This window comes from Undibacterium sp. RuRC25W, assembly GCF_049339825.1.
Taxonomy (GTDB): Bacteria; Pseudomonadota; Gammaproteobacteria; order Burkholderiales; family Burkholderiaceae_D; genus Undibacterium.
On the sequence record NZ_JBMPPD010000032.1, the window covers coordinates 1 to 55,854 of the forward strand.

47 protein-coding genes and 3 pseudogenes are annotated in these 55,854 nt (G+C 48.2%); 20 read left to right on the forward strand and 30 right to left on the reverse strand.

Going from position 1 to position 55,854, the window contains the following annotated elements:
- The first annotated feature begins 660 nt into the window (after nt 1-660).
- Nucleotides 661-1,137 carry a cache domain-containing protein gene (locus ACO0KV_RS14255; RefSeq protein ID WP_423043202.1) on the forward strand — a complete coding sequence of 159 codons (477 nt, stop codon included), beginning with the start codon at nt 661-663 and terminating at the stop codon, nt 1,135-1,137.
- Nucleotides 1,138-1,261: 124 nt separating this feature from the next.
- On the opposite strand, the gene ACO0KV_RS14260 is transcribed toward ACO0KV_RS14255, so the two are convergent.
- From ACO0KV_RS14260 to ACO0KV_RS14270, 3 genes are all read right to left on the reverse strand, one after another.
- The gene (locus ACO0KV_RS14260; RefSeq protein ID WP_423043203.1) at nt 1,262-4,639 is read right to left on the reverse strand and encodes an EAL domain-containing protein; all 3,378 of its coding nucleotides are present in this window, start codon (nt 4,637-4,639) and stop codon (nt 1,262-1,264) included.
- Nucleotides 4,640-4,988: 349 nt separating this feature from the next.
- Entirely contained in the window at nt 4,989-6,332 is a 1,344-nt protein-coding gene (locus ACO0KV_RS14265; RefSeq protein WP_423043204.1) for an MFS transporter, read from the reverse strand.
- A complete protein-coding gene (locus ACO0KV_RS14270; protein WP_423043205.1) occupies nt 6,329-8,278 on the reverse strand; it encodes an alpha-amylase family glycosyl hydrolase in 1,950 nt (649 codons plus the stop codon). Before ACO0KV_RS14270 ends, ACO0KV_RS14265 begins: the two co-directional genes overlap by 4 nt.
- A gap of 568 nt (nt 8,279-8,846) precedes the next feature.
- Between ACO0KV_RS14270 and ACO0KV_RS14275 the strand changes: the two genes are divergently transcribed.
- From ACO0KV_RS14275 to ACO0KV_RS14290, 4 genes are read left to right on the forward strand one after another with little or no spacing between them, the layout of a single operon-like run.
- Nucleotides 8,847-10,346 carry an efflux transporter outer membrane subunit gene (locus ACO0KV_RS14275; RefSeq protein WP_423043206.1) on the forward strand — a complete coding sequence of 500 codons (1,500 nt, stop codon included), beginning with the start codon at nt 8,847-8,849 and terminating at the stop codon, nt 10,344-10,346.
- Nucleotides 10,343-11,755 carry an efflux RND transporter periplasmic adaptor subunit gene (locus tag ACO0KV_RS14280; RefSeq protein ID WP_423043207.1) on the forward strand — a complete coding sequence of 471 codons (1,413 nt, stop codon included), beginning with the start codon at nt 10,343-10,345 and terminating at the stop codon, nt 11,753-11,755. The genes ACO0KV_RS14275 and ACO0KV_RS14280 overlap by 4 nt, the downstream gene beginning before the upstream one ends.
- Entirely contained in the window at nt 11,752-12,501 is a 750-nt protein-coding gene (locus ACO0KV_RS14285; protein WP_423043208.1) for an ABC transporter ATP-binding protein, read from the forward strand. Before ACO0KV_RS14280 ends, ACO0KV_RS14285 begins: the two co-directional genes overlap by 4 nt.
- Nucleotides 12,501-13,727, forward strand: coding sequence for an ABC transporter permease (locus ACO0KV_RS14290; protein ID WP_423043209.1), 1,227 nt, complete (start codon nt 12,501-12,503; stop codon nt 13,725-13,727). Before ACO0KV_RS14285 ends, ACO0KV_RS14290 begins: the two co-directional genes overlap by 1 nt.
- 14 nt (nt 13,728-13,741) lie before the next feature.
- Here the strand turns inward: ACO0KV_RS14290 and ACO0KV_RS14295 are convergent, their stop codons facing one another.
- The 5 genes and pseudogenes from ACO0KV_RS14295 to ACO0KV_RS14315 all read right to left on the reverse strand — a co-directional run.
- Nucleotides 13,742-16,315: a cation-translocating P-type ATPase gene (locus ACO0KV_RS14295; protein WP_423043210.1), complete on the reverse strand. Its 2,574-nt coding sequence runs from the start codon at nt 16,313-16,315 to the stop codon at nt 13,742-13,744.
- A 245-nt stretch (nt 16,316-16,560) separates the two neighbouring features.
- Nucleotides 16,561-16,982 (reverse strand): annotated as a pseudogene (locus ACO0KV_RS14300) (DDE-type integrase/transposase/recombinase).
- Nucleotides 16,980-17,246: pseudogene (locus ACO0KV_RS14305) on the reverse strand (IS6 family transposase); the annotation flags it as partial. The pseudogenes ACO0KV_RS14300 and ACO0KV_RS14305, both read right to left, overlap by 3 nt.
- Nucleotides 17,247-17,339: 93 nt before the next feature.
- The gene (locus tag ACO0KV_RS14310; RefSeq protein WP_423043211.1) at nt 17,340-18,740 is read right to left on the reverse strand and encodes a Fic family protein; all 1,401 of its coding nucleotides are present in this window, start codon (nt 18,738-18,740) and stop codon (nt 17,340-17,342) included.
- Between the two features lie 254 nt (nt 18,741-18,994).
- Nucleotides 18,995-19,106, reverse strand: a pseudogene (locus ACO0KV_RS14315) (transposase); the annotation flags it as partial.
- Nucleotides 19,107-19,216: 110 nt separating this feature from the next.
- Here ACO0KV_RS14315 and ACO0KV_RS14320 point away from each other — a divergent pair.
- The gene (locus ACO0KV_RS14320; protein WP_423043212.1) at nt 19,217-19,555 is read left to right on the forward strand and encodes a hypothetical protein; all 339 of its coding nucleotides are present in this window, start codon (nt 19,217-19,219) and stop codon (nt 19,553-19,555) included.
- Nucleotides 19,539-20,786, forward strand: a complete 1,248-nt coding sequence (locus ACO0KV_RS14325) for a type II toxin-antitoxin system HipA family toxin (protein WP_423043213.1) — start codon at nt 19,539-19,541, stop codon at nt 20,784-20,786. The genes ACO0KV_RS14320 and ACO0KV_RS14325 overlap by 17 nt, the downstream gene beginning before the upstream one ends.
- Before the next feature lie 287 nt (nt 20,787-21,073).
- Here the strand turns inward: ACO0KV_RS14325 and ssb are convergent, their stop codons facing one another.
- Both ssb and ACO0KV_RS14335 read right to left on the reverse strand, forming a co-directional pair.
- Nucleotides 21,074-21,562 carry a single-stranded DNA-binding protein gene (gene ssb / locus ACO0KV_RS14330; protein WP_423043214.1) on the reverse strand — a complete coding sequence of 163 codons (489 nt, stop codon included), beginning with the start codon at nt 21,560-21,562 and terminating at the stop codon, nt 21,074-21,076.
- A gap of 125 nt (nt 21,563-21,687) precedes the next feature.
- Complete coding sequence (locus tag ACO0KV_RS14335; protein WP_423043215.1) at nt 21,688-22,929, reverse strand: MFS transporter; 1,242 nt, start codon at nt 22,927-22,929, stop codon at nt 21,688-21,690.
- A 305-nt stretch (nt 22,930-23,234) separates the two neighbouring features.
- On the opposite strand from ACO0KV_RS14335, the gene uvrA reads away from it, so the two are divergent.
- From uvrA to ACO0KV_RS14350, 3 genes are all read left to right on the forward strand, one after another.
- Nucleotides 23,235-26,102 carry an excinuclease ABC subunit UvrA gene (gene uvrA / locus ACO0KV_RS14340; RefSeq protein ID WP_423043270.1) on the forward strand — a complete coding sequence of 956 codons (2,868 nt, stop codon included), beginning with the start codon at nt 23,235-23,237 and terminating at the stop codon, nt 26,100-26,102.
- A gap of 67 nt (nt 26,103-26,169) precedes the next feature.
- Nucleotides 26,170-26,742, forward strand: a complete 573-nt coding sequence (pth, locus tag ACO0KV_RS14345) for an aminoacyl-tRNA hydrolase (RefSeq protein ID WP_423043216.1) — start codon at nt 26,170-26,172, stop codon at nt 26,740-26,742.
- 87 nt (nt 26,743-26,829) lie between these two features.
- Nucleotides 26,830-27,945, forward strand: coding sequence for a patatin-like phospholipase family protein (locus tag ACO0KV_RS14350; RefSeq protein WP_423043217.1), 1,116 nt, complete (start codon nt 26,830-26,832; stop codon nt 27,943-27,945).
- A gap of 27 nt (nt 27,946-27,972) precedes the next feature.
- Here ACO0KV_RS14350 and ACO0KV_RS14355 read toward each other — a convergent pair whose 3' ends face one another.
- Both ACO0KV_RS14355 and ACO0KV_RS14360 read right to left on the reverse strand, forming a co-directional pair.
- Nucleotides 27,973-28,197 (reverse strand): hypothetical protein, encoded by a 225-nt coding sequence (locus ACO0KV_RS14355; protein ID WP_423043218.1) that lies wholly within the window; start codon nt 28,195-28,197, stop codon nt 27,973-27,975.
- Between the two features lie 7 nt (nt 28,198-28,204).
- Nucleotides 28,205-29,152: an SPFH domain-containing protein gene (locus ACO0KV_RS14360; RefSeq protein ID WP_423043219.1), complete on the reverse strand. Its 948-nt coding sequence runs from the start codon at nt 29,150-29,152 to the stop codon at nt 28,205-28,207.
- 249 nt (nt 29,153-29,401) lie between these two features.
- On the opposite strand from ACO0KV_RS14360, the gene ACO0KV_RS14365 reads away from it, so the two are divergent.
- A complete protein-coding gene (locus tag ACO0KV_RS14365; RefSeq protein ID WP_423043220.1) occupies nt 29,402-30,766 on the forward strand; it encodes an MATE family efflux transporter in 1,365 nt (454 codons plus the stop codon).
- A 126-nt stretch (nt 30,767-30,892) separates the two neighbouring features.
- Complete coding sequence (gene ychF / locus ACO0KV_RS14370) at nt 30,893-31,984, forward strand: redox-regulated ATPase YchF (RefSeq protein WP_423043221.1); 1,092 nt, start codon at nt 30,893-30,895, stop codon at nt 31,982-31,984.
- Nucleotides 31,985-32,186: 202 nt separating this feature from the next.
- Here the strand turns inward: ychF and ACO0KV_RS14375 are convergent, their stop codons facing one another.
- Complete coding sequence (locus tag ACO0KV_RS14375) at nt 32,187-33,521, reverse strand: DUF945 family protein (RefSeq protein ID WP_423043222.1); 1,335 nt, start codon at nt 33,519-33,521, stop codon at nt 32,187-32,189.
- A gap of 322 nt (nt 33,522-33,843) precedes the next feature.
- Between ACO0KV_RS14375 and ACO0KV_RS14380 the strand changes: the two genes are divergently transcribed.
- Nucleotides 33,844-34,692 (forward strand): MOSC domain-containing protein, encoded by an 849-nt coding sequence (locus tag ACO0KV_RS14380; RefSeq protein ID WP_423043224.1) that lies wholly within the window; start codon nt 33,844-33,846, stop codon nt 34,690-34,692.
- A gap of 52 nt (nt 34,693-34,744) precedes the next feature.
- Nucleotides 34,745-35,884, forward strand: coding sequence for a DUF484 family protein (locus tag ACO0KV_RS14385; RefSeq protein ID WP_423043226.1), 1,140 nt, complete (start codon nt 34,745-34,747; stop codon nt 35,882-35,884).
- A 119-nt stretch (nt 35,885-36,003) separates the two neighbouring features.
- On the opposite strand, the gene ACO0KV_RS14390 is transcribed toward ACO0KV_RS14385, so the two are convergent.
- The 3 genes from ACO0KV_RS14390 to rsmD form a co-directional block, all read right to left on the reverse strand.
- On the reverse strand, nt 36,004-36,261 hold the full coding sequence (locus ACO0KV_RS14390; RefSeq protein WP_423043228.1) for a YfhL family 4Fe-4S dicluster ferredoxin: 258 nt from the start codon (nt 36,259-36,261) through the stop codon (nt 36,004-36,006).
- Between the two features lie 83 nt (nt 36,262-36,344).
- Nucleotides 36,345-36,839 carry a pantetheine-phosphate adenylyltransferase gene (coaD, locus tag ACO0KV_RS14395; protein WP_186913515.1) on the reverse strand — a complete coding sequence of 165 codons (495 nt, stop codon included), beginning with the start codon at nt 36,837-36,839 and terminating at the stop codon, nt 36,345-36,347.
- A gap of 85 nt (nt 36,840-36,924) precedes the next feature.
- Nucleotides 36,925-37,554 (reverse strand): 16S rRNA (guanine(966)-N(2))-methyltransferase RsmD, encoded by a 630-nt coding sequence (gene rsmD, locus ACO0KV_RS14400; protein WP_423043230.1) that lies wholly within the window; start codon nt 37,552-37,554, stop codon nt 36,925-36,927.
- Nucleotides 37,555-37,670: 116 nt separating this feature from the next.
- On the opposite strand from rsmD, the gene ftsY reads away from it, so the two are divergent.
- The 4 genes from ftsY to rpoH all read left to right on the forward strand — a co-directional run bounded on the left by ftsY (nt 37,671) and on the right by rpoH (nt 41,658).
- Complete coding sequence (gene ftsY, locus ACO0KV_RS14405) at nt 37,671-38,783, forward strand: signal recognition particle-docking protein FtsY (RefSeq protein WP_423043232.1); 1,113 nt, start codon at nt 37,671-37,673, stop codon at nt 38,781-38,783.
- A 20-nt stretch (nt 38,784-38,803) separates the two neighbouring features.
- A complete protein-coding gene (locus ACO0KV_RS14410) occupies nt 38,804-39,481 on the forward strand; it encodes a cell division ATP-binding protein FtsE (RefSeq protein WP_423043234.1) in 678 nt (225 codons plus the stop codon).
- A gap of 24 nt (nt 39,482-39,505) precedes the next feature.
- A complete protein-coding gene (locus ACO0KV_RS14415) occupies nt 39,506-40,420 on the forward strand; it encodes a cell division protein FtsX (protein ID WP_423043236.1) in 915 nt (304 codons plus the stop codon).
- A gap of 347 nt (nt 40,421-40,767) precedes the next feature.
- Nucleotides 40,768-41,658: an RNA polymerase sigma factor RpoH gene (rpoH, locus tag ACO0KV_RS14420; RefSeq protein ID WP_423043238.1), complete on the forward strand. Its 891-nt coding sequence runs from the start codon at nt 40,768-40,770 to the stop codon at nt 41,656-41,658.
- Between the two features lie 151 nt (nt 41,659-41,809).
- Here rpoH and ACO0KV_RS14425 read toward each other — a convergent pair whose 3' ends face one another.
- Genes ACO0KV_RS14425 through ACO0KV_RS14445 form a run of 5 tightly spaced genes read right to left on the reverse strand, consistent with a single transcriptional unit; the run spans nt 41,810 to nt 45,763 of the window.
- The gene (locus ACO0KV_RS14425; protein WP_423043240.1) at nt 41,810-42,406 is read right to left on the reverse strand and encodes an SCO family protein; all 597 of its coding nucleotides are present in this window, start codon (nt 42,404-42,406) and stop codon (nt 41,810-41,812) included.
- A 2-nt stretch (nt 42,407-42,408) separates the two neighbouring features.
- Nucleotides 42,409-43,293, reverse strand: coding sequence for a heme o synthase (gene cyoE / locus ACO0KV_RS14430; RefSeq protein WP_423043242.1), 885 nt, complete (start codon nt 43,291-43,293; stop codon nt 42,409-42,411).
- Nucleotide 43,294: 1 nt separating this feature from the next.
- Nucleotides 43,295-44,383 (reverse strand): COX15/CtaA family protein, encoded by a 1,089-nt coding sequence (locus tag ACO0KV_RS14435; RefSeq protein ID WP_423043244.1) that lies wholly within the window; start codon nt 44,381-44,383, stop codon nt 43,295-43,297.
- A gap of 5 nt (nt 44,384-44,388) precedes the next feature.
- Nucleotides 44,389-44,928 (reverse strand): SCO family protein, encoded by a 540-nt coding sequence (locus ACO0KV_RS14440; RefSeq protein ID WP_423043246.1) that lies wholly within the window; start codon nt 44,926-44,928, stop codon nt 44,389-44,391.
- A gap of 55 nt (nt 44,929-44,983) precedes the next feature.
- Nucleotides 44,984-45,763 carry an SURF1 family protein gene (locus ACO0KV_RS14445; protein ID WP_423043248.1) on the reverse strand — a complete coding sequence of 260 codons (780 nt, stop codon included), beginning with the start codon at nt 45,761-45,763 and terminating at the stop codon, nt 44,984-44,986.
- Between the two features lie 195 nt (nt 45,764-45,958).
- On the opposite strand from ACO0KV_RS14445, the gene ACO0KV_RS14450 reads away from it, so the two are divergent.
- Nucleotides 45,959-46,159, forward strand: a complete 201-nt coding sequence (locus ACO0KV_RS14450; protein WP_423043250.1) for a twin transmembrane helix small protein — start codon at nt 45,959-45,961, stop codon at nt 46,157-46,159.
- Between the two features lie 120 nt (nt 46,160-46,279).
- Here ACO0KV_RS14450 and ACO0KV_RS14455 read toward each other — a convergent pair whose 3' ends face one another.
- Genes ACO0KV_RS14455 through coxB form a run of 6 tightly spaced genes read right to left on the reverse strand, consistent with a single transcriptional unit; the run spans nt 46,280 to nt 50,975 of the window.
- The gene (locus tag ACO0KV_RS14455; protein WP_423043251.1) at nt 46,280-47,140 is read right to left on the reverse strand and encodes a cytochrome c oxidase subunit 3; all 861 of its coding nucleotides are present in this window, start codon (nt 47,138-47,140) and stop codon (nt 46,280-46,282) included.
- A 40-nt stretch (nt 47,141-47,180) separates the two neighbouring features.
- On the reverse strand, nt 47,181-47,396 hold the full coding sequence (locus ACO0KV_RS14460) for a DUF2970 domain-containing protein (protein WP_423043253.1): 216 nt from the start codon (nt 47,394-47,396) through the stop codon (nt 47,181-47,183).
- Nucleotides 47,393-47,983, reverse strand: a complete 591-nt coding sequence (locus tag ACO0KV_RS14465; protein WP_423043255.1) for a cytochrome c oxidase assembly protein — start codon at nt 47,981-47,983, stop codon at nt 47,393-47,395. Before ACO0KV_RS14465 ends, ACO0KV_RS14460 begins: the two co-directional genes overlap by 4 nt.
- 12 nt (nt 47,984-47,995) lie before the next feature.
- Complete coding sequence (locus tag ACO0KV_RS14470) at nt 47,996-48,106, reverse strand: cytochrome oxidase small assembly protein (protein WP_423043257.1); 111 nt, start codon at nt 48,104-48,106, stop codon at nt 47,996-47,998.
- 56 nt (nt 48,107-48,162) lie between these two features.
- Complete coding sequence (gene ctaD, locus ACO0KV_RS14475; protein ID WP_423043258.1) at nt 48,163-49,776, reverse strand: cytochrome c oxidase subunit I; 1,614 nt, start codon at nt 49,774-49,776, stop codon at nt 48,163-48,165.
- 26 nt (nt 49,777-49,802) lie between these two features.
- Nucleotides 49,803-50,975: a cytochrome c oxidase subunit II gene (coxB, locus tag ACO0KV_RS14480; protein WP_423043260.1), complete on the reverse strand. Its 1,173-nt coding sequence runs from the start codon at nt 50,973-50,975 to the stop codon at nt 49,803-49,805.
- A gap of 1,342 nt (nt 50,976-52,317) precedes the next feature.
- Here coxB and ACO0KV_RS14485 point away from each other — a divergent pair.
- Nucleotides 52,318-52,506, forward strand: a complete 189-nt coding sequence (locus ACO0KV_RS14485; RefSeq protein WP_423043262.1) for a hypothetical protein — start codon at nt 52,318-52,320, stop codon at nt 52,504-52,506.
- A 730-nt stretch (nt 52,507-53,236) separates the two neighbouring features.
- Here the strand turns inward: ACO0KV_RS14485 and ACO0KV_RS14490 are convergent.
- The 3 genes from ACO0KV_RS14490 to ACO0KV_RS14500 form a co-directional block, all read right to left on the reverse strand.
- The gene (locus ACO0KV_RS14490; RefSeq protein ID WP_423043264.1) at nt 53,237-53,665 is read right to left on the reverse strand and encodes a hypothetical protein; all 429 of its coding nucleotides are present in this window, start codon (nt 53,663-53,665) and stop codon (nt 53,237-53,239) included.
- 115 nt (nt 53,666-53,780) lie between these two features.
- Nucleotides 53,781-54,833 carry a hypothetical protein gene (locus ACO0KV_RS14495; protein ID WP_423043266.1) on the reverse strand — a complete coding sequence of 351 codons (1,053 nt, stop codon included), beginning with the start codon at nt 54,831-54,833 and terminating at the stop codon, nt 53,781-53,783.
- The coding region (locus ACO0KV_RS14500; protein ID WP_423043268.1) for a hypothetical protein at nt 54,808-55,854 on the reverse strand (1,047 nt) is incomplete at its 5' end. The genes ACO0KV_RS14495 and ACO0KV_RS14500, both read right to left, overlap by 26 nt.

Consider the following 55,854-nt stretch of genomic DNA (forward strand, 5'->3'; position numbering starts at 1 on the left):
GGGTGAGATGTGTGTAGTTCATTATGCAATTTCGACTGGCCGGTCAAAAAGGCACAAATGCTATCGCATCTTGCCCTCATTAACCGGTACCGTTCATAAATTGCACTTCATCCTAGAATTCGCCTTTTTTAAATTCAACGTCGTAGGCCCATCATCGTTTTATCTAAAACAAAAATACGATCCTTAACCGGGCGGCATTCATAGCGCAATCACTTTACCCGTTGATTTTTGTTGCGAACTCCGAGCAAATGACGTCTATGCAAAATACAATGTTTTTTTGTCATCGCTAACAATCGACCAACTGGCATTCTATCCCGCAGAGGGACGTAAAACAGTAACAATATATGACTTATTTACGTACTTTTACTTCCGATCGCATCCATCTACCAGGCCAAGATAAATGCGTATACGAATGAACATCTTTCAATTATGCATGGCGTATTGAGAGAACAACTGTAACTAAAATTTACAATGGTGATGATATTTTTTTTGACTTTGTATGATGAGAGGCCTATTGTAAAAGTGAACTGTTTATTTAGCGAAATAAAGGGGAATGCGCGGATGTATATAAATTGTTACCTCATGCTTGCTCGTTTTGTATAGTTCCTAAAGAGTGGCTTCTGTCATTTCTTGGGAAAATCAAATTATCAGGAGACTAAAATGCTTAGAAAGATGTTATTTGGCGTACTTTTTTTCTGTTCACCATTCTTTTTTATTTCATCCACGTTTGCAGCAGGAGAACATGGAACACAGCAAGAAGCAGCAGCCGCTGCTTTAGTAAAAAAAGCGGTCGCTTTTTTAAAAGCAAATGGTGCTGAAAAAAGTTTTGCTGCTTTTAGCGATAGTAAGGGTGAATTTGTCAAAAATGAACTTTACATCTTTGTTATCAACCGGCAAGGAAAAATGGTAGCGCACGGCATGCTACCCAAAATCATAGGCAAAGATGTCCTAGAAATGAAGGATGCAGATGGTAAGACACTGTTTAAAGACATGTTGGCCGCCACTGCGACAAAAGAAAATGCCTGGATTACTTACAAATGGCCGAATCCAAGCACCAAAAACATTGATGATAAAGCAACCTATCTTGAGCGCGTTGACGATTATGTCATTGGATGCGGTGTTTATAAGAATTCATAAACCTTGTGCATTTTTTATTTAACCTATATTGAAACGACGGTGATAACGATCTTATCCCCGTCGTTTTTATATTCTCTTCGGTGGTCGATCTCAAAACAGACAATGCGTATCTACTTAGAACAGGCTAACTAACGGCATTCTTAGCAATCAATACATCGTCAATTGGTACCGGTCTGTGAAGTAAAAATCCCTGAACATAATCGACGCCGATACCACGTAATTTCTCCAATGTTTCTTGGTTTTCTACACATTCGGCAACCGTCTGTACCCCGACAACTTTAGCGACCTCTGTAAAACAACGAACCGCTGCTTCGTTCAACGGATCATTGACCAAATCCCGAATGAACTGCCCATCAATTTTTAAGAAATCGACAGATAAGGATTTTAAATAACCAAATGAAGAGGCCCCAGCGCCAAAATCGTCTAAAGCAATCTTGATGCCGGCTGCGTGCACTTGTTCTATAAATAATGCCGCATCTGCAAGATTCGTCACTACCGCTGTTTCGGTAATTTCAATGCACACCTTCTCACAGATTGTCTGACCGGCTTGATGTATGAGTTCGATCGCCCAGCGGTGAAATGCACGATCACCGACAGATTGCCCAGAGAGATTAATACTGATATTGTCAATCGCATCTAGTGACGGTAACGCCTTAAGCCAATTAATCACATGTTTAAATACCCAACGGTCGATCCGATTTGCCAGATGAAAACGCTCGGCGGCTGGCATAAAAGCGCCTGGAGCAATAATGCTGCCATCAGTGTCTCGCATCCGTAATAAAACTTCAGCATGCAAGCCATTAGATTGCGTATTAATCGGCTCTATCTTTTGGGCATAAAGAATAAATAGGTCCTCATCCAACGCCTGACCAATACGATCTGTCCATTTCATTTCGCCATGCCTGGTTCGCATCGCCATATCGGAATCAAACCATGCATGCACGCGATTACGTCCTGCTTCTTTCGCTGCATAGCAAGAAGTATCCGCCGCCTGCATGATTGACTCCATCGTCGGCCAGCGATGATCAACTGGCACAAGGCCGATACTGGCACCAATCCGGAATCGTCTCCCCTCATGCATAAAACGGAAATTATCCATTTTCTCGCAAATTTGTTGCGCTACTCTGTGTGCAGGTTCAGCATTGCAATATTCTAGAATCACCGCAAATTCATCACCGCCCAATCTGGCGAGTGTGTCGCGCTCACGCACTGTAGAGTGCAGCAGTTTCGCCATTTGTTGTAATAGCTGATCACCAATCGTATGACCACAAGAATCGTTGACGAGCTTAAACTGATCGAGATCAATATACATTAAATAATGCTGACTACGCTCATCATGAGATTTTTGTAAAACGCGACGAAGACGCGTTTCAAATTCTGCACGGTTCACTAATCCAGTTAAGGCGTCATGCGTGGCCCGATAGCTCATTTCTCCAGAAAGGCGTCGCTGTTCCGTCACGTCATGGAACACCAGAACAACGCCCAGCATATCGCCTTTGGTGTTGCGAATAGGCGCAGCTGAATCTTCGATACCATACTCCTCACCATGACGTGAGATCAGTAAAGTATGGTTTGCAAGACCAACGATTTTTCCTTGTTCAAGGCAAACTAAAACAGGATTTGCAGTCGGTTTGCGTGTTTCTTCATTCACGACATGAAAGACGAGCCCCACTGGTTTGCCGATGGCTTCTGCCACTAACCAACCGGTCATACGTTCGGCCACCGGATTGAGCCAGGTAATCTCCCCTTTCGCATCTGTGGTAATCACGGCATCACCGATGGAACGTAAGGTGACCTCCAGCATTTCATGTTGCTCGGCCAATTCAAGATTAAGGCGACGCGCTTCAGTGACGTCCCAGTTTGCACCGACCATACGAACAGAATGTCCAATGCTATCGCGCGTGACTCTGCCAGTACTGCGTATATAACGTACACTGCCATCCGGCCAAAAGATACGAAACTCTGTGTCTAATGGCGTTGTCCCTGCGACAGCATCCTTGAGCGCCGCATCTGTTTTTTGAGCGTCATCTGGATGAACTGATTTTGTCCAAAGCTCATAGGCAGTGATTCCATCTTCGAGACTCACACCATACAACCGGTACATCCATGCGTCCCAGATCAACGTATTCGCGCTGATATCCCACTCCCAGATACCGATCCCCCCAGAATCCGTTGCTAGGGATATGCGCTCTTTCGCCTCTTGTAATGCATTCTGAGAGGCAATACGCTCGGAAACGTCTTCATGCGTACCAAACATCCATTCTGGATTGCCGTCTGCAGTCCAGGTCATCACACGGCCAAGACTACGCACCCAAACCCAATGCCCGTCACGATGCCGCATCCGAACCTCGCACTCATAATTTTTAATCTGGTCAGCGAAATGGTGATCAAGCAAAGCACCAGACATCTGCACATCATCAGGATGAAGATTATTAACCCAGCTTTGTATGGATGGAGATGGAAAGTTTTCTAAGGAATACCCAATAATCTCTACCCAACGTTCGTTAACGATGACCTCCCCGGTCTGAACATTCCATTCCCATGTTCCCATTTGGGTACTATCAACAATATGCATCAGGCGCTGATGCTGTTGCTCTAACTGATACTCAACAAGACGTCGTTGCGTCACATCCTCGATCACTACCACACTACTGTGTGACTTACCATTAGGATCATAGTCGAGCACGGCTGAAAGCAAAACATCCATCTTTTCACCGCTTTTGGTGACCATCTGATAGGGCACTTTATCGCATCGACCATGCTTGAAAAACGTAGGAAAACCAACATTTTTTGCGTACTCTCTCGATTCTGGTGTCAAAAAATCGGAGGAATAACATCCCAATACTTCTTCGCGTTCGTATCCCAGTTTTGATAACCAAGTATCGCTGACTGCGAGCAGTCGCCCCTCCATATCAATGGAATGTAACATCGCCGGTGTGGCCTGATATAACTGACGTAAATGACTCTCACTGTATTGCAATGCTTTAGTAGCGCGTTTGTATTGATGTAATGCGCGCCGCCCTTCAAGTGCCGCCGCTGCCGCAAGCGCTAAGTTTTTTAAAATCTCGCGCTGTTTTTCATCGAGTTCTCGCGGTTGACGATCAATCACGCATAGCGTACCGACCCGATTACCATCACGTAAAACAATCGGTACGCCGGCATAAAAGCGAAAGCCGGACTGTCCCGCAACCAGAGGATTGTCGGCAAACCGCTCATCAGATGACGCGTCCGAAATTTCAAACAGCTCACTTCCAAGAATCGCATGTGCGCAAAATGCAATATCTCTTGGTGTTTCGGAAATACCAGAAAGTCCGATATTCGCCTTAAACCACTGTCGCTCAATATCGATCAAACTAATCAGTGAAATTGGCACGCCACAGATAGATGATGCAATATTCACTAACGCATCAAATTCTATTTCAGGCGATGAATCGAGAACTTCGAGCGCGTGCAGGGCCGCGATACGCTCCTTCTCATTTTGGGGCAATGGTGCTGAATTCATTTGCTTTCAACTCCGGCTAAATTCTCAACGTAAGCAACATCATTCGTCATCAGACGTCAACACTATTCCCAGCACGGTTTGATGGATTACATTTTTAATGCAAAATGAAACCTGGCAAAAGACTGCTCAAGAACAATTGGGGCACCGATAGTAATGAAAAAAACAAAACCAAAAGGCAACAAAAAAGCGAGTTTTATTTTGTGTAGAATAAAGAGTAGCAGAAGTCACTGGCTTCCATCTATTCTCTTGTGAAAAATAGATGGAAATCGAGCCAAATAGATCGCAAACAAGATCTGCCAGAAACATCCCAGTGCATGAGACGCCACAATGCTGCAGATCTGAACAATACTTAGTGAGTATCTGTATGTTGCTTTTTTAATTTTACGATACTGACGGCGACGGCGGCACAGATAAGCAATGCACCGGCCAGACGAATCACGTTTTCTGGATTGCCATCCAACCAGCGATGATAAATAAGCGGTAACGTGAAAATTTGTATAATCATCGGGATGACGATGAACATATTAAAAATTCCCATATACACACCAGTACGATGTGCAGGAATGCAGTCAGCAAGCATCACGTAAGGATTACCCATGATGCTGGCCCAGGCAAGACCAACGCCCAGCATAGGAATGTACAACAGTGCAGGAGTATGGATATCAGGCAAACTCAACATCGCTATACCGGCCAGTAACAGACAAATAGCATGCGTCACTTTCGGGCCAAAACGGCGCACGAATGGCACCAAGGCGAACGCGGCAATGAAAGCAACAAAGTTGTAGAAAGCACCGATTTGACCATTCAACAGCCCCGCATCACGAAAACCATCCGTAGCAGGATCATCCGTACCGAATATGCTGCGCCCCAGTGACAAGACAATGTACTGCCAGTAGCAAAACATCGCATACCATTGAAACAATTTAACCAAGGCAAGTTGTTTCATGGTGAGCGGCATTTCTTTCACCGCCAGAATAATCTCATCCGCCGTAGCACGCCAGCCCGTTGGTTGGCTTTTTATCTCAGCAATTTGTTCCGGATCCAATGGGAGCTCAGGCGTAGTCTTCAGGCTCCAGAGTATGCTGGCAATAGAAAAGACGGCACCGATCAAAAACGCGGTGATGACAATATACGGAATATGATTGGCATTAACAGCATTGCTATTCATGCCAAAGGCGACCAACAATGAAGGCGTCAAATAGGCAAGCGTCTGACCAAGCCCCGTACAAGCACTTTGCGTCAGGAATCCAGCGGCATGCTGCTCCGACCGCAACCGGTCACTGACGTACGCGCGATAAGGCTCCATCGTGACATTATTTGCTGCATCCAGAATCCATAAAATGCTCGCTGCCATCCACAAACTCGAACTGAATGGCATGATAAGAAGTCCGAGACTACAAATTAAGGCGCCAATCAGAAAGTAAGGCGTGCGACGCCCCCAACGACTGACAGTCCGGTCACTCATTGCACCAATGATAGGCTGTACAATCAAACCAGTAACGGGCCCAGCGAGCCATAGATACGGCAGACTTGCCTCATCGGCTCCCAAGTATTTATAGATCGGACTCATGCTACTTTGCTGTAATCCAAAACTAAATTGCAAGCCAAAAAATCCAATGTTCATGTTCAAAATTTGCCAGAACGAAAGCCATGGTTTTTTGCTGCCGGAACTTCCGATTGGTGCATGATTCATGATGTCATTGTCCGATGAGTGGCATTGGAAGGTACCAGCCAATATTGTGACCAAGGTGCTATCGCTATCTGATCGCTGAACATCTGTTGCGTCAGCAAATCCTCCCAATCATGCGCTCGAAGTGATGGAGTCAATAAGTCTTCTTGCTTCAGATAGCAAACATGATCTGAAAAATTACCTACAAAAATGACTGGGTGGTGATCGCTACCACGCACAAAAGCCAGCACTTCTGGTTGCGCGCAAGAAAGCAAATGGCGCGGCTGATGCGCAGCCAACTGCGGTAAGGTCCGACGGGCTTGCAGCAACTGAGACAGCCCCGCAAACATGGCACCACTGTTAGTGGTACGATCCAAACGATCTACATATAATGGCTCTTGCCAGTGTGGACGGTGCAGCCAACGGCTGTCCAGGGACTGTGAAGGAATCAGCTGGTAATCGACATCATTCTCCTGCGCCAATTCATCCCCCATATAAATAAACGGCATCCCACCAAAGCATAAACTGAGTCCATACAAAAGCAAGAGGCGATCAATAGCAGAAGTCTGATCTTGGTTACTGAAACGATCGCAACCTGTCAACGCTGCTGCCATCCCTACGCTACCGTGAACTGCTTCCGGATCACTCGTCTGAAAACTCGCGCCGCGGGCAAAACTATTCCCTTCGCCAGCAAAAAACTGAGCGACAGCCGCTAAGCGACTTTGTACATCCTGCGAGCTAAGACGTGCTTCTGGTCGCAATACATTCCAGCCAATATCATCATGACAGCGGACGTACGTGAGCCAACTAGTGTTGGGTGGTAAGGGTGGCGTGGCGCGGATTACGTCTTGCATGAGCGTCGTATTTTGCTCCGCGAGCGAAAGCCAACTGGCAGCCATCAGGGTGCTGTGATAGGCCATGTGACATTCTGCATGTGCGCCATCTGGGCTGCCCAGATAAGCGGGTAAATCAGCCGTTGGAACAATCGCCTCCGCTTTGAGTAACACGCCTGGCGCAGCAATATCAATCATGTGGCGTATCGCCTTTAACAGTATATGCGTCTCTTGTTGATTCATGCAGTTCGTACCAAGGCGCTTCCATAAGAATGCCGTTGAATCCAGCCGGAATACCTCCACACCGCGATTCGCCAGTTCCAGCATAGCGATCACCATATCGGCAAACACGGCAGGATTGCCATAGTTCAAATCCCATTGATAAGGATAAAAGGTCGTCCAGACCCAAGACTTCATCGCTTCGTTGTAACTAAAATTACCGGGGGCAACTTGCGGAAAAACCTGTCCCAGATTCGCTTCATAGGCATCGGGTAACTGACGATCAGGGAAGTGGTAAAAATAATCTTGGTAATGCGAATCTCCAGCCTGTGCTGCACTTGCCCACGGGTGATCGTCGGCAACGTGATTTAAAATAAAATCAGAACACAGACTGATTCCGGCGCGACGCAACGCCTGCGTTAATTGCTCCAGATCAAGCATCGTTCCCAGCGCAGGTTCAACTTCATCAAAGGCGGAAACTGCAAATCCCCCATCGTTTTCACCTGCGCGGGCTTTCAAAAAAGGTAGTAAATGCAGATAAGTGACACCCATTTCTTTCAGATGCGGGATCCGCCGCATGACCCCTTGTAAATCACCACCAAAACGGTCGACGTACGCACAATAGGCCAGCATATGTTCATCGCAAAACCAGTCCGGATGTTGCTCACGCTTCAGATCCAATGCGATTAATGAGGGTGACCGATGTCGGATCGTTTCTGACAACCGAGAGAAGAGTTGTTGTAACCAAAGATGAAAAGCATCTGGATCATCAAAAGCACTAGCGTACACCGATTCAAGACTTGCTAACAGATCTGCCGAACGTGTACTAAAACGAGCTGCCACAATCCCTTGTAATGAATCTGGCAATGTCGTTGATAACGCTTGCAAACAACTATGTTGGAGGGATTTGAAATCCATCGTGAATCACATTTCAAAAAATAAGATGCACCGGAAAAATGGCTCTCCCTACCACCTCAGCAGCAAGGAGAGCCGAAACACACGGGTAAAGGTGTTTGTTTATGTTCACCTAAGAACAATGGCCTGAGCGATGCACAAAAACGCGTTGTCATTCAATACCGACGTCTCGTTTGTTGTGCAGCTATTGCGAAGAATTATCCAACAAAAGAAAATTCTTTGCAATCGATTGCAAGTACGCACCGCAGCAATTACCCGCAAACCAACAAGTCAGCGCAAGAACACTGCATCAACCAAGAGAGAATGCACCAACAAAAGCAAAATTCGATCAACAAAACGTTCCATTAAAACAACATTAGTCCACAATACACGTTAAAATGTGGCGATGCAGCATGATTTAATCAAACAAAATCCGCTAAAAATTCAAATTACATCATCACAAGAGGAATTTTATGCAAACGTTTGTAATTCTACTGTTTCCCCTTTAATAACTCTGCGTTCGCTCCCGAACAGACGATGCAGTGCCATTCGTTGATGATTCATCTCAGAGAAAAAAGCGGGGAGCCAACGGATGTCGCATAACAACATCATCACTATTTCTACCCCGCGTGACCTGTCAGACCGGATTGGTTTTCTGGCGACCATCATTGCATCGTTTGCGCTGTGCGCGTGCGCCTCCTCAACGATGCAGCCACCTAAGCCACTTTCATTTGCGATACCAACTACTTGGTCTGATCCAACAGTCGTTGGTCAAGACACGCTGGTTCAGTGGTGGACGAGGTTTCATGATCCGGTACTCGATACCCTGGTGAATCAGTCACTCAACAACAACCTGAGTATAAAGACAGCACAGACTGCGCTGCGTCAGGCCTGGGCACTGCGTGACATTGCAGCGGCAGCACTCTTCCCAACACTGGACGGATCTGCTTCGGCACAACGTAATAGAATCAGTGGCACTGGAAGCAGCAATTTATTTCAGGTCGACGCCACTGCAAATTGGGCGCCCGATATCTTTGGTGCCGCACGCAGCGGGCGCAATGCTGCCGAGGATGCCGCATTATCGAGCAAGGCCAGTCTCGGCGACACGCAAGTCATGATAACAGCGGAAGTAGGTCTGACTTATATCAGCCTACGTGACAGTCAGGCACGATTTAGCATTGCACAACAAAACCTCACCAATCAGGAAGAGACGCTACGCATTACACAGTGGCGCCAACAAGCAGGATTTCTGAGCATCCTTGAAGTAGAACAGGCACGCACCGCAGTTGAACAAACCAGGGCACAGTTACCCCTGTTGCAAATAGCGATCAAACAAAACCAGCATGCACTGGCACTACTGACTGGTCAGCCACCACAAATGCTGGAAACGATCTTATCAGCAGCCCAACCCGTGCCAAAGACTGAAGGTGAACTAGCATTGACCATACCGACAGAAACTCTGCGCCAGCGTGCCGATATCAGGGCTGCCGAATACACCGTTTTAGCAGCGAGGGAGCGAACCAATCAGGCCGAAGCCGCACGCCTTCCGAGCTTTTCTCTGGGTGGATCAATCGGCCTGAGTGCATTAACAGCGGGCATGCTTACCGATGGATCTTCGTTGGTGAGCGCTCTGATTGCTGGAATCAGCCTGCCGATTTTTGATGGCGGGGCAAAACGTGCTCAGGTGAGTCTGCAGCAGGCAGCGTTTGATCAAGCACAATTGGCCTATGAAACTGCCGTACTGACAGCACTTTCCGACGTAGAAAATGCACTACTGGCATTGCGCAATGATAGTCAACGCTTTCAAAGCCTGAGGGTTGCAAGCGAGTCAGCCGCCACCGCATCGCATCTGGCAAACCAGCGTTACAGCAGCGGACTTATTGATTTTCAGGTGGTACTGCAAACCCAGCTTACCCAACTAGCCACACAGGATGCCCTTGCCAGTGCAAACGCCGTCGTCAGCAGCGATCAAATTCGACTTTACAAGGCACTTGGCGGCGGATGGCAAGCCGACAGCGAGAAGGATAGTGCAACAAACGCGTCGTCTGAAACACCAACTAAAAATAAGTCTACTCTGATCGCAACGCCATGAAACCATCCGACCCTGTTATTGACCCGTTGCCTCATGATGCTTTGCTCTTGGCAGCCCCACCCGAGATCAGAGCGGTACCCACGATCACACCGTCCTCAGTTGCCCCTGCACCTGATGCCGCAGCTAACGACCCAGCCACAAAGGATATAAGCACGCTACTTGCCGAGCCAAGCTTAAAATCCTGGTATCGTCGCCCACTAGTCTGGTTCGGCACACTGCTTGTTTTGCTCATTGCTGGCTTCATCTGGTGGTGGATGGCACGTCATGCCCAAAACGCGCTGCCTGTTTATAACACCCAGCCTGTCGCGCGTGGCAACATCACATTGACCGTAACTGCCAACGGCACGCTGCAGCCTATCCGTTCAATTAATATCGGCAGCGAACTATCAGGCACCGTGCTCAAGGTCAATGTGGATGTCAATGATCAGGTCAGAAAAGGGGATGCGCTGCTAGTGCTCGATCCTGCCAAACTGAATGACCAGATCCTACGTTCCACGGCCACGTTGGATGCGGCCAAGTCCAAGGTAGCGCAAACGACGGCGACTGTCAGAGAAGCCACTGCATCCTTGAACCGGCTCAATGAGGTCTCTATCCTCTCTGCGGGTAAGGTACCATCCAAAGCTGAACTAGATACCGGTCGCGCCACACTGGACCGGGCAACAGCCGACGATCTCAGTGCACAAGCAAGCGTGAATGATGCAAAAGCCGCCCTCTCCACTGACCAGATTACGCTGTCCAAGGCATCCATCAAAGCACCGGCCGACGGCATTATTTTGACCCGCACGGTCGATCCAGGCAACGCAGTAGCAGCCTCGTTACAAGCAGTCACCCTGTTCACTTTAGCTGACGATCTGAGCAAATTGCGTCTGTGGGTGTATGTCGATGAAGCCGACGTGGGGGCGGTCAAGGTAGGGCAACATGCTACGTTTACCGTCAGCGCCTATCTGAGTCGACAATTTCCGGCCAAAATCACCCGTGTCGGCTTTGGCTCGACCATCACTGACGCCGTTGTCACCTATCTGACTTATCTCGATGTCGACAATGCCGATATGAGCTTGCGGCCAGGAATGACCGCCACCGCATCGATTATCGCCGCACAGCGTAATAACGTGATGCTCGTACCAAATACAGCACTACGCTTCATGCCAGGCACCACAGCAGCGGCAACCAAAACCGGCATGGCATCGAGCCTGATTCCGCATATTCCAGGCAACACCGGCCGCAAGTCTGCTGCCACCGGCGCCAGCACAGCACTGGCAAAACAAGTATGGATCCTACGCGACAAAACAGCGGTTGCCGTCGCGGTCACACCTGGTATCAGCGATGGTCATATGACCGAAATCACTGGCGGTGATTTGCAGCTTGGCATGCTCGTCATCACCGATCAACAAAGTACGAAGGTCAAATGAGCGCCATGACTATGCCACTCATTAGCCTTCGCGGCGTGACTAAACGCTATGGCAGCGGTGCCACCGAATTAATGGCATTAAAAGGGATTGATCTCGACATTCAGGCCGGAGAATTTGTCGCCATCAGTGGTCCTAGCGGGTCTGGAAAATCAACGGTGATGAATATTCTGGGCTGCCTCGATACCCCTAGCAGCGGGCAATACCTGTTCAAAGGAGCACACGTTGAAGCGCTATCGCGCGATCAACGGGCACGTTTGCGCCGCCAGTATCTGGGCTTTGTCTTTCAGGGCTTTAATCTGTTGGCACGTACCTCTGCCCAAGAAAACGTTGAACTACCGCTGTTATATCGTGGTGATAGTGCCAGCTCTCGCCGTGCCGCTGCCAGCGTGGCGTTGCAATCAGTAGGACTGGGTGGCTGGGAACACCACATGCCATCCGAGCTATCTGGTGGTCAGCAGCAGCGGGTAGCGATCGCGCGCGCCATTGTCACTACGCCAGATGTGGTACTGGCTGACGAGCCCACCGGCAATCTCGATACTCAACGCAGCCATGAAATCATGGGACTGCTCGTGGCACTCAATCGGGATCATGGCATCACCGTGCTGATGGTGACGCATGAACCTGACATGGCAGCCTACGCGCGGCGGATGGTGAATTTCGTTGATGGACGCATCGCCAAAGATGAAATCAATCCGCATCCTGTCACTGCAGCGCCGCAAACGATGAATCCCAACGAAAGCACCTGATGCTGTTTTCTGTGTTCATCCTTGCACTACGCTCGGTACAGCGCAACCTGCTGCGATCTTTCCTGACTATTTTGGGCATCGTGATTGGTGTGTCTGCTGTCATTACCATGGTCACGCTCGGCAATGGTGCAACGCAGGCAATCAATACGCAAATCTCTAGTCTGGGAGCGAACTTACTCATTGTGAGTCCTGGTCAGCGCGGTCCCGGTGGCGGTGGCTCGGGAGCAGGTAGTGCCGGCATACCTCACTTTACTGATGCGGACGCAGACGCCATTGCTGCGCAAATCGGTGGCGTGGCCCAAGTCGCGCCGTTAGGGCGAGCCAGCGTGACCGTCATCGCCAATGGTCGCAACTGGATTACCAGCGTGTCTGGCAGCACCAACGAATGGTTTAAAACTGGCAACTGGAATCTGGCCAGCGGCCGCGAATTCGATCCCGATGAACAACGCGCCGGTTCGGCCGTGTGCATCATCGGTGAAACGGTACGCCGAGAAATCTTTGGCGGTACCCCCGGAAAAACAGGCTTAGGAGAATTATTGCGCGTCAAACAATTCTCATGCAACGTCATCGGCATTTTAGGTAGCAAGGGGCAGAGCGGCATGGGGGATCAAGATGACACCGTCGTGGTGCCGTTAAATACGCTACAGCGCCGCGTTACAGGCTCACACCGAGTCGATATGCTCATGGTCTCTATGCAAGAAAATGCCGATAGTGCGCCACTCAAAGCGAGTCTGCGCCAGCTCATGCGCGAGCGCCGCAAGCTGGCAGAACATGACGATGACAATTTCAATATCTTCGACACGCAACAGCTCGCTGAAACACTGTCCAGTACCATGGGTGTTCTGACCAGTCTCCTTGGTGCAGTGGCCGCAGTCAGCCTGCTGGTGGGCGGTATCGGGATTATGAACATCATGCTCGTGAGCGTGACCGAACGTACCCGCGAAATCGGACTACGGCTCGCGGTAGGCGCGTTAGAAGATGAGGTACTGTTGCAGTTTCTGATTGAGGCGATGGTACTTTCCGCATTGGGCGGTTTAGTCGGCGTGATCATCGCGACGATCGCGTCGTATTTTCTGGCGGGTCTGATGAATGTACCCTATACGTTCGACCCCACCATCAATCTTCTTTCACTGGTATTTTCAGCAGGCATCGGTGTTCTTTTTGGTTATTTCCCTGCACGCAATGCTGCCCGTATGGATCCGATCGTCGCTTTACGCCACGAGTAACTTTCGTCCTCACCTCAAGGTGGAACTTGCGTACTGGTGGCGCGGATGAATTGGTGACAAAACACAAGGATGCTACTGACAGCGACAATCGTCAGACACAGGTACCCAACCGGTGGTGTACTAAACCTGAACAAAGAGCTCATGAATGGCACATACAATGATACCCCTAACATCAGCAACGCAAGCGCAACGACACTCCACAGCGCCGTATTACGTAAGCGAACCGATGCCAGTATGGACAATGTCCATGAGCGATTGATAACAATCAGCCAGATATCACCGACAATCATCCCACTAAACGTCAGCGCCCTCGCCTGCGCAACCGCCAGCCCCGCCTCTTGTGCCAGCAGATACACTGCCAGCAACACCACAAACAAAATCACCCCCTGCTTTAAACCTAACATCAACAGTTCGGCGTTGAATATTTTTTGATCGGTGCGCCGCGGTGATCGTTTCATGACGTCGGCCTCTTCTGGCTCTGCCTCAAAAACGATAGAACAAGTGGGATCAATCATCAGTTCAAAAAAGACGATATGCACTGGCAGTAAAATCAGTGGCCATCCCATCATGACCGGCAACATCGACATGCCTGCAATCGGAATATGCGCACCGACTAAGAACACAACTGCCTTGCGGATATTATCGACAATACGGCGCCCGAGCCTGACGGCAGCGACGAGAGCACCAAAATCATCATCCAAGAGCACCAACGCGGCCGACTCACGCGCGACGTCAGTACCGCGTAGCCCCATCGCAATGCCAACATGCGCAGCCTTCAGTGCAGGCGCATCGTTGACGCCATCACCAGTCATGGCGACCACTTCACCACTCGCCTCGAAGGCTGTGACCAGACGTAATTTTTGTTCAGGCTGTATGCGGCAAAATACATTCGTCTGTGCCAACCGCTTTTGCAGTTCAGTATCATCCAGCGTATCGAGATCGGTGCCTGTAATAACGCCACTGTCATGAACAATGCCGCATTGTTGAGCGATATTCATTGCCGTCGCAGGATAATCCCCCGTCATCATCACGACACGAATTCCCGCTGCATGGCATTGTGATATAGCTGTCTTAACGCCGAGCCGCAACGGGTCTGCTAGCGCGATCAGTCCAAGAAATTTAAAATCAAAATCATGCTGAATCGCTGGCAGTGCATGCTGCTTAAAGCTCGCCTTGGCGACGGCAAGTACACGTAATCCCTGACTGGCTACACGATCGACCTGTGCGTTAATGCGCTGTATCTCATCGCTTGGCAAATGACACAAATCAATGATCGCTTCAGGCGCTCCCTTGGCAGCGATCACATAGTCAACCCTGTCTGGCGAATGCCAGACGCGCGACATTGCCAGCAGTTGCGGAGACAACGGATATTCTTCCACCAGTGTCCAGAGATCATGAATATGCTCAGTACCCGCCAACGTGGCGTGCCCGGCTTCCTGAATAGCCTTTTCCATCGGATCAAAAGGATCACGTTGGCTAGACAGCATAGAAAATTCCAGCGTCTCATGAAACGTCTCCGGAAAATCTAAGGGCAATGTAACCGATGAATCACCAAAAATATAAACCTGCTCCCCCACCGCGATCTGTGCCAATGCCATGCGGTTTTGCGTTAACGTCCCCGTCTTATCAACGCATAGCACCGTTGCCGCGCCCAACATTTCAATGGCAGAAATACGGCGTGTCAGGACCTGTTTTCTGGCAATCCGCCATGCGCCAAGTCCAAGAAAAATCGTCAAAATCAATGGCAATTCAGCAGGCAATAGTGCCATCGCCATAGTCAAACCAGCCAGAATTCCGTTAAGCCAGTCACCACGGGTAACGCCATACCAGATCGTCAGTACAAAGACCAGAACGATGCTAAATACAGAAATGACGCTCACCGCATGCGCCGTCTCATTTTGCAAATGACTCGGTTCCGTTTCAAGCGTCACCAAAGCTTTTCCAATACCGCCGAGGATTGTTTTTTCACCGGTCGCCTCGACCTGCGCCTTACCTTTTCCCTGCACCACGAGCGTACCAGAATAGAGATAAGGTTGATCCTCACCGCCAGGTGGTGCAAATCTGGCGACTGCATCACTCCCCTTCGCCTTGCGCACAGGCACGGACTCGCCGCTTAATAAGGACTCATCAATCGTCATGCCCTGAGTGTCGATCAAAAAGAGATCAGCCGGCACACGATCACCTTCCGCTAGAAACACGATGTCGCCTCGCACAACCTCGTGACCTGGTATGCGCTGTTGTTTCCCATCCCGTAACACCAACACACGCGGACTAGACAAATCACGCAATGCCTCCAGCGCACGTTCGCTCTTGCGTTCCTGCACAAAACTCATGGCCATGACAATCACAACCGATCCCAACAAGATAGAAGCGTCCTGTCTGCTACCTAACACCAGATAAATACTGCCACACGCAATGAGGAGAATAAACATCGGTTCACGCACGATACCCCATGCAATCCCCAATACCGACCGCGGCCTGGCAGTCGGCAACGTGTTCCCGCCATCACTCAACAGCCGACGCTGCGCTTCTGCGGCGCTAAGGCCAGTCGGTAAATTCGTCGTCTCTGACATACGGTTCCCGTCCATGTTAAGTTCTCGGAGACGCATACGCTATGCACATCAACATGATGCGTCTGTGCACTACCGCGCTGTTAGGTTTACCTGAAATCCTTGCGCAATGGTTGCAACATGTCACCGCCTAGCAAGGCTCAGGGCTATCGCAAGCGGCGGATTGTCGTGAGCATCAATTAAATGACTCCACATTTCATGGCTGGATTTCAGGTTCCGTCGCATTAACTTTTAAAAAGACAAGTTTAAGCCGTTACGACTTTTTATATTATCGCTGGACGGACTAAGCCTGCCAATACATAAAACTGGTCTGCAAATGACATGTTCTCACATCCGACCAGGTTCAGTTGTCCTTTGCGTAGCATATGCATGAGCTCAATGCCCGCCAGAATATTTCTGGCAGCACGAAATGACGTGAATCCAAGCATCGGACGTGTCATACGCTTGATCGCACGATGGTCTTGTTCAACCATATTATTGAGATATTTGACTTGCCGTACAACGATGCTCAGTCCCTTGTCTTCGATGATCTGATCAATCGCTGCTTTATTTGCACCGCTCTTATCCATGGCGATTTTATCTGGTAGACCGTTGTTATGTACGGCTTTGTCGAAGAAGCGCATGGCCGCTGCCTTGTCACGCGGAAATCGACGGTTTGTCCCTCTTTGTCGACGGCACGATACAAGTATTTCCATTGCCCATTGATTTTGATATAGGTTTCATCCATTCTCCAGCTGCTACCAACAGGGCGTTGATATTTTCTGAATGTTTTTTCGATCAGAGGCAGAAACCGGATTGCCCAGCGGTTGATGGAAGAATGATCGACAAAGGCGCCACGTTCTTGCATCATTTCTTCGAGATGGCGGTAGCTGAGTGGGTAAGCTGCATACCAACGAATACAGACGACTATCATTTCTAATGGAAAGCGCATTCGTTTCGTATCAAGCATGGCTGAGCATCAATTTTAAAAAGGTGCTGAGCATAACCGATTTCGCTTTTTAAAAGTTAATGCGACGGAACCAGAAATCCAACGCCAAAGGTCTTAATGGTCTTTTCCGTGCTGTTCCCGCCACGCGGCGAGCTCTAATGGTCGGATGCCGAAACGTACTGCATTACCAGCATGCAGTGTCTTGAATTCTGCAAGTGCCAATCTGATGAAATGATCCTTGTCAGCATCCGTCACAGTAGCTGGTGTTCTAGCACGTAACGTTGCATCCGTGGCGACCTCATCACTGCGAACGATGGCTGCAACAACTTCAGTCAATGCCTGTCGATAACGTAGACGGAAAATGTCTGGCGGCACAAGATTTTGTTTGACGGCAACATACTGCTGACAAGAACGTTCATAAGCCCAGACGAAAACATCGCGCAGAAGTTCGATGCGGTTTAATTCATATACACCGATCATGGCATCCACGTAGGCCTGTTGCGGCACGTCGATAAAAGACAGCGGACACAGGTTGTGACGGATGAAGGGGATATTCGCAGCAAGTCGAGATACCCGCTTGTTCACATCTTCAAAAGGTTGCAGGTAGGGCAAATGCACCATGAGGAAGAACGCTTGCTCGAATGGATCGTTGATTTCCGCAGCCATCTGGATGACGATGCCAAATAATTCTTCAAGTCGCTGAGGTAAGGCGACGGGCAAATACACGCTCCCACCGATCTCCACCGCGCGGCTACGAATGCGTCCGCAAGCGGACGGATCGGCCATCAAGCCATCAGACAGAAATGCGTGCAACGCAATGATAGTGTCCGTGGTCAGGTTCGCATGTTCAGGATCCCGCACCAAATATTCGATGGCACCCTTGTGATTGAGGATCATCTGGGTTTCGAGTGCATCCTTACCTTCGGCAGCCTGGCCGAACTCGATCAGCCGCTCTGTATCAAGTCGGCTGTAGGTGTTGCCTTCCAGTTGCGAAGATGCCCAGGACAGGTCGATCAATAAGCGACCCAGAATGTCGCGGGCAAAGGTGCCAGCAGGTGTCTGGTCTGCCGGTGAGCGGCCCAGAACGTGTAGCTGATCTCGCAAACTTTGCGGCAGGTACGCGGTTTGATTGGGGTGATATTGCTCAAGAAATTCCAACTTATAGCCGACTGGAGAACGTAGCTGACGAGGTTGGCGGACATAAGCTTTAATCTCTTCGCCCTCCGGTGACGTAGGTACATAAACTTCGGACGATGCCTGATCCTTAGCATTTGCATGCTCTTGGACTGATGCTTCGACGATCCGCGGGGTGCGGAGGTAGCGCAATGCACGGCTTTCTCCGCTGGTTTGGACACGGCCTTGCTCTATGAGTAAGGCCAGTCTTCGCTGCATGGTGCGCCGCGGCATGTTACCGCCGGTGGCTTGTAAGAGTGCATCTATGCCAACACCTTTTTGGTGTAAGGAAATCAGTTCGACGAGTTGGTCTAACTCTTGAGGCGGGATTGATTTTGGCATTTTTATCTCTAGTTATTGCTAGCACAGCCATTATCGCGCCAAATAAAGTGGCGCGCAAATGAATTTGTGCCACTTTTCGTGCCAAATAGATGTCGTGAAAAGCGTTTTTGTGTGCACTCATGCTTGAACGTGAGAGTTGCATTGCTTTGCAAGCCTGACGCTGGCTAAGTCCAAGCTCTTGCAGTTGTTTGACGAAATCCCGTTTCTGGTTCGGGGTTAGCGCCTTAAACCGATCACCTCTTTGAACGCATGGTTCTCTAACGACAAATCAGCAACCATCATTTTGAGCTTACGATTCTCTGCCTCCAGGTCTTCGAGGCGCTTTACGTCGGCGGCTTCCATACCGCCATATTTAGATTTCCATTGGCACTATGGTCCTGCTCAAATGAGCAGTTCATAATTAGCGCCCTCATCGATAAACCCTCATAAAAAGTACTTTATGATCTATAATACACTTTTAATGAGGGGATTAGCGTATGCCTAAAAAGCTCTTGAACGTGGATACGGTGCCAACTTTGGTACGAGAGCGCCTAAACACGTGGGGGCGCTGTATTCACACGCAACGCTTACGTCAACGCATTACGGCCGCCGACTTGTGTGTACGAATGAGTATTTCTGAGGCTACCTTGCGCCGCATGGAGCGAGGCGACCCAGGTACAGCTGCTGGCGCTTACCTCGCTGCATTGTTGATTTTGGGCGTGTTTGAGGATGCTACACCTGCGCTAGTACCCGCCCTGTGGTCCGACTCTCCCCAACGTAGAGTAAAGCTCAGCCAACAAGAACGAGGAGGCAAAGTAGATGCTGAATACTTCTAAGCCCTTATTCATTTATTTGCAACGTCCAGACAACGGAGAGTGGATCACGGTCGGACGCTATCTTGCTGGCCCCGTCGCAAGCTCGGGTAGATTCAAGTACGCCCCCAGTTATGTCGATGCGGGTCACACGTGGGCGATTGACCCGGTCAACTTGCCTTTCCGGCCGGAGGACGAGCGGCCAGCGACACGCTACAATGGTCTGCACGATGTCCTGCGAGATGCTTGTCCAGATTCATGGGGTCAGGCGCTGCTTCGGCGCGAGCACAATCTGCCAGAAGACACACCTTTGGCACGCTATCTGATTTTGGCCAATAACGCTGACCGGTGGGGCGCGCTCGCCGTAGGCACAAAATCTACCCCTTCGGTGGCGCAGCTTTCCTACCCTAAGTTATTCCAGCTACCGCTGCTGGTGCAAGAACTGGCAGCTATGAGCGCGCAACGGCCAGCAGTCGACGTCCGACTTCGTCGCCGCTTAGTACAGACTGCCAGTGTAGGGGGCGCTCGCCCCAAGGCGACCTTGCGCGACAATGAGGGGAAGTACTGGCTGGTCAAGCCTAGAATCCCCAGCGATATTGCTGACATACCTTGCCTGGAACATGTAGGCCAACAATGGGGGGCGGCGAGTGGTTTGGATTTCGCGGCCACTGTTCTGCATCCTGCCGCCGAGGGAACCAGTGCGGTGCGCGTGCTGCGCTACGACCGAATTGGAGACCGGCGCTTAATGTGTGTTAGCGCAGCTTCGCTGCTACAGGCAGAGTATCCAGACAAGATAACGCAAACAGACCTTTGGAGCTATCCGCGTCTAGCGGAGGAACTGCGCATCATCGGTGCTCCTGTGGAAGACCGGCGCGAGCTGTTTGGGAGAATGGTCTTTAATGCAGTGTGCGGAAATGATGATGACCATGTCCGAAATCATGCAGTCGTGTACCAACACGAGCAACGACGCTGGCGTCTGGCACCGGCTTTCGATGTCGTACCGAATCCGGTTGAGACACCGCGGACATTGACGCTGCAGCTGTCAACCGGGCGTTTCGATATTTCTCGCTCGACAGTACTGGCCGACGCCCATCGTTTTGGTTTCGACAGCAGTGACGAGGCTAGTCGCTATCTTGATACACTACTGAAGCGTATCAGTAAGGGTTTTAACCAGGTTGCTCACTGGCTGGAGCCCGAATGGCAGGAGATGCTGCGCACGCGTATGCGGGAGAACATTGCGCTCCTGGAGACCTAAGGTCGTTGGGTTAACTGGGCGATAGGTGGGGTTATTTAGCGCTTACCCTTCATTTAACGATTTCGAGCATGATTGAATACGAAAAAAAAAATCGCCAACGGCTATCTACTTCTGGAAATATACATTTTTTGAAAAACGCATAATACAACTACGTCTTTTCTTGTTTACATTTCAGCTTACTAGGTAATGCAAAAATCAAACAATGATCAAAAAAATGTAAATAAGAAAAATGTCCTGTAAATCATAGACTTACAGGACATAGTTTACAGAATCAGCTCTACTGGGTCTCAGAACGGAATATCATCGTCCATATCGGAGAAGTTCGGCGCAGGACGGGAAGCTGGGGCTTGTTGGCGTGGTGCTGGAGCCGCTTGGCGTGGTGCAGGGGCCGGTGCGCCGCCGTAGCCGCTGTCGTCCATTGGTGCGCCGCCACCCATACCTGGACGGCCGCCTAGCATTTGCATGCTGTCAGCTTTGATGTCAGTCGCGTATTTTTCGACGCCGTCTTTGTCGGTGTATTTACGGGTACGCAGGCTGCCTTCGACGTAAACTTGTGAACCTTTTTTCAGGTACTGCCCAGCGATTTCAGCCAATTTGCCGAAGAACGTGATGCGGTGCCATTCGGTTTGTTCTTTTTTCTCGCCGGTTGATTTGTCTTTCCAGCTATCTGTTGTTGCGACTGTGATGCTGGTCATTGCGTCACCACTTGGCATATAGCGTGTTTCCGGATCGCGGCCCAAATTGCCAACGATAATAACTTTATTGACGGATGCCATGGTTTTCTCCTGTTTTCCTGATTATTTCCAATTAATAGTGGTCATAGCCATCCGAAGCAAAATGGTCCCTGCGAACCTTGTGGTGCGGGAATTATTTTGGGGCGGCGCTATGGTAATGTGCGGTTTTAGACCTCTTGCACCGTCTGGCGAGCAGAGCGACGGGGTATTTCCGGCATGTTGTACGCGATTATAAGCCAGATAAGTGTTAATCCAGAACACAAACCGAAGATGGCGGGACCACTTGCCATCTTGCTCATCAAGCCGCCGGCAGCGGCACCAGAGGCAATGCCAAGGGCCTGTAAAGTGTTATAGACGCCCAGCGCTGCACCTTTGGCGGCCGGTGGCGCGATTCTGGAAACCAGCGATGGTTGGCTGGCTTCGAGGGTATTGAACGCAATAAAGAAACCAAATAACAAGGCAATGAGCGCCACCGGATGCTCTAATAATTGCCAAAAACCAATTTGCACTAATAGTAAGGTTGCAATTGCAATCAGAAACACTTGTTTCATTTTTGCGTACTTTTCGCCAACAATAATTGCGGGCAACATTGCAACAAACGACACCAGCATGACGGGCAAATACACTTTCCAATGACTTGCCAATGGAATCTCGGCGACGCGCACTAAGGCTGCTGGCACAACAACAAACATGGCCATTTGTGCGAAGTGCAACACATAAACACCAAAGTTGAGGCGCATTAATTCACGGTTGGTTAATACAGTAGCGAATGGGACCCGTTCAACCGGCAACGGCGGCGCATCGGGAGTTACCCATAGCAGGACCGCGATGGCCACTACCCCTGCTACGGCCATCATCACAAACATTGCAGGCATCCCGACGGTTTCAAAGAGCACGGGCGCAATCACCATTGCCAGTGCAAAAGTGATACCGATCGAGCCACCGACCATCGCCATGGCTTTGGTGCGGTGTTCTTCGCGGGTACTGTCGGCAATTAACGCGGTAATTGCTGCGGAGATGGCACCAAGACCCTGAATGCCGCGTCCAAGCATGATGCCAAGTAGGCTGCTGGACTCGGCACAAATCAAAGCACCAATGACAAACATCACCATACCTGCAATGATGACGGGTTTGCGTCCGAGACGATCCGAGGCCATGCCAAGTGGGATTTGAAAAAATGCCTGAACCAGACTGAACATACCGAGCGCCATGCCGACTAATAGCGGATTATCCCCACCACTGAGTCTTCTTGCATAAATAGCAAAAACTGGCGATAAAATGAATAATCCCAGCATGCGCAAAGCAAAGATCGCCGCTAGCGAAGCACTGGAACGAATTTCGGCACGGCTCATGCCGGTTTTTTCGTCCTGAACATCGGAGGCATTCGTGTAATTTGTTGCCAAAGTCATATTTAAAACCTGGTTGTGCAAGGTAATTTGATGAAAGCACAGAGGAGTCTGCGGTAATTTTCAAAAAACCGTTATAGTAGCAGGTTGATTGCCCCTGCCAACATTCGGATCAGACTGAGATCAAGCTCACTTTATACTCACGTAATATAGAGTAGCCACTCAGTCAATACTCGGTTAAAACTCAGTTCAAAAACGCAGTACAAAACTCAGTTCAAAATAATATGACAACACGACCAAAAGCCGTAAAAGCCACGCCAGCAAACAAACCAGCTGAAATTGAGTTTGGTGCAGATGATATCGCACTCATGCAAAAACGCGAGTTGATTAGGATCAGAGGTGCGCGAACTCATAACCTGAAAAACATCAATCTTGACTTGCCGCGCAATAAACTGGTCGTGATTACGGGTTTATCCGGCTCGGGTAAGTCATCACTGGCGTTTGATACCTTGTATGCGGAAGGCCAGCGGCGCTACGTGGAATCACTGTCTGCTTATGCGCGACAATTTTTGCAGTTAATGGAAAAACCGGACGTCGATTTGATTGAAGGTTTGTCGCCAGCGATTTCTATCGAGCAAAAAGCCACCTCGCACAACCCGCGCTCGACGGTCGGTACCGTCACAGAAATTCATGACTATCTGCGTTTGCTCTATGCCCGCGTTGGTACCCCCTATTGCCCAGATCATCCCGAAAACCCGTTAGCAGCGCAATCTGTCTCGCAGATGGTGGATGCCGTGCTGGCAATGCCGGAAGACACCAAACTAATGATCCTTGCACCTGTGGTTGCGAATCGCAAAGGTGAACACGTCGATTTGTTTGAACAAATGCAGGCACAAGGTTTTATCCGCTTCCGTGTACAGAGTGGTACCCACGACGCCAAGATCTATGAAGTCGACGACCTGCCAAAATTAAAGAAAACCGAAAAACACACGATTGATGTCGTGGTTGATCGTGTCAAAGTAAGAGAAGACATCAAGCAACGTCTGGCAGAGTCGTTTGAAACCTGCCTGCGTATCGCCAATGGCCGTGCGCTGATCGTCGACATGGATAGCAAACACGAACAACTGTTTTCTAATAAGTTTGCCTGCCCGACGTGCGGCTATTCGCTGCAAGAATTAGAGCCACGCTTGTTCTCGTTCAACAATCCTATGGGCGCCTGTCCGGAATGTGACGGTCTGGGACACATTGAATTCTTTGATCCTAAGCGGATCGTCGCGTTCCCTAACCTGTCGCTCGCCAGTGGTGCGGTCAAAGGCTGGGATCGTCGTAATCAGTTCTATTTCCAGATGTTGTCGAATCTGGCCGCCTTTTTTGACTTTGATATCGATACGCCGTTTGAACAATTACCAGAATCCGCGCAACAAATCATTTTGTTCGGCTCCGGTAAGCAGTTGATTCCATTTACGTATATCAATGAAAAAGGCCGCGCGGTCGTCAAAGAACACACCTTTGAAGGCGTGGTGAATAATTTACAGCGCCGCTACCGCGAGACGGATTCGATGGCGGTCAAAGAAGAGTTGGCAAAATTTATTAATGAAAAACAATGCCCGTCCTGCGATGGTGCGCGTCTGCGTATCGAAGCGCGTTATGTGAAGGTCGGTACAGGCAAACAAGAAAAAGCAATTTACGATATCAGCGCCATGCCGCTACGTGAAACGCTACATTTCTTTGAACACCTGACATTACATGGCGCAAAACGCGACATCGCTGATCGTATTGTCAAAGAAATTGCGTCCCGCCTAACGTTCTTAAATAATGTTGGTTTGGATTATCTGTCCCTGGACCGTAGCGCAGACACATTGTCAGGCGGTGAGGCGCAGCGGATTCGTTTGGCATCACAAATTGGCTCTGGTCTGACGGGCGTGATGTATGTGTTGGATGAACCTTCCATCGGTCTGCATCAGCGTGATAATGACCGTCTGATTGATACGCTCAAACATTTGCGTGACATCGGCAATAGCGTGCTGGTGGTTGAACATGATGAGGATGCGATCCGCTGTGCGGACTATGTTGTTGATATGGGTTTGGGCGCAGGTGTGCACGGCGGTGAAATCATTGCACAGGGAACACTTACCGATATCATGAAAAGCGAGCGCTCTCTGACGGCGCAATACCTGAGCGGCGCGCTGGAAATCGCCGTGCCGCAACAGCGGACCGTCAGCAATCCCGAGAAGCAACTCGTGATCGCGGGTGCGCGTGGCAATAACCTCAAAAACGTGACGATGCATTTACCCGTTGGTCTGCTGACGTGTGTGACGGGTGTTTCTGGCTCTGGTAAATCAACGCTCGTCAATGACACGCTGTACCATGTCGCAGCACGTCACTTGTACGGTTCACAAACAGAGCCAGCCACATTTGATCATGTCAGTGGTCTAGAGCATTTTGATAAAGTCATCTCTGTCGATCAGGCACCAATCGGTCGTACACCACGTTCTAACCCAGCCACCTATACGGGACTGTTCACACCAATCCGGGATTTATTTGCGACGGTGCCGATGGCAAAAGAACGTGGCTACAGTGCCGGACGTTTCTCGTTTAACGTTAAAGGTGGTCGCTGCGAAGCGTGTCAGGGTGATGGTGTGATTAAGGTTGAGATGCACTTCCTGCCGGACGTGTACGTGCCTTGTGACGTCTGCCATGGCAAACGCTATAACCGTGAAACACTGGAAGTACAGTATAAAGGGAAAAACATTCATCAGATCCTCGAAATGACGGTCGAAGATGCACATGAATTCTTTAAACCGGTGCCAATCATCGCCCGTAAATTACACACCTTGCTTGATGTGGGTCTGGGTTACATCCGTCTGGGTCAGAGTGCGACCACACTCTCTGGTGGTGAGGCGCAACGCGTGAAGTTATCGCTCGAATTATCGAAGCGTGATACCGGCCGCACGTTGTATATTCTGGACGAGCCGACCACGGGTCTGCATTTCCATGATATTGCCCTGTTGCTCAAGGTAATCCATCGCTTGCGTGACCAAGGTAATACGCTGGTGATCATTGAACATAATCTGGACGTGATCAAAACCGCGGACTGGCTCATTGATCTCGGGCCTGAAGGCGGTGCTGGTGGGGGCTTGATTATTGCCACCGGAACACCAGAACAAGTTGCGGCAAATAGCGACAGCGTAACAGGTAAATATCTGTTGCCTCTTTTAAAAAAGCATCAGCACTAAGCTTTATTCAAGCAATGGGATGGATGCGCGGTTGTGCAGACATCCTGCGTTAATTAGTTAAATCAACATGTCTATTCGTTTGATAGTAGGGCTCGGTAATCCCGGCCCAGAATATGAGCAAACCCGCCACAACGCGGGATTTTGGCTGGTGGATCAGTTTCCAGTCAGTTTGCAACGCGATAAAAATTTTAATGCCCTTGTGGGTAAAACTCGCATCGGCGGTAGCGAAGTCTGGCTACTGGAGCCGCAGACGTATATGAATCGCTCCGGCCAATCGGTGGGTGCACTCTGCCGCTTTTATAAAATCAATCCTGATGAAGTTCTGGTAGTGCATGATGAACTCGATATCATGCCGGGCATCGCCAAACTCAAAAAAGGCGGTTCCTCTGGTGGGCATAACGGCTTGAAAGATATTACCGCCGCCTTGGGCACGCAGGATTACTGGCGTCTACGGATCGGCATTGGTCATCCACGGACGCTGAATCTGCAACAAGGGGTCGCAGATTTTGTATTGCATCGTCCGCGCAAAGAAGAGCAACCCTTGATCGATGAGGCAATTGCCAAAAGTATGGATATTTTACCGTTGCTCACTGAAGGTAAGTTTCCGGAAGCCATGATGCAATTACACACCGCCAAATGATGCACTACGCAAGAACAACGCAAGAGTAGCTTTTGCGTTGTTTTTTCTTTGCTCTGATTTTTATTTTCGCTGATTAAATTTCTATCTATGCCTTCAGCACTACAGATTCACGTTGGAAAAACCGCCTATGCTCACCTACAACAGCATGGCTTACGCGCGCAGGATGTCGCTGTCATACCCGCTGCGGCAGGCGGTCCGAAAGGTCTGATCTTGCAGGCGATTGACCAATGGCTGTTTGGGGAGTGGCTACCGTCGGCGCCGCGTGAGCGCAGCCTGATCGGTGCATCGATTGGATCGTGGCGAATGGCGGCGGCCAGTTGTGCTGACCCGGTAGCAGCATTTCAGCGTTTGGGCGATTTGTATTGCGAACAAAGTTATCCAGAAAAACCCAGCGCCAACTACGTCACCACCGAAATCCAGGGTCTGCTCAAGGCATTTATTGGTGGCTACGAAAAAGAAATCGTCCATCAACCGCTGCATCGTTTGCATTTGATGACAAACCGCGGTCGTGGCATGCTCAATGTTCCCAGTTCAGAAACCAAAGCCAAGTTGGGCTTTGTAGCGGCGACCTTTGCAAATCTGGCTTCACGTTCCCGACTGGCGAAGCATCTGGACCGTGTTGTGATCGGTGATACTCGAGATCCCTTAGTCTGGTTAAAAGATAAATTCGATCTCTTTGATACCCAGTTCTGTGCATTAGGTGAAGACAATCTGACGCCCGCATTATTAGCTTCGGGCACCTTACCGTTGATCATGGAACCGGTCAGAAATATTCCACATGCGCCACCGGGTACTTACTGGGATGGTGGCATCATTGATTATCATCTGGCGCTACCGTATTCGCGCCTGAATGAGAAAAATACCAATACCAATACCAAGAGTGAGTTAGTTTTATATCCGCATTTTACAGATCACATTATTCCCGGCTGGCTTGATAAGTCCTTGCCGTGGCGTCGCGCCCATGCAGGTCAGCATCGTAGCTGGCTAGACAATGTGATCATGGTGTCGCCATCAAAAGATTTTCTAAAAACACTGCCACGCGGTAAGCTACCTGACCGTAAAGACTTTTTTTATTACGGCACCAATCACCAAGAACGCATTCAGGCATGGCAAACCGCGATCGCCGAAAGCGCCCGTCTGCGCGACGAGCTGATTACCTTTATCGACAAACCGGATCTGCAAAAAGTACAGCTTTTCTACTGATGATGTTGCGGTCGCGTTGAGGCAGGGTTACTCATCGGAAGATTCTGACGTTTCCGGTCCGGTTTGTACGGGTGGCACGGGTGGTACATTGCGACCACGTTGGATCAGCGCTTGTCGCAACATGTATTCAACCTGCGCATTAGCACTGCGCAATTCTTGCGCAGCCAGCCGTTCAATCTCTGCCCACAAGGCAGGATCGATACGTAAAGGAAATGATTTTTTACCCGGGCTGGCCATATTTATTTCGCTCACCGTGGCTTTAGTTATAAAGGGTACCTGTATTCACAACAGGCTGTGTCTCTTTATCGGAGCACAACACCACCAATAAATTACTGACCATCGCTGCTTTACGCTCATCATCGAGTTCGACAATTTTACGCTCCGATAAACTCTGCAAAGCAGCCTCAACCATTGTCACGGCACCGTGCACGATTTTTTTGCGGGCGCTGATAATCGCTTCGGCTTGCTGACGGCGCAGCATCACTTGGGCGATTTCAGCGGCGTAAGCGAGATGCGTTAATTTAGCATCTTCCACTTCCACACCCGCCGCGGCAAAGCGTAGATGTAACTCAGCGCGTAAAGCGCCAGCAACAATGTCGACACCTGCCCGTAATGTTGTCTCGTGCTCAGCCAGATCTTCGCCATCATCGTAGGCGTATTGCGCCGCCAAGTGGCGGATAGCAGCTTCTGCCTGTACATTCACAAAACGGTCGTAATCATCGACGTTATAAACCGCCAATGCCGTATCCTGCACGCGCCATACGATCGCCGCGCCGATTTCAATTGGGTTACCGCGCTTGTCGTTCACTTTCAACGGTGCGGTGTTCATGGTGCGCGCACGTAAGCTGATTTTGCGATTGCCATAAAACGGGTTCACCCAGCGCAGCCCTTCGCTGCGATCAGTACCTTGATAACCACCAAACAAGGTTAATAAGGCGGCCTCATTGGGCTGCAGCATGTAAAAGCCTTTTAAAATAAAGAGCCCCGCCACAATCATTACAACCCGTAAAACTACCGCCGACATACGCGGCTCTTCGGTTTGCTGAGATAGCTGCACAAAGAGATACACGGCTCCGCCCAGCAACGCCAATGCGATAAAGAACATGACATAACCATTCCAGGAGATCAGGTTACGCTCTCTCAGCAGCACGCGTTGATTGCTCGCTCTGTGTGCGGTTTGTTCAGAAACTTTATTCACGGTACTCATGGTTACTCCAATAAGAATTGAAATTCTGGTTTTTATTCTTCAACTAGCAGGCTGTTTTACCGACTTAAACGATCTCACGATGAAATCACAGTGATATCACTTTAGGATAAAATTCGGGTAAATCAAGATCAGCTTCACTTCGGTTGCTGACATGCGTTCCAACCAATAAGGGCTATCACGGACATCGTCCCCTTTTAATAGAGCGATAGGTTAAGCTAGCGCGCTATTCTGAAAAAATAATTATTTCTTATGAAAAACCGTATCCGCACCGAAGCCGCCGCTCTATGGCAAATCGCTTGGCCCGTTTTAATTGGCCAACTTGCGACGGTTGGCATGGGCGTCTCCGATGTGGCAATGACCGGCCATCTGAGCGCCGAAGAATTGGCGGCCGTCTCAATAGGCGCCTCACTGTGGTCGATCATTTTGGTCACCGTCATGGGCACGATGATGGCGGTCAATGCAGTGATTGCGCATGAAGTCGGCGCCAATAACCTCGATAAAGTGCCCCATACCATGCGACAAGCGGTGTGGATGGGCGGTGGTGTCGGTCTGATTGCCTGCCTCATTCTCAATACAGCAACGCTGATTTTTAATCATCTGCATATTGATCCGGTCGTCAATCAAAAGGCATCGCAATTTGTGCATGTAATCAGTGTAGGCTTGCCAGCATTCGCGATATACCGAGCGTTGTATGGCTATACCACCAGTTTGAACGAAACTAAGCCAGTCATGATGATTGCGCTGGGCGGCCTTGGCTTTAATATCATCATCAACTGGATTTTTATTTATGGTCATTTAGGCATGCCGCAACTGGGTGCGACTGGTTGCGCCGTCGCGACAGGCTTAGGGTTGTGGCTGATGCTAGCGGCGATGCTGCTCTGGATGCGCCATGCCGACGTCTATCGCACAACGTACCCATTTACCCGTACTGAAGGTCCGGTGTGGTATGAAATCCGTTCGATGCTAAAACTTGGCCTGCCAATCGGCGTTACCTATTTTGCGGAGGTGTCGGCGTTTGGTGCGGTCGGTCTGCTCGTCGCCCGCTTTGGTGTTATCCCCGTCTCGGCCAATCAGATTGCGCTGAATTTTTCATCGTTGGTGTTTATGGTGCCGCTGAGTATAGGCATTGCCCTCACCACCCGCGTTGGACAGGCGCTCGGCGAGGGCGATACCCTGCGGGCGCGTTTTGTGTCCTGGGTCGGGGTTGGTATCGGGCTCGCGTTTGCGATCATCTCTGCCAGTTTTATTACGGTGTTCCGTGACGTCATTGCGGCAGCGTACACCACTGACCCCGAAGTCCAGAAAATGACCGCTCATTTATTACTGTTCGCCGCCATTTTTCAGTTATCCGACGCCGCACAGGTCACAACCGCCTGCGCTATCCGTGGCTATAAAGTGACCCGCACGCCAATGCTGATCCATTTAATGGCGTTTTATGGTTTCGCTTTGCCTATTGGCTGCTTGCTTGGTTTGGCGCCAGCGTGGATGCCATGGCATCCGGCAACACCAATGGCGGCAGAAGGATTTTGGATCGGTCTAGTGCTTGGTCTGACCGTCGCGGGCGGCTTACTACTGGCTTATTTGCAGCGAATCAGCAGTAGGCGAGTCAGATGAGGTGCTAATTCCGGTAAAATAGCGGGTTAATTGAATTTAATCGGCTATTTTTTGCCTGCCTGGTGCCTCTCTGACTCACCTGACAGGCATATTTATCGTGCGCACTAAGGCGTACAAGGATATATTATGAGTCTCAAATGCGGCATCGTCGGCCTGCCTAACGTCGGCAAATCTACTTTATTTAATGCACTGACAAAAGCGGGCATTCCGGCAGAAAATTATCCCTTTTGCACGATCGAACCGAACGTCGGTATCGTTGAAGTACCTGATCCACGCTTAAAGCAGCTGTCTGACATTGTCAAACCAGAACGTATTCAGAACGCCATCGTAGAATTTGTGGATATCGCTGGTCTAGTCGCAGGCGCTTCCAAAGGCGAAGGTCTTGGCAATCAGTTCCTTGCACACATCCGTGAGACAGATGCGATCGTCAACGTGGTTCGCTGCTTTGAAGATGACAACGTGATCCACGTTGCTGGTAAAGTCAGCCCACTCGATGATATCGAAGTCATCCAGACTGAATTAGCGCTGGCAGATATGGGCAGCGTTGAAAAAGCGATCCATCGCGAAAACAAAAAAGCACGTTCCGGTGACAAAGATGCAGCAAAGTTGGTTGCGCTCTTAGAACGTATCATGCCAGCACTGAACGATGCCAAGCCAGTCCGCGCATTAGGTCTGGACGCAGAAGAAATGGCATTGATCAAGCCTCTGTGCCTGATCACTGCCAAACCAGCCATGTACGTTGCGAACGTCTCTGACTCTGGCTTTACCAATAACCCATTGCTTGACCAGTTGACCGCGTTTGCTGCTGCACAAAACGCACCTATCGTTGCGATCTGCGCCGCCATTGAGTCTGAAATCGCTGATCTGGATGATGCTGATAAGACCGACTTCCTGACCGATATGGGCATGGAAGAACCAGGCCTCGACCGTCTGATCCGCGCTGCCTTCAAATTGCTGGGTCTGCAAACCTACTTCACAGCAGGCGTCAAAGAAGTGCGCGCTTGGACCATCCACGTCGGTGATACTGCACCGCAAGCGGCTGGTGTCATCCACACGGATTTTGAGCGTGGATTCATCCGTGCACAAACCATCGCATTTGAAGATTACATCGCATTCAAAGGTGAAGCAGGTGCTAAAGAAGCGGGCAAAATGCGCGCTGAAGGTAAAGAGTATGTCGTTAAAGATGGCGACGTATTGAACTTCTTGTTTAACGTTTAAATATCTGGGATCAATTCAGGGCATCAATTCGGTTGATCACATCATTGATTTTGTTGCTCTGTCAGCAGACTAAACCCTGCACTATAAAAAAAGCCGCGATATGAGAAAACTCCATCGCGGCTTTTTTACGTCATCATTTGCTTACTCAACTCAACCGCATCACCAGGATCGTTCAGTATTTCTGTACGCAAAATGACTGATATTATTTTTTTGGCTTGTCATTAATATCGTGACCATTCACTTTTTTGACGCCGTTCGTGTAATCGAAGACGACACTTAACTGATCTTGCTCTTCTTTGATCATGTCAGCAGCAATCAGCGCTTGCAAACCAGCGTTGGTTTGTTGTTCTGCATTGGGACCAGGTTTTATCGCACTGACCAGTTTGGTGATTTTGAGTGCCAGTGCTTTTGGCATGGTCAACTCAACATGCGCAGCAATTTTTTTCTGCAGCAGACTAACGCTAGTCATATCAGATTTCTTCGCGTTGTCGAGCCACACCGCACCTTTCAGTGACGCTTTGAGTGACTGATAGACGACGGACAGATCTTTGATTTCAAATCTGGACGTTGGAGAAATCACTGGTAATAATTTTGTACTGAATAATTTATGCGAGTCTGCCAATTGCTTTTCCATCGTTGGCTGATTCTTACTCAGTTCAACAGCCGACTTCATGAAGTCGGCTGCAGCAGCTTCATTCAAGTTCAGCAAACTGTAATCAAAATGAATAGGACCAACAGTCTGATCAGCAACCTGCATTTCGCCGATGCTTGTTGTCACCGCCATCGTCAACTTCGTACCTACCTGTGATATATCGGAAGTCAACTCAACGTGATGTGCTTTCACACCTTTATCAGGATGACCAACAAAAAAACTGAGTTCAGAAATGACGAATTGTCCTTTTCCTATCGCCAGATGATGCTGATTGTAAGTCGAGTCCTGCACAATATGCACTTGCTTTAATTCGAAGCCGGCATTGTCTCCAAAACGCTGACTGAAATAAGGCCAATCAGCGACAGTATTGAAATGCTTCAGATCCTTGCTGTAACGTACCCGACCGATCAACGGTTCCCAACGGCTCTGGTTATCCGATTGCGCGTCTTTATAATCCAAGGCCTGCAATAAAAACATCATGTCAACGCCACCAGCAGCGTTGTCTTGTAAATTGATATGCAAAGGAGTCGCGTTGCCAAACATTTCTTTAAAATTGGCTTGGGTCGCATCGGAAAACTGAAAATCCACCAACCGGTTCAGGCCAGCCTTGGTCACTGGCTTGAGCACATAGGGCATCAACATTTCTTTTGTGACTGGCTCATAAACGCGCCATATCGGCATTCTTTTGATGAGATTGTGTATTTCTGCTTGATTAGGCACAGTCGCTGGGGTACCTGTTTGTTGCTCAGATGCTGGTGCTGCTTTTGCTGCGGGTACGGGTTCTAGTGCTACTGCTGGTGCTGCTGTCGTTTGCGGCATCGCGTCTACAGGCAGATTGACGATCAACGTGGCGCAAACGGCGATAAACAGAATGGATTTTTTCATATAATTTGTCAGGTTCAACGTCAGCCAGATATTCTAATCTGAAATATTGTTGTCAATATATATATTTCATAAGTTAATGTACTGTACCAGATCAAAAATAACTTCAATACAAACGCGCATTGATTTTCAGCCTTAGTAGAGTAACTATTTGTCATATCACGCGTGATCTTGGTGCCGATGTAGTATTGAACGTCACAGACTCTTATTTCTTCTTGTTGTTACAAATCGCGAATGCCGTAAACTATCTCTGCGTCTGTTGTCGTTTGCATTAAAATAGCGACCACTATCCGAATGACAACAACAGATCTTGACAGGACCTGGCATGCCACGTATTACCGAGCTGACGCTCTATCCCATTAAATCTTGTGCTGGTATTGCCGTTACCGAGGCGACGATAACTGAAGCTGGATTGCGTTTGGGGCTGGTTAACGACAGAGAGTGGATGCTGGTCGATCTCCATGGACAATTTATCAGCCAGCGCGAATATCCGCAGATGGCACGAATCCGTTGCATGATCGGCGCGCAACATTTACAAGTGGATGCGCCGGACATGGCGTCACTCTATTTGCCACTACATTACGATAGCACGGCCAACAAGCTGCCAGTGGTGATCTGGGAGTATGCGTTAAATGCCGACGATTGTGGAGACCACGCAGCAGCATGGTTCAGTCAATGCCTTGGAACGTCTTGCAGACTAGTACGTTTCTCAGCGCAGGCGCAACGCTTTGCCAATACCAAATGGACCGGTACGACAATGGCACCGACACGTTTTTCTGACGGTTATCCACTCCTCGTCATCTCTCAGGCATCTCTCGATGATCTCAATCAGAGGTCAGTCAACCAAGGACGAGCTCCGGTTCCGATGAACCGCTTCCGACCCAATATTGTGTTTGATGGCGTTGACGCCTTTGAAGAAGATTATGCAGAAAGCTTTGCGATTCGTAATCGGATACAATTACGCCCAGTCAAACCTTGCCCGCGCTGTCCTATGCCTGCTGTTGATCAGGAGACTGGTATTGCAGGGGAAAATCCTGTCGATATTTTGCAAGCCTATCGTTCGAATCCCCTCGTCGATGGTGAAATTACTTTCGGTATGAACGTCATTCTTGAAAGTGGCATTGGCGCAACAATTGCTGTCGGAGACGAGGTCGAGATAGCTATTGCCTTTTGATACCACATAGATTAGCTTGCATGTCTGCACCTGTGCAATTTGAGAGAAATTGATGACCGGTACTGTCCCCTTTTCAGCTTCACATCCTTCGCAATTATCAGTGCAGGATGAGTTACGCATGGAAAACCGCCTATTGCGCGCACGGCTGGAGGAGATTCTGGAACATGCTCATCGCAATCAAAATATTATGGAACGGCACCAAAAGTTTGAGCTGCAGATCATTGGTGCAAGTCATTTTCGTGAGTTAATTACCAGTGTATTCAGCTCGCTCGCTACGACCTCTGAGCTCGATGTCGTTAATCTGATTCTTCTTGATCCACGACAGGAATTGCAACAGATGTTGCACGATTTACGCATCAATTTGCGTGAGTTTCCACATATGCTGTTTGTGCGATCGGAGCGCGAGTTACAAACACCCAGTATCAGCACAACAAAACCCGTGCTAGGTCCCTACCAGCGTCATCTGTATGAACAATTTTTTCGTAGCTACAGCAAAAAGCCTGCGAGTGTGGCCTTGATTCCGCTGATACGGCAGGGACGTCTGATCGGCTATCTGAATCTTGGCAGCTACTCGATTGATCGTTTTTTGCCAACGATGGCAACTGACTTTATTGAGCGGCTTGGTTCGATCATTGCGATCTGCCTTGAAAACGTCATTAACAATGAACGTCTCACCTATATCGGTTTAACTGATCCGCTGACCAACGTCAGCAACCGCCGCTACGTCGAACAACGCACGTTGGAAGAAATCGGTCGTGCCCGTCGTCAGGGTTATGGTATCGCCTGTATGTATCTCGATATTGATTTTTTTAAGAAAATTAATGATCAGTATGGGCATCAGGGCGGCGATGATGTGTTGTGTGAGGTTGCACGTCGTATCAAAGCTGAATTGCGTCTGAGCGACACGTTGGGACGTTTTGGTGGTGAAGAATTTGTGGTGCTGCTGATCAATGCAAACCTGCAAGACGCAATGCTAGTCGCAGAGCGTATCCGCCGCAGCATTGCAGAAAAAATGTTTGCACTCTCTGAAGCGGGTCACTGCAACTGTACTATTTCGATTGGTCTCACGACGGTATCGGAAAAATTAAATCGCGGTGATGAGGCGATCGTGGCTAAAGAAATGATTTGCCGCGCAGACCGCGCTTTGTACGATGCCAAACGATCAGGACGCAACATGGTCCGCTGCGAATAAACATCCATCCAGATATTTATCCATCGCTTTGTAATTGCGGCGATCAAAACCAGTAATACAACGATAGAAGACGACAACATGATCGCCGTCAGTGCAACGACGAATTCAGATCGTAAAATTTACTTTGCGTGCTCTGCTTGCAAGCGCTCGTATTTTGCCTGTAATTGCGCATTCGATTCGCGCCACTCAGGATTGAACGGGATGCAGTTAACCGGACAAACTTGTTTGCACTGCGGTTCGTCGTAGTGACCTACACATTCGGTGCACTTATTCGGATCGATTTCATAAATTTCTGGGCCCATGAAAATAGCATCATTCGGGCATTCGGGCTCGCACACGTCGCAGTTAATGCAATCGTCGGTAATCATTAAAGCCATACTTACTCACTTCTCTTTCTACGCCTCAGACCAGGCGGCCAGCCGGATCTGAGTTTTTATGCGACTGCGACAGAACGCAGCGCTTATTTATTTTCGTTGGCAGCGGCCACTTTTTGCTTAAGCCAACGGTCGACCGACGGAAATACAAACTTAGACACGTCGCCACCAAACATGGCAATTTCACGCACAATCGTGCCAGAAATAAACTGGTATTGATCTGACGGCGTCAAAAACAAGGTCTCTACGTCTGGCAACAAATAACGGTTCATCCCTGCCATCTGGAATTCATACTCAAAATCAGAAACAGCACGCAACCCACGCACGATCACCCGTGCGTCGTTTTTCCGCACAAAATCTTTCAGCAGACCAGAAAAACTCTCGACCCGCACGTTTGGATAGTGTCCCAAGACCTCGTTGGCGATACTCAGACGTTCTTCCAGTGAGAAAAATGGCTTTTTGCTTTTGCTATCAGCAACACCCACCACCAGCGTATCAAACAAGCCTGAGGCGCGACGTACCAGATCTTCGTGACCGCGTGTCAGCGGATCAAATGTTCCCGGATATACGGCTGTGACCATCTTCACTCCCTATTTTCGCTAATTGCATAATGATATGCACCAATTTGATCTGCCATTATGCCTGATTTTCGTGCGGTTTACGTGCTCAGATGTTGCATTGCAAAATATGAAAATACACACTTCCCGCTTTATCAGCACGTATCAACCGCCAACCACTGAGCAACGCCTGCATGTTTTCATCGGGGCTCTCAGGGTCAAGTGCAAACTCGGATTCGACATAAACACAGGATTTCGGATGAATAATTTCCTTGCAAGCAGGCAATAATTTCTCTAACCACCCTTGTTCAAACGGTGGATCAAGGAAAATTACGTCAAATCGTTGCCCCTGTGCTGCGGCATGGGCGACGACTTTCCCTGCATCGCCGCGAATTAACTGACACTGATTTGCTTGCAGTTTAGCCTTTACTTGCTCCAGTTGCTTGAAAGCAGGGGTATGCGACTCCACCATAACGACCTGCGCAGCACCACGACTGGCAGCTTCAAAACCCAGTGCGCCGCTACCAGCGAACAGATCAAGGCAGGTCATCGGTGCCCAATGGGCGTCAACCAGGTGATTGAGCCAATTAAATGTGGTTTCTCTGACACGGTCTGGTGTTGGCCGTAATCCTTCAGCGTCGATCACACTCAGCAGGCTGCGCTTCCACTGTCCACCGATAATCCGCACCTGATGGGCGGCACGTTGTGGAGATATTGGCTTTTTAGTCTTGGGTTTCATTGTTTGCTTGACACTGGTAAATCGAATTACCGGGCGCGGTCTGTTAGAATGGCAGCATTCTATAATACTTGGGTGGGCTATAGACAGCCATCCATCTTCCGACAAAATCATCCCCGATGTTTAGTTTTTTCAAAAGAAAACCCAAAGACGAGCCAGCGCCAGCGCCGCAAAGCGTTGCTGTGCCTGCCTCTCCGAGCATAAGCCCTGCCGTTAATGAGGTCGTATCCACCGCGGTCACTGAGGTAAAAATTGATGTCGGGACGCCTGTCGCTGACGCGCAAGTCCCTGCTACCCCTGCTATTAACGAGCCTGCAGCTGCACCCGTTGAACAAAAACGCTCCTGGCTCAGTCGTTTAAAAGCAGGTCTGGCAAAAACGTCGTCCAATTTGACGACGTTGTTTGTCGGCGCACGTATCGACGATCAGTTATACGATGAATTAGAAGCAGCGCTGCTGACGTCAGATGCAGGCGTGGAAGCGACGCTATATTTACTTGACGCACTGAAAAAGAAAGTCAAAGAAGACAAACTGACCGAAGCAGAACAAGTGAAAGCGGCACTCAAAATCTTGCTGTTGGAGATGCTCACCCCACTGCAAAAGCCCTTAGAACTAGGCCGTCACCAGCCAATGGTTATGATGATTGCTGGGGTGAATGGCGCGGGTAAGACAACGACGATCGGTAAATTAGCTAAACATATGCAAGTGCACGGTCAATCCGTGTTGCTGGCGGCTGGCGATACTTTCCGTGCGGCGGCGCGTGAACAGCTCACCATCTGGGGTGAACGCAATAACATTTCCGTTATTTCACAGGAATCCGGCGACCCGGCTGCGGTCGCGTTTGATGCAGTGGCGTCTGCACGTGCTAAGGGTACCGACGTCGTTATGGTCGACACTGCAGGCCGTTTGCCGACCCAATTGCATCTGATGGAAGAACTGAAAAAGATCAAACGCGTTATCGCCAAAGGGATGGAAGGTGCGCCACAAGAAGTACTGTTGATTATTGATGGCAACACGGGACAGAATGCCTTAGCGCAAGTGCGTGCGTTTGACGATGCCTTGCAATTAACCGGCCTAGTCATTACGAAGCTGGACGGCACTGCAAAAGGTGGCGTTCTCGCAGCGATCGCAAAAAATCGCCCTATTCCAGTGTATTTCATTGGTGTTGGCGAGCAAATTGAAGATTTGCAGCCATTTAATGCGCAAGAATTTGTCGACGCCTTATTTAACTAAAGCACGTAGATTACTCCGCCATGATCGAATTCGATAACGTCTCTAAATTGTATGCCGGCGATGCCTGTGCGCTACGCAATATTTCTCTCACCATTCCAGATGGTGAGCTAATATTTTTAGCCGGACCTTCTGGGGCGGGCAAGTCGACGTTATTGAAAATGATTGCTGGTATCGAAAAACCAACCAGCGGCCGCGTGATGGTCAACGGTCAGGACATGAGCAAATTACAGGCGGGTAGCTTGCCGTATCTACGTCGCAAGCTGGGTCTGATTTTACAAGACCAAAAATTGCTCAACGACCGCAGCATCCTGTCGAATGTGATGTTACCGTTGATCGTCACTGGTGCCGCACCACAGGAGGCAGAATCTCGCGCTCGTGTGGCCCTGGAAAAAGTCGGTCTGTTAGAAAAAGCCAATGCGCTGCCGCTGACCTTATCTGGCGGCGAACAACAACGCGTGGCAATAGCGCGGGCAATTGTGAATCGGCCTAAAATTATTCTGGCCGATGAACCAACGGCCTTTCTTGACAGAGACAACGCCAACAAAGTGTTAAGCGCCTTAAAAGCCTTCCCGAGTGCGGGCGTGACCTGTCTGATCTCTAGTCACGATGAACAATTTCTGGATCAGGCGAGTCGTGTGATTTACCTGAGCAACGGGCAAATTGTCGATGCATGGAATGCCAGTCACATCGCCGCCTGATCACGTATTTTCAAGGAAATCTCTATGACCATCTGGTTTCGTGAGCATCTGTTTGCATTAAAAAGTGCGTTCACCCATCTGCGCGCAGGCACAGGCAATTTTTTGTTTAATGTCTTAGTCGTCGCCATTGCCCTCGCATTGCCGATTGCTGGACTGACCTTGATTGAAAACATCCGCCCTATCTCATCACAACTCTCGATCGAGCCTGAAATCAGTATCTTCGTTAGTCCTGATACAACGCGTGAAAGCGCGACAGCCTTATCCGTTCCGATTAAACGCCTGCTCAAAGATGACGGCATCAGCGGCAAACTCACGTTCACGCCAAAAGAGAAAGCATTGGCGTCGATGCAAGACTCTTCCAGTCTTGCCGAGGTTCTGTCGACCCTCGGTGGGAATCCCTTGCCAGATGCTTATGTCTTGTCGCTTTCCAACAACGATGCCACTCAATTAGACAGCCTGGTTGAGCAATTAAAGTCATTGCAAGATGTGGATGTTGTTCAGGTTGACTCTGCTTGGGTCAAACGTCTGGCAGCTCTGGTACAGATTTTCCAAATGGGTTTGTTATTTATGGCGATCACGCTGGGCGTGGTCGTGATTGTTGTGGTGTTTAACGCTACCCGTCTGCAAGTCATTTCACATCAGGCAGAAATCTCGGTCACCCGTTTATTAGGAGCAACCAATAGTTTCATTCACCGTCCATACTACTATACCGGCGCGTTACTTGGCCTGCTGGCTGGTGTATTAGCATTGGGGGCGATTGCAGCATCTTTACAACCGCTGAACAAGGCGATCGCTGAATTCGCCAAATTGTATGCCTCAGAATTCCGGCTGACGCCATTAGGTTTCTTGCCTAGCCTCGCACTGCTTGCGTTCAGTATGCTGCTCGGATTATGCGGTGCTTATCTGTCGGTACGGCGCCAACTTGCCCGCGCCAGTTGAACAAAACAACCAGAACAATAGCGAATACTCACGTAACAAATGCAACTTTTTACGGCTTAAGCACTCTAACGTTAGTAATTTGAACATTTTTGCCTGCTTACACATCTTAAATTAGCCGTAATTCTGCGTTATCCACGGCAATTAATTATCAAATTGTAATTTTTAAGGCAAGAAGAGTTGATATCAGCAATCTTTCTGAAAAGCAATTTTTGTTCTTACTACTCTCAGATTTAAACATCACTTTCAACTATTAGCACTCTTCTCAAGAGAGTGCTAATATAAGGGCTTATACCGCTCAGTTTGATCATTTTTATTCGAGCTGAAAGCAACGAGGAGGAACCATCGCAATGACTTCGACACAACTTATCCCTACGACAGACAGCACAGCGCTGGCGCTAGGTTTTAGTGGCACGCTCGGAAATATTGATGCTTATATCTCAGCCGTTAACCGTTTACCAATGCTGAGCCACGAAGAAGAAATCAGCTTGGCGACCCGCTTACGCGCGGACAATGATCTGGGCGCTGCGCAGCAATTGGTTATGTCCCATCTGCGTTTAGTTGTTTCGATTGCCCGTGGTTATCTGGGTTATGGTCTGCCACACGCCGATCTGATTCAAGAGGGTAATATTGGCTTAATGAAAGCCGTCAAACGTTTCGACCCTGATCAAGGCGTCCGCTTGGTATCCTATGCAATGCATTGGATCAAGGCAGAAATGCACGAATACATCCTGAAAAACTGGCGTTTGGTGAAAGTTGCAACAACCAAAGCGCAACGTAAGCTGTTTTTCAACTTGCGTAGCCATAAAGAAGGCCTAGAGACCATGTCTCCCAAGCAGATTGATGCTTTGGCGAAGACTCTGGATGTCAAACGCGAAGAAGTCATCGAGATGGAAATGCGTTTGTCGGGTCACGATATTGCACTCGATGCGCCAACGGATGATGACGACGAAAAATTCGCCCCGATTGCCTATCTGAAAACAGAATCAGATGAGCCAACACGGGTTCTGGAAACACGTCAGTATGACCGCCTGCAAAGCGAAGGTCTGGAAAGCGCGTTGTCTAAACTGGATGCACGCTCACGTCATATCATCGAAGCACGCTGGTTAAAAAATGATGATGGTTCAGGCGCAACGTTGCATGAACTCGCGGATGAATATGGTGTATCTGCTGAACGTATTCGCCAGATTGAAAGTGCAGCACTGAAAAAAATGAAAGGTGCTCTGGCAAGCTACGCTTAATCCGCCACTGCAAACTAGCTAGAGGTAGCTAGAGTAAAAAAAGCACTCAAACTAAACTGCACCCCAAAAGTTAGGACGGGTGTCCACCTAAATGGGGTCAGTTTAAACGAGTGCTTTTTTATTTTTGGCTTTAAAAGATTACTGTTTAGCTTTATTTAAGAAGCAATTTCAGATCATGCACAACAGGCTCAATGCCCTGCCCGTGCCGTAAGAAGAGGCGAATATGCCCTTCTGTATCAAACACGTAGCTGCCAGCCGTATGGTCCATCGTGTAGCTGTCAGGTGTATTACCAGGGACTTTCTGGTAATAGACTTTGAAGTCCTTAGCGATTTTTGCAGTTGCCGCCGCATCACCATACATCCCTAAGAAACGAGAATCAAAATTAGGTACGTAAGACGCCAGTAAAGCCTGCGTATCGCGCTCAGGATCTATCGTCACGAAAATCACCTGCACCTTGTCAGCCTGCGCTCCAAGCTGCTTCATGACGCCCGCCATTTCCACCATGGTCGTCGGGCAGACATCCGGACACTGCGTATAACCAAAAAACATCACTACGACTTTACCTTTAAAGTCGGCAAGTGTACGGGCTTTGCCAGTGTGATCTGTCAACGCAAAATCTTTGGCGTAATCAATGCCGGTGATGTCAGTGTTATTAAATTTTTCTGCAGGTGGATTACAAGCGGTCAGCAATAACGATATGGCCACTAGCGCAGCAAACAAACCGCGAGAGAGTATTTTATTGAACATAGTCAGAACTTCAGGTAGTGGTCAACCAGCAATGCTGCGAACAACAAAGACAGATAGACGATAGAAAAAGTAAAGGTCTTACGAGCCAGTATATCGCTGTAGTTACGCAGCATTTGCCAGGCGTACCACAAGAAAACTCCACCCAGTAGAACCGCGCAGACCAGATAAATCAAACCACTCATGTGTACAGCAAACGGCAACATCGTTGTCGCAAACAAGGCAATCGTGTACAGCCAGATATGCAAGAGAGTGATTTTAGGACCATGTGTGATCGGCAACATCGGCAAACCGGAACGCGCGTAATCATCACGACGATACATCGCCAATGCCCAGAAATGCGGCGGTGTCCAGATAAAGATGATCAGCACCAGCAACCATGCCTGCATTGGCACATCATTAGCGACTGCCGCCCAACCCAACGCAGGTGGCATTGCTCCTGACAAACCACCAATCACGATATTTTGCGGCGTGGATGGCTTCAGGATGATGGTGTAAATGATCGCATAGCCAACAAAGGTCACAAACGTGAGCCACATAGTGAGAGGATTGACCATCGTGTTGAGAATCCACATCCCTGCCCCACCGATCACGCCAGAAAATACCAGCGTTTGCAAGGCACTGATCTCGCCTTGTGCTGTTGCGCGACGGGCCGTACGTGCCATCCGGGCATCAATTTCTCGCTCCACCAGACAATTGATTGCAAATGCAGCACCAGCTAGTAACCAGATGCCGATCGTCGCTGGGACGACGACACGCCAGTCTGGCAAATCAGGGGTCGAGAGAAACATACCAATGACGGCGCAAAAGACAGCTAATTGCGTCACGCGTGGCTTGGTCAACGCCCAGTATTGAGCAAGACGATTGGAGGGCAAACTTAAAGTTGTCATGTTAAATCACTGAACTGGCTGCATGGCTGGCATGCCTAACACGGTAGTTTAACATGGTCAGCAACAGCACCAGCATCGCCGCACCACCGTTGTGCAAAACTGCTAACAATAAAGGCCATGAAAAGAACACTGTAGACACGCCGATCAGGCATTGTACAAAGATTGCCGCCATGAGCTTCTTGCCAAGCGACTCTAGGTGGGGCGTACGCATCGCCCGCCAAGCGACAACACTCACCACGATGAGCACAAAAAACGCAAAGTTTCGGTGAACCCAATGGATCGCCACCAGCGCAGGAAACGGCAGGTATTCACCGCTGGCAGTCATGCCCAGCTGGCGCCAGAGCGTAAAGCCATGCTCAAAATCCATCGTTGGCACAATCTGTCCGTGACATAAGGGATAATCCTGACAAGCGAGCGCCGCATAGTTAGTGCTCACCCAGCCACCTAACGCAATTTGCGCAAAGACGAAGATTAACGCGAGGCTCGCAGGCCAGACCAAACTCTTGAGAGATTGCACAGACAAGGGTGCAACCTGTAGAGGCTGACGATGTTGTTCAAGAACGGCCGCCAGAAGCGCCAACAGACTCATACCCAGGAGTAAATGCGTGGTGACGATAACTGGCTGCAACTTTAACGTCACCGTCCAGGCGCCAAATGCGCCTTGCACACAGACACAGACCAAGGTAGAGGTCGACAGCCACGGCGAGATCATCGTCGATTTTCTACGCATCCAGGCAAGCAGTACCTGCACACAGATCAGTACACCAACACTCATTGCCAGATAGCGGTGAACCATTTCTATCCACGCTTTTTGTATCGTCACCGGACCTTGTGGCATGGCAATCTCGGCAGCCTTGATCTGGACGTGCGACAACAAAGGATTCGCCTGACCATAGCAACCCGGCCAATCAGGGCAGCCGAGACCAGAATCAGTCAAGCGGGTGAACGCACCAAACATAATCAATTCAAAGGTCAGCGCGACCGAGACCGCTATCAATTTGCGATGTTTATTTTTTTCTTTGGACAAAAAGACGATACAGAACGGAATGACCGCCACACAAAGTCCTGTCAGAGCGAGTTGCAACCACATAATGCTTAACCTATCGCCGAAGCTCGTAATAATTTACTCAAATCCTTTTTGATCAGATTCGGGTTCGCGTCCTTCGGAAAACGCATCATCAGATTACCTAAAGGATCGATCAGGTAAATATGATCACTGATCTTCGACTCGCCGGTCGCAGGCAACCAACCCTGTAGCGCTTTAAAATCTGCATGTAAAACGTGCATGCCATCATGCTCACGCAGTAGGGAAGTAGAGACTGGTTGATCATCAGTAAGCAACCAGACACGTTCAATCCTGTCCATCTCTTTGCCTTGGGTTAAACGAAGTTGGCGGACATCAATTAATTTTTTCTGGCAGGCATCATGACAATCACCACTATCCACTGTTAACATGATCCACTTCCCATGGTATGTCGCTAGTCCAGAGGGCTTATCGGCTGTCGAGGCAAGACTGTTGCCAAGCAACTGCGCATGCAGTTCTGGCATGGGATACTGGCGCGGATCAAGAATCGTACCGTAATTGGTCCGTCCACTTGGCTTGATGACGTAATACGAGAGGTAGGACGCAATCATGGGCGCTGCACAGACCGCAATGATTAGAAATAACCTCCAACGCCCCCTTGAGGCATCAGTGCGTGGCGGCATGGTCGGAGGCGTTGTTGGTGCTATCGTTGATACTGTTGATGTTTGATACTTTGTGTTTTCCACGACGAATTCCTGTCACAACAAAAAAAAGGCATGCCATAGCGGACAACGCATACCATTGAAATGCATAGGCCCTATGCTTCTCAGCGCCAGCGGAAGGCATCGGCCATTGGCGTAGCAGTCCATCTGGGATGTCAGACGTTTGTTCAACAATTGACGGCTCAAAATCAAATCCGCTTTGCTTTGCCAATTGGCTGATATCGACATTCTGCACGATAGCCGCAGGTTTTAAGGCATCGGCTTGTCCTAATTGCATGACACGATCAAGCTGATCGCGCACGACCCCGCCAATCTCAATCGAGCCGACAGGCGTCGACAGTGGCAGTAGCGCTTTTCTATCCTGCTGATTGCGTGGCTGCCAGCCACGGGCGACAAGCACATAGCGCTGCGTTCCTTCCAGATGGAATGGCATCAAAACGACGAATCCAGCATTTCCCTGCATCGGACGATTATCCAAATACAACGGCCATTGTGCGACATATTCGCCACGCATCGACACTTTACTAAACGACGAGACAGATGATAAAGCTTTTTCAGATCCCACGTGTGTCGGAGGTAAGTGAGACCGAATATTGATCTGGTTGGCGATCTGCTCTTTTTCAAGGGCACGACGGGTTTGCCATTGCGCAAGACTGATACCGATGCTGACCACAACAACAGTCGCAACAAATGGAAAAAACTTTAAGCGAAAGGAAATAAACATGGATGCACGACGAAAGTATTACAATGGAAACGTAGGGCTAACATAACCTAAACCCAGCAAGACATCGTGACAAAAACAATCCACATTGTCGGCCTCTTCTTCAGCTCGCTGGAATGAATTTGTGTCAATCCTCACAAAATAAAAGTCACCGAAAAATTCATTCAACCTAGTATGACGTCATCGTAAAGTTTAAGCATGAAAATTCTCGTCGCCATCGCTTTTTTTCTGATTATATTCAGTATGGGGTCAGCCTTAGTTTATTTAATGAAAGACAAAGGCAAGAGCAACAGAACTGTCAAAGCACTAGCGTTTCGGGTCGGGTTTTCAATCAGCCTATTTTTGCTCATTTTAATTGCCCATCACTTTGGTCTCATCCAGCCTACTGGCATCAGATAAAACAACAGCAAGTGATCTGAAACTCCAGCATATTGCGGCGTTTCAACAGCAAACCACACATAAAAAAACCGCACTAATGCAGTGCGGCTTTTCACAGAGCAAATCAGCGCTGATCAATACTTACAACCAGTACACGACGACGTACAGCCCCAACCAGACAACGTCGACAAAATGCCAATACCATGCCGCACCCTCAAAAGCGAAATGGTTTTCAGGGGTGAAATGTCCCTTCATTACACGGTACAGGACGACAGACAACATGATGGCACCCATCGTGACGTGGAATCCATGGAAACCCGTCAACATAAAGAACGTTGATCCATAGATCCCTGAAGTCAGTTTCAGGTTCAGATCGTGATAAGCCTCAATATATTCATACGCCTGACATCCCATGAACGTCGCGCCAAGCAGAATCGTTGCAAACAACCAGAATGCCGTTTTTGCACGATGACCTTCACGTAATGCGTGGTGAGCGATTGTCAAAGTCACGCCTGACGTCAGCAACAAGGCCGTATTGATCGTCGGGATCGGGAACGGCGTCATAGTTCTGAACGCTTCGATCGTCCCAGCAGGACCTGTGTTACCCCACTGTGCTGAAAAATCTGGCCACAACACTTTATGATCCAGATCTGCCAGCCATGGCATAGAAATGCTGCGTGCATAAAATAGCGCACCAAAAAACGCACCAAAGAACATCACTTCAGAGAAAATAAACCAGCTCATACTCCAGCGAAATGAAACATCAATACGTTCGCTGTATTTACCGCTTTCTGATTCAGCAATTGCATCGCCAAACCAGTTATAGAGCACCACCAATGTAAGGAAAACACCAATACCATTCGCATAGGGTCCCCAGCCTAAGCCATTGACCCAAGCCGACGCACCAAACATGGTGAGCAATAAAGAAAACCCTGCCAGAACTGGCCATTGAGATGGCCCTGGCACAAAATAATATGGCGCTTTCGCGTTTGAAGAACTCATTTCCATCTCCTGATGCAATTGAATATGCTTACTAGAATTGTTATTTTGCGACGACTTGTTTTACGATCATTACCAGCGTTGCGATAAAGAGCAGCGCGCCAATCAAACCTGCGATGATGACATGGACCGGATTGAGCTTTGCCGCATCCTCTTCATAATCATCTTTTTTCCGGATTCCAAGAAACGACCAGAATACTGCTTTCATTGCCTTCAAAAATGAAGCCTCAGACTTTTTCGTTTCTTTGCCATCAGTCATGTCTTACCTTGTTCTGTAGAACTACTTACCTTGGATGCGCCGCCAACCTCAAAAAACGTGTACGACAAGGTGATCGTTTTCACATCCTGCGGCAGGGCGGGATCAATGTAAAACACGACCGGCATTTGTCGTGCTTCATTGGGACCCAATGTTTGCTGCTTAAAACAAAAACATTCTATTTTTTTAAAATAAGCACTTGCTTGTTGTGGCGCGTAGCTAGGAATTGCCTGCGCGTCCATTTTGTACGCTTGCTTATTCACGACTTCATACACGATCTGCGACATTTCACCCGGATGTACCTTCATGCTTGGCACAGTCGGACGAAAACGCCACGGACCTTGTGTATTAGCATCAAACTCAATCGTCACTTCGCGGCTACGATCAATCTGCGAATTGGTCAGATCTTTGGCTGAAATATCTTTTGGCGTCAGAATATTAATGCCAGTGATTTCACAAATTTGCTTATAAACTGGCACCAGCGCGTAACCAAATCCGAACATCACCACAGCGACAACAATTAATTTACCCAACATCGTCGCATTTAATTTTTTGACTGAATCCAACAACTTAGTGTCTTTCCCAGACATGCGACTCCCGTTTTAAAAACGCAGCGTTTGTTTCAGAATCACGCCAGCAAAAAAAATCAGAGCGACAGAAAACAGAATCAATGCAGTTCTGAGGTTATTCGGCTTTTTTTGATCGTTTTTCATATTGACAGATACTTTCAACGACACCGCGCTCGTGGCGCAGTGTCAGATTTCATTCATTATTTAACGACAGGAGGCTCTTCAAATGTATGGAAAGGAGCTGGGCTAGGGACAGTCCATTCCAAGCCTTCCGCACCTTCCCATGGACTCGCCGGTGCTGGTTTGCCGCCCCGGATAGAAGGAATGACGACGGCAAGAATGAAGAATACCTGGCTTAAACCAAAACCAAATGCACCAATAGTCGCTACCTGGTTAAAGTCCGTGAACTGAGCTGGATAGTCTGCATAGCGACGTGGCATACCTGCCAACCCCAAAAAGTGCATCGGGAAGAATGTCACGTTAAAGAAAATCAGCGATGCCCAGAAATGGATTTTACCGCGTGTTTCGTTGTACATGAAACCAGTCCATTTTGGTCCCCAATAGTAGTAACCAGCGAACAGGGCAAACAAAGAACCCGCCACCAACACATAGTGGAAATGCGCAACCACGTAATAGGTATCTTGCAACTGAATGTCAATCGGGGTCACAGCCAAAATCAGACCTGTAAAACCACCCATCGTGAACACAAAGATAAAACCGACCGCAAACAACATCGGTGTCTCGAAGGTCATCGAGCCTCTCCACATGGTCGCCACCCAGTTGAAAACCTTCACACCAGTCGGCACGGCGATCAACATCGTTGCATACATAAAGAACAGCTGAGCTGTCACTGGCATACCGGTGGTGAACATGTGATGTGCCCACACAATGAAGGACAGAATCGCAATAGAAGCTGTCGCATACACCATGGATGCATAACCGAACAAACGCTTACGAGCGAAAGTTGGAATGATGTGAGAGATAATACCGAACGCTGGCAAAATCATAATATAAACTTCAGGATGTCCGAAGAACCAGAAAATGTGCTGGTACATCACCGGGTCACCACCACCAGCAGCATTAAAGAAAGACGTGCCGAAGTGACGATCTGTCAGTGTCATTGTGATCGCACCGGCCAATACTGGCATTACCGCAATGAGCAAATACGCTGTGATTAACCAGGTCCAGCAGAACATAGGCATCTTCATCAACGTCATGCCAGGCGCACGCATGTTCAGAATCGTTGTGATGATGTTAATTGAGCCCATAATGGATGAAGCACCCATGATGTGCACAGCAAAAATCGCCATATCCATACCAGGACCCATTTGAGTCGATAATGGTGCATACAGCGTCCAGCCAGCAGCGGTGGCACCGCCGGGTACCCAGAATGACGTAATCAGCAAAATCGCTGCAGGTGGCATCAACCAGAATGAAAAGTTATTCATCCGTGCAAACGCCATATCAGAAGCGCCGATTTGCAATGGAATCATCCAGTTAGCAAAACCGACGAAGGCCGGCATAATCGCGCCAAACACCATGATCAGACCATGCATGGTGGTTAATTGATTGAAAAATTCCGGTTGTACTAATTGCAGACCGGGCTGAAATAACTCTGCGCGGATAATCAACGCCAATACGCCGCCAGACAGCAGCATAGTGAAAGCGAACCAGAGGTAAAGCGTACCGATATCTTTATGGTTCGTCGCAAATAACCAACGACGCCAACCATGAGGATGGTCATGCGCGTGGTCATGGTCGTGACCATGAGAATGATCGTGATCGTGTGTGTGATCAACGGTTGTTGTGCTCATCTTGTCTCCTGTACTGTTCTGTGCAATTACTTACGCGCAACCAAAACTTCGGCTGGCTGGACAATGTTTTCTGCGGATTTATTGGACCAGTTATTACGAGTATAGGTAATCACTGCGGCAATTTCCGTATCAGATAAAGTTGCCTTCCAGGATGGCATCACACCTTTACCGTTCAACAACAGGTGAACCTGTGCATCTTTTGGTCCCGCTACCACAACCGAGCCATCCAATGCTGGGAATGCTCCCGGCACACCTTTACCAGAGGCTTGATGGCAAGCAACACAATTGGACGCGTAGACTTTTTCACCACGTTGTTTGAGCTCGTCGATCGTCCAGACTTTGTTTGGATCATCGGCTTTCGCAGCCATTTCTTTTTTCTTGCCGTCGACCCACAGTTTGTAATCTTCTTCAGACACAACTTTGACGACGATAGGCATAAACGCATGTTCTTTACCGCACAGCTCTACGCACTGACCACGATAAATACCGACTTTTTCAGCTTTAAACCACGTATCCCGTACATAACCAGGAATTGCATCTTGCTTCACGCCAAAGGCAGGAATCGTCCATGAGTGAATCACGTCATTCGCTGTTGTGATCAGGCGCACCTTTTTATTAACCGGAACAACGACTTCGTTATCAACTTCGAGCAGGTAGTTATCACCACGTGCTTCCGTTGGTGCCACGCCTGGTGACCCGACCTGTGTGCGTGGTGTCGCGAGAGTGGACAAAAACGAAATACCTTCACCTTCGCCTTTGAGGTAGTCGTAACCCCATTTCCACTGCATACCTGTTGCTTTGATCGTGATATCAGAATTGGACGTGTCTTTCATCGCAACAACGGTTTTCGTTGCTGGCAGCGCCATACCAATCACAATCAGAAATGGAACGATCGTCCAAGCAATCTCAACAGAGGTGCTCTCATGAAAAGTCGCTGGTTTAAAACCAAGGGATTTGCGATGTTTCAGAATGGAATAAAACATAACGCCGAACACTGCCACAAAGATAACCAGGCAGATGATGAGCATTAAGTTGTGAATAGAGTAAATTTGTTCTGCTATTTGCGTGACAGGTGTTTGCAAATTTAACTGAAGTACCGCCGGGCCACCCTGGCTATCTACCACTGCCCATGTCGGCAAACTGGCTGCCAGCAGCGACGCACCCAGCAGGAACGACTTTAATCGCTTTGCTTGTTTCATGTTATCCCCAAAACCCCGATTAGAATTCTCTAAGATTTATACAAAATTATTCCAGCAAGCAACGACGACATAGGCATTGAAAAATGCTTTTGCACCGTCACGCTACCAGGAACAGTTTACATAGTCCTATTCTTTTATGATTTGAGCACCAGTGCTATACACTTTGACAACTAATGACATTCAGAGCTCACGCAACATCGACTGCAAGGCGCAAATGCATTCGGGGCTAGGGAAATATCCACTCACGGAACACTTGGTGACCACTAAGGATATTCGTTTGATCGGCGAGGACAACAAAGCCCATTTCCGACTACACCATATCGACGAAGGCAGTGCAAATTGTACTAGGTTGAACCTTGAAGCTTTGATACCTACAACGGCATTTTTTGCATAAGACCTAACAAAGTGCGAACTGGCAACTTCTACAACGACTTGAGTATAAGATGGAAAGTGAACGGATATCAAGCAGAATGCGTGACAGAAATCGTTGATCTGGCTCAAATGAAACAAACGACAAAAAATGCTTTACAAGTTTTTTGCATTTACTTTTGATTTTGCTCAATCATGAACTTTCGCAAAATAAAAAGAGATCAATGCTGAATAAACGAAGTCACACAAAACATCAGCGAGAACAAATTGGACAGGTTGCCATTTTTTAATGATGTTTATATTTTTATCAAAAGAACACTTATTTCACTCATTTTAATCATACAAGCTCTAATTACCAGGAACGCATCCCCAAAGTCTGAACAGGGTCAGAAAATCGTAAAAAATGAAGCTAAACACGTATATCTTGCAATAAACTTTATCTAACACATAAAAGATAACATAAAATTAACACCCCCTTTTCTCCCTATTCACCGATTTAGCGACCGTGCTTAAGTTTTTGCCAAAACACATCCTATCTTACTTGATAGCAACAATCGTCGTAATTACCACAGTAACAACGTTGCTAGTCGTCGCGGATAAATCGAGCATAGAAACTGTTTAAATACCGCGCCATCAAAAAGCCGGTTTTATCAGCAGAAGGAAAACACTTGCGATGTTAGTAGCATCAAAGCAGCGGAATATTTACAATTCATTGTGCTCAACCTGGAAAATATGCGCTCCAAAGTGCTGACCCTGAGGACAAATCAGCAACAGATACACATATTATTCTCCATACACTGACTGGCTGTATATGGCGGATTGCAACCGATAATTAATATTAAAAATATAATTTCTATGTTGAGCAGGATGTTGCTGATAATTGGGAGACAGGAAAGCTATTCGGATACTGAAGCTCACTACCAACATCGTTAGAGCAACGACCAATGACCAAACTGGAAACGCAATTAGTTACTTGATTAATTCAACACTAACACCGCACATTAATAAAAACATGGAAAAAGGAAAAAATACTGCTTACTACCTTGCTCCGGTTAATTCACAGTGGCGCAAGTTAGCAGAATTTCCGAAATTTGATCCCAAGGGCGTTGAGCCATTGGCCGGTGCTTCAGATGGGAATTTATACGTCACTAGTAATTCTTGAGCCATTTTTAATGCGGACAATTCATCACCCCCGAATGTATTCCCCTTGCCATCGTATCGATACCATCAGCGCTATGGTTGCTGGAATAATAAACACAATAAGTCATACCGTCAGTAGTGACTTTATAAATCGCGCCTTCACCGTTACGGCTTATTTCTTCTATGATGGGCGCTTCATTCCAACTTGGCTTACGTTGTGTAGATGAAATTCCTTGCGCCAGCTTTGCCTCCAACGTGGCGTTCTACGTTTCTTTAGCCATAGAATGAAAATCTTTACGCAATTCTTTATAAATTCGCCCCAAATCAGCACGCGCTTTTTGGCTAAGATCATCTTGGGGTAAAGAATTGAAAGGAGGCTGCACGACGGCTTCGGATGATATTAATTGCTCAGCATCAGGAGGTTTGAATGCGTTTTTGGTTTCAAGTGTAACCGCATGTGACTTTTCTCTCACTGCTATCGACGAACGCGAACTCACCTTCGTTATTTCTGCATGCACCGGCTTCGCTCGTTCTGAAAAAACTGGATCAATACTCGATCCGGCGTGTTCTTTTCCTGTGCGCGAGGCTTTTGCTGTAATAGACCTAGCCCGATAATGATATGAAGCCCAATTGTAATACTTACCGCACCCAACGGATTTGCTAGTCGTTTCAGAGAAATAGTAGTCAAAGTAGATTGGTTCAAGTAAACCGTATTTTAAGAATGTATCACGAATGCTGCCGTCGTTTTTTGCTTAAAATTTCGAAGAAATAAAATCAAGAACAGTACCCTCTGGTACTTTTACAAGTGTACGATCGCTCAGAGTTATATCTTGACCCATATCTGCACAAAACGGTTTCCCTTTGGATGGATTTTTAGTTTTCTCTTGAAAAGGAACAATACCTCTACTCTGGTCAGTATCAACTAATTCAACCGAGAAGTTTTTGGTGTCGTTACGTGCGCGAATACCCGTCACGGTAGGAACAAATATTCTTGCATACCATGGCAACAATGCTTTACGTGCATTTCGCGCGTTTTTGGAAAAAACCAAACATGAGGACCACATCACCCTTACCAAATTCGTTGATAATCTTCGCTGCATCATAAGCCCGTTTGTAGGGATATAAAACCTGATTCCTTTCACTAAGAACAATAATTTGTTGTTGGTGAGGTTGTTCAGCATTTAACTTATCATAAGAACCTTCTTGCCAATTTTCGGCAAAAAACAAGAGGAGCATAAATTTGTAAAGAGAGAGAAAAAAATTACATCTTCCAACAATTATTATTTTTATACATGATTACTTTTCTTTCCCAAACAAAAATAATTGACACATTTTCCAACTGAAAATTGAACCAACGAAACTTGCGTAGATGCTCAGTAATAAAAAAAGAGATCCTCTTAAAAAATCAATATCTAACTCATGTATTCCTATAAAAAACAGAGCTTTCACTTCGATCAATAATGAGTAGATACCAAAAATAAAGGTGATGAATGTCAGCAATGAATAAACTAAATCTACGAGGTTAGACGGGAAAAATAATCTTGGCGATAGTTGACGCCCAATCAGGTCACATAAAAACCAATAGCCATCTGTTTTAGGAAGTGGACTAAGTGAAAACAGAGCTGCAAATAATGACAATCGGCATCCCCACTCTATAGACTGAGGAAGAGGAAAAAGCAAAATACATGTCGATATAGCTAATTGAAAGATTACTCCAGCTAACGCGATCATTGCTTTACCACGACGGTCCGTAAATACAATACTGGAAACATCAATCGCTAAAGCTGGAGAACCTCTATACGATCTAAAACGTATCGCGCCAACTGTGCCGGTATTCACTACACAAGCTGTTGCGTGACCAAGTTCGTGCACACAGATACATAAAAATAAAACAATGGACGATATTAAAATATCCGAAAATTTGGCTTGTGCAAACCAAACGGTAAGAGACATTGATCCATGAAGAAGATGGATGGGTAACAACGTTAAAGCCACAAGGCTTAATATGATTAAAAAAAATAATCCCTTGCCCGTACCTAATGGAAAAATAGAAGTAGCAATATGACGCACAACGTCTGCAGATAGTTCGAATCGTTTTGATTGCGAGGATTCGATTTTCAAATCAACATCAGCGCTTATCAAACCCACGGAAAGTAATTGAGTGACCTTTTCCGGTGAAAACATATCCAAAGAAGAAACATTAGATTTTTTACGAAGCTTTTGTAAGAGACGCATGTTTTCAACATCAAATCCACGCACAATAAATCGATCTCTACTGCGGCAGATGACGGCACCATCATTTCCATTGAGGATATCGTCAAATTTAAATTGATATAATTTCTGTGACATCTTCACCTACTAAGTCTCGATAACGATCGATTAAAGTGCCACTCTTTAAAATCTCACCTGGCTCTAACTCGCTTTCTTTCATTTTCCATGCTTTTAGCGTCTTACTGGAAAGTGCGAAATGGTCGCCATCAACGCAAAAATTTATTACACTATTTGCCATTTCTTTAAATTCAAAATATTGATGCATTTGATGTAGTCGCTCGTAATCCGCTGGATCAGAGTGAAATACTTCGGCAAATGCTTTGTAACTATTCGCTGCCTGCGCCAAGCCAAAATCTATTATTTGATAACCAGTAGCCTTTTTTTGTACCAGAGCGAATTTTGCATATTCATCGATAATGGAAATTAGTTTAAATAATGATGTCTTTGCGCGAAATCGACCACCATGTGCTTGATGTTGACAATCCAAATCTTTGTTGCGTCTATCTTGTGCCCAGGGAATATCAATTAAGATGATTCCATGATTACCCTGTTTCAATGCTCGTTTCATTTCGCGGATCATGCTAAAACCACTCGCAATAAATTCGAGATCTACATTGAATCGGTGGGCAAGTTCAACAAGTGAAGCTTGATGCTGAGAAGACTGCATTCCAATCAAACTGACCACTTTTCTATTTTTACTTTGCGATGCAAGTTCTCCGAAAAGAAGTGGATAGAGAGAAAAGTGGCAAGAAGCAAATAAACGCCCTTCTCCATTTGAATCTAAGGCAAATTTATTTTCGATATCAAGCGAACATTTCAATTCTGATTCTATGAAATTAATAGATCTGCTGGCTTGGCGATTTGCCCATTCATGTCCAATAAGAACAGCGCTTTTAGGTTGATAACCAAGGTTCCTCAAATTGGCGACAGCCAGTGCTGTTTTTAATTTGCTAAATTGCATATTGAAATGAATGGCGAATTCTAGGATGAAGTGCAATTTATGAACGGTACCGGTTAATGAGGGCAAGATGCGATAGCATTTGTGCCTTTTTGACCGGCCAGTCGAAATTGCATAATGAACTACACACATCTCACCCAA

What these genes read in the sequence shown, in the direction of transcription:
- ACO0KV_RS14255 (WP_423043202.1), top strand. Translation starts at nt 661, where the DNA reads ATGCTTAGAAAGATGTTATTTGGCGTACTTTTTTTCTGTTCACCATTC.
- ACO0KV_RS14260 (WP_423043203.1), bottom strand. Translation starts at nt 4,639, where the DNA reads ATGAATTCAGCACCATTGCCCCAAAATGAGAAGGAGCGTATCGCGGCC.
- ACO0KV_RS14265 (WP_423043204.1), bottom strand. Translation starts at nt 6,332, where the DNA reads ATGAATCATGCACCAATCGGAAGTTCCGGCAGCAAAAAACCATGGCTT.
- ACO0KV_RS14270 (WP_423043205.1), bottom strand. Translation starts at nt 8,278, where the DNA reads ATGGATTTCAAATCCCTCCAACATAGTTGTTTGCAAGCGTTATCAACG.
- ACO0KV_RS14275 (WP_423043206.1), top strand. Translation starts at nt 8,847, where the DNA reads ATGTCGCATAACAACATCATCACTATTTCTACCCCGCGTGACCTGTCA.
- ACO0KV_RS14280 (WP_423043207.1), top strand. Translation starts at nt 10,343, where the DNA reads ATGAAACCATCCGACCCTGTTATTGACCCGTTGCCTCATGATGCTTTG.
- ACO0KV_RS14285 (WP_423043208.1), top strand. Translation starts at nt 11,752, where the DNA reads ATGAGCGCCATGACTATGCCACTCATTAGCCTTCGCGGCGTGACTAAA.
- ACO0KV_RS14290 (WP_423043209.1), top strand. Translation starts at nt 12,501, where the DNA reads ATGCTGTTTTCTGTGTTCATCCTTGCACTACGCTCGGTACAGCGCAAC.
- ACO0KV_RS14295 (WP_423043210.1), bottom strand. Translation starts at nt 16,315, where the DNA reads ATGGACGGGAACCGTATGTCAGAGACGACGAATTTACCGACTGGCCTT.
- ACO0KV_RS14310 (WP_423043211.1), bottom strand. Translation starts at nt 18,740, where the DNA reads ATGCCAAAATCAATCCCGCCTCAAGAGTTAGACCAACTCGTCGAACTG.
- ACO0KV_RS14320 (WP_423043212.1), top strand. Translation starts at nt 19,217, where the DNA reads ATGCCTAAAAAGCTCTTGAACGTGGATACGGTGCCAACTTTGGTACGA.
- ACO0KV_RS14325 (WP_423043213.1), top strand. Translation starts at nt 19,539, where the DNA reads ATGCTGAATACTTCTAAGCCCTTATTCATTTATTTGCAACGTCCAGAC.
- ssb (WP_423043214.1), bottom strand. Translation starts at nt 21,562, where the DNA reads ATGGCATCCGTCAATAAAGTTATTATCGTTGGCAATTTGGGCCGCGAT.
- ACO0KV_RS14335 (WP_423043215.1), bottom strand. Translation starts at nt 22,929, where the DNA reads ATGACTTTGGCAACAAATTACACGAATGCCTCCGATGTTCAGGACGAA.
- uvrA (WP_423043270.1), top strand. Translation starts at nt 23,235, where the DNA reads ATGCAAAAACGCGAGTTGATTAGGATCAGAGGTGCGCGAACTCATAAC.
- pth (WP_423043216.1), top strand. Translation starts at nt 26,170, where the DNA reads ATGTCTATTCGTTTGATAGTAGGGCTCGGTAATCCCGGCCCAGAATAT.
- ACO0KV_RS14350 (WP_423043217.1), top strand. Translation starts at nt 26,830, where the DNA reads ATGCCTTCAGCACTACAGATTCACGTTGGAAAAACCGCCTATGCTCAC.
- ACO0KV_RS14360 (WP_423043219.1), bottom strand. Translation starts at nt 29,152, where the DNA reads ATGAGTACCGTGAATAAAGTTTCTGAACAAACCGCACACAGAGCGAGC.
- ACO0KV_RS14365 (WP_423043220.1), top strand. Translation starts at nt 29,402, where the DNA reads ATGAAAAACCGTATCCGCACCGAAGCCGCCGCTCTATGGCAAATCGCT.
- ychF (WP_423043221.1), top strand. Translation starts at nt 30,893, where the DNA reads ATGAGTCTCAAATGCGGCATCGTCGGCCTGCCTAACGTCGGCAAATCT.
- ACO0KV_RS14375 (WP_423043222.1), bottom strand. Translation starts at nt 33,521, where the DNA reads ATGAAAAAATCCATTCTGTTTATCGCCGTTTGCGCCACGTTGATCGTC.
- ACO0KV_RS14380 (WP_423043224.1), top strand. Translation starts at nt 33,844, where the DNA reads ATGCCACGTATTACCGAGCTGACGCTCTATCCCATTAAATCTTGTGCT.
- ACO0KV_RS14385 (WP_423043226.1), top strand. Translation starts at nt 34,745, where the DNA reads ATGACCGGTACTGTCCCCTTTTCAGCTTCACATCCTTCGCAATTATCA.
- ACO0KV_RS14390 (WP_423043228.1), bottom strand. Translation starts at nt 36,261, where the DNA reads ATGGCTTTAATGATTACCGACGATTGCATTAACTGCGACGTGTGCGAG.
- coaD (WP_186913515.1), bottom strand. Translation starts at nt 36,839, where the DNA reads ATGGTCACAGCCGTATATCCGGGAACATTTGATCCGCTGACACGCGGT.
- rsmD (WP_423043230.1), bottom strand. Translation starts at nt 37,554, where the DNA reads ATGAAACCCAAGACTAAAAAGCCAATATCTCCACAACGTGCCGCCCAT.
- ftsY (WP_423043232.1), top strand. Translation starts at nt 37,671, where the DNA reads ATGTTTAGTTTTTTCAAAAGAAAACCCAAAGACGAGCCAGCGCCAGCG.
- ACO0KV_RS14410 (WP_423043234.1), top strand. Translation starts at nt 38,804, where the DNA reads ATGATCGAATTCGATAACGTCTCTAAATTGTATGCCGGCGATGCCTGT.
- ACO0KV_RS14415 (WP_423043236.1), top strand. Translation starts at nt 39,506, where the DNA reads ATGACCATCTGGTTTCGTGAGCATCTGTTTGCATTAAAAAGTGCGTTC.
- rpoH (WP_423043238.1), top strand. Translation starts at nt 40,768, where the DNA reads ATGACTTCGACACAACTTATCCCTACGACAGACAGCACAGCGCTGGCG.
- ACO0KV_RS14425 (WP_423043240.1), bottom strand. Translation starts at nt 42,406, where the DNA reads ATGTTCAATAAAATACTCTCTCGCGGTTTGTTTGCTGCGCTAGTGGCC.
- cyoE (WP_423043242.1), bottom strand. Translation starts at nt 43,293, where the DNA reads ATGACAACTTTAAGTTTGCCCTCCAATCGTCTTGCTCAATACTGGGCG.
- ACO0KV_RS14435 (WP_423043244.1), bottom strand. Translation starts at nt 44,383, where the DNA reads ATGTGGTTGCAACTCGCTCTGACAGGACTTTGTGTGGCGGTCATTCCG.
- ACO0KV_RS14440 (WP_423043246.1), bottom strand. Translation starts at nt 44,928, where the DNA reads ATGATTGCGTCCTACCTCTCGTATTACGTCATCAAGCCAAGTGGACGG.
- ACO0KV_RS14445 (WP_423043248.1), bottom strand. Translation starts at nt 45,763, where the DNA reads ATGTTTATTTCCTTTCGCTTAAAGTTTTTTCCATTTGTTGCGACTGTT.
- ACO0KV_RS14450 (WP_423043250.1), top strand. Translation starts at nt 45,959, where the DNA reads ATGAAAATTCTCGTCGCCATCGCTTTTTTTCTGATTATATTCAGTATG.
- ACO0KV_RS14455 (WP_423043251.1), bottom strand. Translation starts at nt 47,140, where the DNA reads ATGAGTTCTTCAAACGCGAAAGCGCCATATTATTTTGTGCCAGGGCCA.
- ACO0KV_RS14460 (WP_423043253.1), bottom strand. Translation starts at nt 47,396, where the DNA reads ATGACTGATGGCAAAGAAACGAAAAAGTCTGAGGCTTCATTTTTGAAG.
- ACO0KV_RS14465 (WP_423043255.1), bottom strand. Translation starts at nt 47,983, where the DNA reads ATGTCTGGGAAAGACACTAAGTTGTTGGATTCAGTCAAAAAATTAAAT.
- ACO0KV_RS14470 (WP_423043257.1), bottom strand. Translation starts at nt 48,106, where the DNA reads ATGAAAAACGATCAAAAAAAGCCGAATAACCTCAGAACTGCATTGATT.
- ctaD (WP_423043258.1), bottom strand. Translation starts at nt 49,776, where the DNA reads ATGAGCACAACAACCGTTGATCACACACACGATCACGATCATTCTCAT.
- coxB (WP_423043260.1), bottom strand. Translation starts at nt 50,975, where the DNA reads ATGAAACAAGCAAAGCGATTAAAGTCGTTCCTGCTGGGTGCGTCGCTG.
- ACO0KV_RS14490 (WP_423043264.1), bottom strand. Translation starts at nt 53,665, where the DNA reads ATGCTGAACAACCTCACCAACAACAAATTATTGTTCTTAGTGAAAGGA.
- ACO0KV_RS14495 (WP_423043266.1), bottom strand. Translation starts at nt 54,833, where the DNA reads ATGTCACAGAAATTATATCAATTTAAATTTGACGATATCCTCAATGGA.